Annotated in this window: 49 protein-coding genes and 2 tRNA genes; 20 read left to right on the top strand and 31 right to left on the bottom strand. The window is 35.8% G+C overall.

What is annotated here, in order from left to right; all coding sequences use genetic code 11:
* Positions 1-173: 173 nt before the first annotated feature.
* Together DD829_RS04110 and DD829_RS04105 are read right to left on the bottom strand one after the other, a co-directional pair.
* Entirely contained in the window at positions 174-1,157 is a 984-nt protein-coding gene (locus DD829_RS04110; RefSeq protein WP_108409667.1) for a PLP-dependent cysteine synthase family protein, read from the bottom strand.
* A 490-nt stretch (positions 1,158-1,647) separates the two neighbouring features.
* Positions 1,648-2,877, bottom strand: coding sequence for an ABC transporter permease (locus DD829_RS04105; protein WP_108409669.1), 1,230 nt, complete (start codon positions 2,875-2,877; stop codon positions 1,648-1,650).
* 4 nt (positions 2,878-2,881) lie between these two features.
* Here DD829_RS04105 and DD829_RS04100 point away from each other — a divergent pair, with 4 nt between their 5' ends.
* Complete coding sequence (locus DD829_RS04100) at positions 2,882-4,093, top strand: exo-beta-N-acetylmuramidase NamZ domain-containing protein (protein WP_108409668.1); 1,212 nt, start codon at positions 2,882-2,884, stop codon at positions 4,091-4,093.
* 79 nt (positions 4,094-4,172) lie between these two features.
* Here the strand turns inward: DD829_RS04100 and DD829_RS04095 are convergent, their stop codons facing one another.
* From DD829_RS04095 to DD829_RS04075, 7 genes are all read right to left on the bottom strand, one after another.
* Complete coding sequence (locus DD829_RS04095) at positions 4,173-4,379, bottom strand: hypothetical protein (protein ID WP_076392260.1); 207 nt, start codon at positions 4,377-4,379, stop codon at positions 4,173-4,175.
* Between the two features lie 4 nt (positions 4,380-4,383).
* The gene (locus tag DD829_RS04090; RefSeq protein ID WP_108409671.1) at positions 4,384-5,022 is read right to left on the bottom strand and encodes a DUF3575 domain-containing protein; all 639 of its coding nucleotides are present in this window, start codon (positions 5,020-5,022) and stop codon (positions 4,384-4,386) included.
* Position 5,023: 1 nt separating this feature from the next.
* A complete protein-coding gene (locus DD829_RS04085) occupies positions 5,024-6,199 on the bottom strand; it encodes a thioredoxin family protein (RefSeq protein WP_108409670.1) in 1,176 nt (391 codons plus the stop codon).
* Between the two features lie 144 nt (positions 6,200-6,343).
* Positions 6,344-6,508, bottom strand: a complete 165-nt coding sequence (locus DD829_RS23465) for a hypothetical protein (RefSeq protein ID WP_165796604.1) — start codon at positions 6,506-6,508, stop codon at positions 6,344-6,346.
* A 62-nt stretch (positions 6,509-6,570) separates the two neighbouring features.
* On the bottom strand, positions 6,571-6,729 hold the full coding sequence (locus DD829_RS23460) for a hypothetical protein (RefSeq protein ID WP_165796603.1): 159 nt from the start codon (positions 6,727-6,729) through the stop codon (positions 6,571-6,573).
* Between the two features lie 174 nt (positions 6,730-6,903).
* Entirely contained in the window at positions 6,904-7,587 is a 684-nt protein-coding gene (locus tag DD829_RS04080; RefSeq protein WP_228408120.1) for a LytR/AlgR family response regulator transcription factor, read from the bottom strand.
* A 13-nt stretch (positions 7,588-7,600) separates the two neighbouring features.
* A complete protein-coding gene (locus tag DD829_RS04075) occupies positions 7,601-8,644 on the bottom strand; it encodes a sensor histidine kinase (protein WP_123906799.1) in 1,044 nt (347 codons plus the stop codon).
* Positions 8,645-9,064: 420 nt separating this feature from the next.
* Here DD829_RS04075 and DD829_RS04070 point away from each other — a divergent pair, with 420 nt between their 5' ends.
* Together DD829_RS04070 and DD829_RS04065 are read left to right on the top strand one after the other, a co-directional pair.
* Positions 9,065-9,268: a bacteriocin-like protein gene (locus DD829_RS04070; RefSeq protein ID WP_116547550.1), complete on the top strand. Its 204-nt coding sequence runs from the start codon at positions 9,065-9,067 to the stop codon at positions 9,266-9,268.
* A gap of 53 nt (positions 9,269-9,321) precedes the next feature.
* Entirely contained in the window at positions 9,322-10,128 is an 807-nt protein-coding gene (locus DD829_RS04065; protein WP_116547549.1) for a GLPGLI family protein, read from the top strand.
* 40 nt (positions 10,129-10,168) lie between these two features.
* Here DD829_RS04065 and DD829_RS04060 read toward each other — a convergent pair.
* From DD829_RS04060 to DD829_RS04045, 4 genes are all read right to left on the bottom strand, one after another.
* Positions 10,169-10,241, bottom strand: a tRNA-Phe gene (locus tag DD829_RS04060).
* A 118-nt stretch (positions 10,242-10,359) separates the two neighbouring features.
* A tRNA-Phe gene (locus DD829_RS04055) sits at positions 10,360-10,432 on the bottom strand.
* Between the two features lie 98 nt (positions 10,433-10,530).
* On the bottom strand, positions 10,531-12,372 hold the full coding sequence (locus DD829_RS04050) for a lysophospholipid acyltransferase family protein (RefSeq protein ID WP_108409347.1): 1,842 nt from the start codon (positions 12,370-12,372) through the stop codon (positions 10,531-10,533).
* A gap of 24 nt (positions 12,373-12,396) precedes the next feature.
* Positions 12,397-13,635, bottom strand: a complete 1,239-nt coding sequence (locus DD829_RS04045) for an aspartate kinase (protein ID WP_108409348.1) — start codon at positions 13,633-13,635, stop codon at positions 12,397-12,399.
* A 313-nt stretch (positions 13,636-13,948) separates the two neighbouring features.
* Here DD829_RS04045 and fbp point away from each other — a divergent pair, with 313 nt between their 5' ends.
* Positions 13,949-14,965, top strand: a complete 1,017-nt coding sequence (gene fbp / locus DD829_RS04040; RefSeq protein WP_076392274.1) for a class 1 fructose-bisphosphatase — start codon at positions 13,949-13,951, stop codon at positions 14,963-14,965.
* A complete protein-coding gene (locus tag DD829_RS04035) occupies positions 14,965-15,969 on the top strand; it encodes an o-succinylbenzoate synthase (protein ID WP_108410804.1) in 1,005 nt (334 codons plus the stop codon). Before fbp ends, DD829_RS04035 begins: the two co-directional genes overlap by 1 nt.
* Here DD829_RS04035 and DD829_RS23455 read toward each other — a convergent pair.
* The gene (locus DD829_RS23455; protein ID WP_157967241.1) at positions 15,966-16,115 is read right to left on the bottom strand and encodes a bacteriocin-like protein; all 150 of its coding nucleotides are present in this window, start codon (positions 16,113-16,115) and stop codon (positions 15,966-15,968) included. The genes DD829_RS04035 and DD829_RS23455 overlap by 4 nt on opposite strands.
* Positions 16,116-16,784: 669 nt before the next feature.
* Between DD829_RS23455 and DD829_RS04030 the strand changes: the two genes are divergently transcribed.
* The 3 genes from DD829_RS04030 (at position 16,785) to DD829_RS04020 (ending at position 22,253) form a co-directional block, all read left to right on the top strand.
* Complete coding sequence (locus DD829_RS04030; protein ID WP_108411280.1) at positions 16,785-18,458, top strand: glutamine--tRNA ligase/YqeY domain fusion protein; 1,674 nt, start codon at positions 16,785-16,787, stop codon at positions 18,456-18,458.
* 155 nt (positions 18,459-18,613) lie between these two features.
* On the top strand, positions 18,614-19,846 hold the full coding sequence (locus DD829_RS04025; protein WP_410493804.1) for an MFS transporter: 1,233 nt from the start codon (positions 18,614-18,616) through the stop codon (positions 19,844-19,846).
* Between the two features lie 376 nt (positions 19,847-20,222).
* Positions 20,223-22,253 carry a TonB-dependent receptor gene (locus DD829_RS04020; protein WP_116547548.1) on the top strand — a complete coding sequence of 677 codons (2,031 nt, stop codon included), beginning with the start codon at positions 20,223-20,225 and terminating at the stop codon, positions 22,251-22,253.
* A 196-nt stretch (positions 22,254-22,449) separates the two neighbouring features.
* Here the strand turns inward: DD829_RS04020 and DD829_RS04015 are convergent, their stop codons facing one another.
* Positions 22,450-23,412, bottom strand: a complete 963-nt coding sequence (locus tag DD829_RS04015) for a YpdA family putative bacillithiol disulfide reductase (protein WP_108408779.1) — start codon at positions 23,410-23,412, stop codon at positions 22,450-22,452.
* A gap of 175 nt (positions 23,413-23,587) precedes the next feature.
* On the opposite strand from DD829_RS04015, the gene DD829_RS04010 reads away from it, so the two are divergent.
* The gene (locus DD829_RS04010; RefSeq protein ID WP_108408778.1) at positions 23,588-24,226 is read left to right on the top strand and encodes a hypothetical protein; all 639 of its coding nucleotides are present in this window, start codon (positions 23,588-23,590) and stop codon (positions 24,224-24,226) included.
* Positions 24,227-24,679: 453 nt separating this feature from the next.
* On the opposite strand, the gene DD829_RS04005 is transcribed toward DD829_RS04010, so the two are convergent.
* From DD829_RS04005 to DD829_RS03970, 8 genes are all read right to left on the bottom strand, one after another.
* Complete coding sequence (locus DD829_RS04005; RefSeq protein WP_108408777.1) at positions 24,680-25,972, bottom strand: glycosyl transferase family 1; 1,293 nt, start codon at positions 25,970-25,972, stop codon at positions 24,680-24,682.
* Between the two features lie 52 nt (positions 25,973-26,024).
* Positions 26,025-26,333, bottom strand: coding sequence for a GIY-YIG nuclease family protein (locus tag DD829_RS04000; RefSeq protein ID WP_108408776.1), 309 nt, complete (start codon positions 26,331-26,333; stop codon positions 26,025-26,027).
* A gap of 73 nt (positions 26,334-26,406) precedes the next feature.
* Complete coding sequence (locus DD829_RS03995) at positions 26,407-28,941, bottom strand: hypothetical protein (RefSeq protein WP_185140302.1); 2,535 nt, start codon at positions 28,939-28,941, stop codon at positions 26,407-26,409.
* Between the two features lie 35 nt (positions 28,942-28,976).
* The gene (locus DD829_RS03990) at positions 28,977-29,210 is read right to left on the bottom strand and encodes a hypothetical protein (RefSeq protein ID WP_108408774.1); all 234 of its coding nucleotides are present in this window, start codon (positions 29,208-29,210) and stop codon (positions 28,977-28,979) included.
* 71 nt (positions 29,211-29,281) lie between these two features.
* Complete coding sequence (locus DD829_RS03985; RefSeq protein ID WP_108408773.1) at positions 29,282-30,334, bottom strand: DUF6263 family protein; 1,053 nt, start codon at positions 30,332-30,334, stop codon at positions 29,282-29,284.
* A gap of 25 nt (positions 30,335-30,359) precedes the next feature.
* Positions 30,360-31,103 (bottom strand): 23S rRNA (guanosine(2251)-2'-O)-methyltransferase RlmB, encoded by a 744-nt coding sequence (rlmB, locus tag DD829_RS03980; RefSeq protein WP_076392298.1) that lies wholly within the window; start codon positions 31,101-31,103, stop codon positions 30,360-30,362.
* Positions 31,104-31,201: 98 nt separating this feature from the next.
* Entirely contained in the window at positions 31,202-31,594 is a 393-nt protein-coding gene (locus DD829_RS03975; RefSeq protein ID WP_116547547.1) for a four helix bundle protein, read from the bottom strand.
* A 34-nt stretch (positions 31,595-31,628) separates the two neighbouring features.
* Positions 31,629-32,099, bottom strand: coding sequence for a DinB family protein (locus DD829_RS03970; RefSeq protein ID WP_076392302.1), 471 nt, complete (start codon positions 32,097-32,099; stop codon positions 31,629-31,631).
* Between the two features lie 251 nt (positions 32,100-32,350).
* Between DD829_RS03970 and DD829_RS03965 the strand changes: the two genes are divergently transcribed.
* From DD829_RS03965 to DD829_RS03920, 10 genes are all read left to right on the top strand, one after another.
* Entirely contained in the window at positions 32,351-33,355 is a 1,005-nt protein-coding gene (locus DD829_RS03965; protein WP_076392594.1) for an AAA family ATPase, read from the top strand.
* On the top strand, positions 33,355-33,810 hold the full coding sequence (locus DD829_RS03960; RefSeq protein WP_108408771.1) for a GNAT family N-acetyltransferase: 456 nt from the start codon (positions 33,355-33,357) through the stop codon (positions 33,808-33,810). Before DD829_RS03965 ends, DD829_RS03960 begins: the two co-directional genes overlap by 1 nt.
* Positions 33,811-33,891: 81 nt before the next feature.
* Positions 33,892-34,755, top strand: coding sequence for a DUF58 domain-containing protein (locus DD829_RS03955; protein ID WP_076392306.1), 864 nt, complete (start codon positions 33,892-33,894; stop codon positions 34,753-34,755).
* 109 nt (positions 34,756-34,864) lie between these two features.
* Positions 34,865-35,761: a BatD family protein gene (locus tag DD829_RS03950; protein WP_408640177.1), complete on the top strand. Its 897-nt coding sequence runs from the start codon at positions 34,865-34,867 to the stop codon at positions 35,759-35,761.
* Entirely contained in the window at positions 35,754-36,746 is a 993-nt protein-coding gene (locus tag DD829_RS03945) for a vWA domain-containing protein (RefSeq protein WP_108408815.1), read from the top strand. The genes DD829_RS03950 and DD829_RS03945 overlap by 8 nt, the downstream gene beginning before the upstream one ends.
* A complete protein-coding gene (locus tag DD829_RS03940; RefSeq protein ID WP_108408816.1) occupies positions 36,746-37,753 on the top strand; it encodes a vWA domain-containing protein in 1,008 nt (335 codons plus the stop codon). The genes DD829_RS03945 and DD829_RS03940 overlap by 1 nt, the downstream gene beginning before the upstream one ends.
* A 100-nt stretch (positions 37,754-37,853) precedes the next feature.
* Positions 37,854-38,591, top strand: coding sequence for a tetratricopeptide repeat protein (locus DD829_RS03935; protein ID WP_076392314.1), 738 nt, complete (start codon positions 37,854-37,856; stop codon positions 38,589-38,591).
* Positions 38,591-40,330: a BatD family protein gene (locus DD829_RS03930; RefSeq protein WP_108408817.1), complete on the top strand. Its 1,740-nt coding sequence runs from the start codon at positions 38,591-38,593 to the stop codon at positions 40,328-40,330. The genes DD829_RS03935 and DD829_RS03930 overlap by 1 nt, the downstream gene beginning before the upstream one ends.
* Before the next feature lie 44 nt (positions 40,331-40,374).
* The gene (locus DD829_RS03925; RefSeq protein WP_076392318.1) at positions 40,375-40,977 is read left to right on the top strand and encodes a MarC family protein; all 603 of its coding nucleotides are present in this window, start codon (positions 40,375-40,377) and stop codon (positions 40,975-40,977) included.
* 5 nt (positions 40,978-40,982) lie between these two features.
* The gene (locus tag DD829_RS03920; RefSeq protein WP_076392320.1) at positions 40,983-41,177 is read left to right on the top strand and encodes a hypothetical protein; all 195 of its coding nucleotides are present in this window, start codon (positions 40,983-40,985) and stop codon (positions 41,175-41,177) included.
* A gap of 347 nt (positions 41,178-41,524) precedes the next feature.
* On the opposite strand, the gene DD829_RS03915 is transcribed toward DD829_RS03920, so the two are convergent.
* The 8 genes from DD829_RS03915 to DD829_RS03880 form a co-directional block, all read right to left on the bottom strand.
* Positions 41,525-42,496, bottom strand: coding sequence for a chorismate-binding protein (locus DD829_RS03915; RefSeq protein ID WP_108411139.1), 972 nt, complete (start codon positions 42,494-42,496; stop codon positions 41,525-41,527).
* 21 nt (positions 42,497-42,517) lie between these two features.
* Positions 42,518-43,411 carry a hypothetical protein gene (locus tag DD829_RS03910; RefSeq protein ID WP_108411188.1) on the bottom strand — a complete coding sequence of 298 codons (894 nt, stop codon included), beginning with the start codon at positions 43,409-43,411 and terminating at the stop codon, positions 42,518-42,520.
* Between the two features lie 15 nt (positions 43,412-43,426).
* Positions 43,427-44,545: an RNA polymerase sigma factor gene (locus tag DD829_RS03905; protein WP_116547546.1), complete on the bottom strand. Its 1,119-nt coding sequence runs from the start codon at positions 44,543-44,545 to the stop codon at positions 43,427-43,429.
* Between the two features lie 234 nt (positions 44,546-44,779).
* Positions 44,780-45,214, bottom strand: coding sequence for a PaaI family thioesterase (locus DD829_RS03900; protein WP_076392328.1), 435 nt, complete (start codon positions 45,212-45,214; stop codon positions 44,780-44,782).
* A gap of 52 nt (positions 45,215-45,266) precedes the next feature.
* On the bottom strand, positions 45,267-45,863 hold the full coding sequence (locus DD829_RS03895) for a 1-acyl-sn-glycerol-3-phosphate acyltransferase (RefSeq protein ID WP_108410636.1): 597 nt from the start codon (positions 45,861-45,863) through the stop codon (positions 45,267-45,269).
* Positions 45,864-46,181: 318 nt separating this feature from the next.
* Complete coding sequence (locus tag DD829_RS03890; protein WP_108411364.1) at positions 46,182-47,903, bottom strand: PspC domain-containing protein; 1,722 nt, start codon at positions 47,901-47,903, stop codon at positions 46,182-46,184.
* Between the two features lie 10 nt (positions 47,904-47,913).
* A complete protein-coding gene (locus DD829_RS03885) occupies positions 47,914-48,243 on the bottom strand; it encodes a PadR family transcriptional regulator (RefSeq protein WP_108411365.1) in 330 nt (109 codons plus the stop codon).
* A gap of 213 nt (positions 48,244-48,456) precedes the next feature.
* Positions 48,457-49,797 (bottom strand): cytochrome P450, encoded by a 1,341-nt coding sequence (locus tag DD829_RS03880; protein WP_116547545.1) that lies wholly within the window; start codon positions 49,795-49,797, stop codon positions 48,457-48,459.
* A 323-nt stretch (positions 49,798-50,120) separates the two neighbouring features.
* Between DD829_RS03880 and DD829_RS03875 the strand changes: the two genes are divergently transcribed.
* On the top strand, positions 50,121-50,711 hold the full coding sequence (locus tag DD829_RS03875; protein WP_116547544.1) for an HD domain-containing protein: 591 nt from the start codon (positions 50,121-50,123) through the stop codon (positions 50,709-50,711).
* Positions 50,712-50,830: the final 119 nt, after the last annotated feature.

Raw genomic sequence — 50,830 nt, 5'->3', positions numbered from 1 at the left:
AAGTTTTATGAAACACGTTTCATAAAACTTCCTCCAAACAGCCTAACAATGAGTTTTTGATAGGATTCTACCAACTATTTTTCAGTATTATGCCTTAAGAAAAATATTTCAGAATAAAACAACAAAAAACTCAGAGTGCTTTGCTCTGAGTTTTATTTATCATGAAAAGCTGATTAATCCAGCCAGCCCATTTCCTTCATCCAGTCGTCGTTGTAAATTTTTCCGACGTATCTTGAACCATGATCGTGAAGAAGAACCACAATCACATCGTCTTTCGTAAACTGATCTTTCATCTGTACCAAAGCAGAAATAGCGCTTCCCGCAGAATATCCGCAGAAAATCCCCTCTTCTTTAGCCAGTTTTCTCGCATACACTGCTCCGTCCTTATCCGTTACTTTTTCGAAATGATCGATTACCGACATATCATAGTTTTCAGGAAGAATATCTTCGCCAATTCCCTCTGTAATGTAGGTATAAGCATTTCCTAAGTTGATTTCTCCCGTTTCGTGGATCTCTTTTAAGATCGATCCGTACGTATCTATTCCGATTACTTTAATGTCAGAATTTTTCTCCTTGAAGAATGTTCCGCAACCTGTAATCGTACCTCCTGTTCCTGCTCCGACAACAAAATGCGTTAGTTTTCCTTCCGTCTGTTCCCAGATTTCAGGCGCCGTAGACTCGTAATGAGCGGCTCTGTTGGATAAATTGTCGTATTGGTTTACATACCATCCGTTTTCCGTTTCTTTAGCCAATCTTTTGGAAACAGAATAGTAAGAACGCGGATCGGTAGGTTTTACATCCGTCGGACAGACAATAACTTCTGCTCCTACAGCGCGAAGAATATCACATTTTTCTTTAGATTGTTTAGAGTTGGTTACAAAAATACATTTGTACCCTTTGATGATCGCGGCAAGAGCCAGTCCCATCCCTGTATTTCCGGACGTTCCTTCGATAATCGTTCCTCCGGGTTTTAATCTTCCATCTTTTTCAGCATCTTCAATCATTTTCAGAGCCATTCTGTCCTTCACAGAGTTCCCCGGATTGAAAGTTTCCACCTTTGCCAAAACCAGTGCCGGAAAATCTTCACCCAAAACTTTATTAAGTTTTACAAGAGGCGTATTTCCGATGGTTTCGAGGATGTTGTTTGCGTATTTCATAAATGTCTTTTAAAGCGTTGCAAAGATACGGCTTTCAGATAATTAATAATTAAAAATGAATAATTAATACTGTTTTCTCAATTTCAACCCCAAAACATACACTCTCTTACCCGCAAACTCTCTCACTTTCAAACTTTCCTATACTCTAACTCTTCAATCTCCAACTCAATAAGGAGCTTATTCCCGCTATCCACTGTATCTTTTTTGTTACGGCTTCCTGAACTACGTTCGTAAACCTTCAGTTTATGCTCCAGCCGCAACCCAAAAGGATGTCGTTCCTATCGGGGCTAGGATTTTGCCGTTATCAGAACATTTGTCATTGCGAGGAACGTAGTGACGAAGCAATCTCAACTCAAAACGAAGTTATACTTAATATTCTTAAACCCTTAATAAAACTTAATGTTCAAATTGTAGAAAAGTGAATATAATTTTACAAATCTGAGATTGCTTCGCTTCGCTAGCAATGACAAATTCCGTCGAATAATTAATATCAATTATACTTAATCGCCTTCACCGGAGAAATCTTACTGATCAGGTAACTCGGAATTATTAAAGCCAGGCCTGAAATAATCAGAATTCCGGCAGAAATAGAGATAATAGCAATCGGGTTAAGATCTACCGGAACCGTACTAACGTAATAATTTTCCGGATTTAAGGTAATCACTCCAAAAACTTTCTGAATCAAAAGCAGTCCGAGACCAATCGCATTTCCGTACAGCAATCCCGGAATCATAATAATTAAAGTATAATTGATAAAAGTGGCTCTGATCTGTGAATTGCTTGCTCCCAAAGTCTTTAAAAGACCGATAGAATTTGTTCTTTCAATAATCAGGATCAGAAGAACCATGATGATATTAATGACCACAACAATCAGCATGATGATGATAATCAGAGCGATATTGGTATCGAAAATACTAATCCAGTCCGTAATCTGAGGATATTTTTCAGTGGCTTTTTCAGCATAATTTTTATAACCGATGAGTTTCTCAATTTCAGTAAAATCGCTGTCGATATCATTTACATTTTTAAAGAAAATATCCAGTCCGCCCATTTCATCAGGCTTCATATCCTGAATTTTTCTTACATGATTAATTCCTCCCAACACAAACTGATCGTCGATCATCTTAATATCGGTTTTATAGATTCCTACCACTTCAAATTTTCTGTAAATAGGCTTTTGATCTGCCTTTGAAAATACCGTTACAATGCTGTCCTTCACTTTCAGATGAAGATCGTTGGCAATCTTCTGGGAAATAGTAACTCCGTTGTAATAGCCAACTTCCGTAACTTTCGGAGAAGTTCCGGCAACCAGAAATTTTTTGAACCTTACACTGTCAAAATCTTTTCCGATTCCTTTGAAAATAATCCCTGCAAAATTGTGCTCGTTCCGCATAATTCCCGTTACCGTAGCATATTTCTGCACACTTTCCACATCCGGAAGTTCTTTTATTTTCTGGATATTCAGTCCCTGATTATCAAGAACGGAAGTATTGTAGGAAGAGTTTGATCTCGTGGATCTTACGGTAACGTGTCCGCTGAAATCTGCAAGTCTTTCCTTAATTGCTTTCTTAGAACCGAATCCGGTGGAAACCGTAATGAGAGAAACAATAATTCCCAATGCCACAGAAAGTCTGCCGATGAAGATGATAACCCTCGAAAGGTTATTTTTGTTATCTTTGGAAAACGCTATTTTTTTCGAGAAATATAAAGGAAATTTCAAACTTATGAATTTAGATTTCAAAATTAAAAATTTACTTCTTATTTGCCTAATTTTTTTAGGAGTATTCAATCAATATTATTCTCAGGCTCAAGATAAAAAAGATTTTAAAACTGGAGCAGATCAGCCGGAGCTCTATTTGCCATTGCTGAAAGGAAAAATTGTAGGAGTGGTAACGAACCAGACCGGACTGATGAGCGATAGAACGCACGTTGTGGATTTTTTAGTAAAAAACGGAATCAGAATAAGATCCATCTTCGCGCCGGAACACGGTTTCAGAGGCGATGCAGATGCAGGAGAAAAAGTAAAAAACGGAGTAGATGTAAAAACCGGAATTCCCATCGTATCATTATATGGTAAAAATAAAAAACCGACTCCGGAACAACTGAAAGAAATGGATGTTCTGGTGTTTGATATTCAGGATGTCGGTGTGAGGTTTTACACCTATATTTCAACACTGACCTATCTTATGGAAGCAGCCGCTGAAAATAATATTGAAGTGATTGCTCTGGACAGACCCAATCCTCATGACGGCTATACAGATGGTCCTGTTTTAAAGGAAAAATGGACAAGTTTTGTGGGAATGCACGAAGTTCCGGTTGTATACGGATTGACAATAGGAGAGTACGGAAAAATGGTGAATGGAGAAAAATGGCTGAAAAACGGAGTTCAGGCAAAATACACGTTGATTCCGATGAAAAATTATCATAAAAAGCTGCGTTACCAGATTTCAGATAAGCCGTCTCCAAATTTACCCAATGATAGAGCCATCAATTTATACCCAAGTTTATGCTTTTTTGAAGGAACGCAGGTTTCCGTGGGAAGAGGAACAGATTTACCGTTCCAGATTTACGGATCTCCATGGACAAAAAATCTTCCTTATCAGTTTACTCCGAAGCCAAGTGCAGGAGCAAAAGATCCTTTTTTAAACGGAAAATTGTGCTACGGCGAAAACCTTTCAGATTATAGAAAAGATTTAAGGGAACTGAATCTGGACTGGGTAATAAAAGCGTATAAAAACTATAAAAATCCTGATCTGGACTTTTTCCTGAAACCAACCACAGGAAGTAATTTGTGGTTTGATACTTTAGCCGGAACCGATGAGCTGAGAAAACAGATTGTTGCCGGAAAATCAGCTTCGGAAATCAAAGCATCCTGGAAGTCTGATTTGGAAAAATTCGAGAAAATCAGAAAGAAATATGTTGTTTACGAAAACTGATGAAATATGAATTGTCAATTGTCAATAGTGAATTCATTTTATTTGTGAATCTAAATTGACAATTGACAATTGAAATTTTTTAATCAAAATTCTGCGGCGGAGTTTTGTCGTCTTTTCCTTTATTCATGATCACAAGACCGATTGACAGACCGATAACGCCCGCTGCCGCAATCATTAAAGCTCTTTCCAGCTTATCCGCCTGATCGTTTCCGAGGTAATTCATCAGAAAAAGAATCCCGAAAGTGATGATGCAGATAATAATATGATTTTTACCGAATAGTTTCATTGTTTTATTTTAGTTTATAAGAAATCATGACACCGCCTCTGTAAGGAAGAATTTCCCCGCTTTTGTTAAAGCCTTCCGCTACGTCATAACGAGCTCCCGTCGAGCGTACATAGCCTTTGTAAAAATCCTGAGAAGTTCCGATTCCTGCATAAATATCCATGTTCCAGTTTTCAGCAAGCTTAAACTGATACCCTCCTGTAATTCCCAATATTATCGAATAGCCTTTTTGGTAAACATCAGAATATTGATAGACATTTCCGTTTTTCTCGTCAATAAAAGTACCGTCACTCCAGTAATTCCACTTTTGGGCAATAAAGCGGGAACCTGCAATATTTCCACCAATATACCAGTGTTTGAAGGCTTCGTCAAAATAATATCTTCCTTCCAGTGAAACTGAATAATATTGCAGTTCATGCCCTGCAAAAGATTTCCACGGAGAAATTAAAACATCGCCCTGTACCGTGAATTTTTTATTTAACTGATGCTCTAATCCTACATTTATAACTCCTACAGGTATTAGCAAAGCATTTCCTTTAAGGTATACACTTTTTTCAGAAGTCTGTTGTGGTTCCTGTTCTTGTGCATTGAGTGTTCCTAAAAAAAACACGGTTAAAATCCCTGCGATCAATCTTATTTTAAGCATTTTATTTTATTTGTTTTAGTAGCTCATCGGCTAAAGTAGAATCTTTCTGAGCCTGTGTTGCCATATTTTTAGACATTTCTGCGTATGTTTTTGCCATTTCTTTATTTCCGGTTAGAAAATAAAGTTTCGCAAGAATATATGTGTTTTCGGAACTTTCGCCTCTCATCACAGATTTTTCAGCCCACTCCGCCGCTTTTTTTAAGGATGATGGGGTTTTTACATGTTCCGCAAATACCCACGCTGCTTTTAATAATTCATTAGGTTCAAACGCTTCTGAATTTCTGTAATAGGCTAAAGCTGCTTTCTCGTATTCAGGAAAATTTGAATTTTGCTCATAATAGCCAAGTTTCATCTGGTTGAGTTTCACTTCCGCATCATGCTTTCCTACAAGAGGTTCTGCATTTTTCATGAAGTAATCATCATTGATTTTTTTATTCTGCTGATCAATAGACTGCTCCACAATTTTGCCAAGCTTGATCTGATTGTCAAATTCTTTATACGTTTCTTCCGGTAAAAATTTGATGATTTCAGCTTTTCGGTCTGTAAAAACTTTGTAATTTTTGTCTTCAGTAGATTTTAAGAAAAACAGCAACAGACCAACGTCGTCTTTTGAGAATTCTTCAGTAGCTTTTTTATTTTCAAAATACCTTTCAGATGCCTGTTTGGCAAAATTAAAATCCGAAGAAGAATTGAGTTTCATAATATTGATCAGAAAATCGGGATCTTTTTCACCCTTCGCAAAACGTTCTTTCAGCGAACCTTTTTTGTTGTTAGGAGAATTTACATCCTGCGCCATCGTCAGAAACATACTTTCTTCCATGTAGCCGAAATTCTGGGAAACAAGCTCTCCGTCGCCATTCAGAAAAAGATAAGTAGGATAGGAGCGTACTCCGTATTTTACCGCAATATCTCTTCCTTCACCTTTTTCCATATCAAATCTTGCGTTCACAAAATTTGCATTGAAATAATCTCCGACCGATTTCTGTGTAAAAACATTTCTTTCCATCATTTTGCAGGGACCGCACCATGAAGCATAGGCATCCAGAAAGACAATCTTTTTTTCTTTTTTTGCCTTTGCAATAAGGTCTTTAAAAGGCAGTTCTTCAAATTTAATGGCTTCCTGAGCAAATGCCGTAATGGCGGAAAATAACAATAAACCGGAGATAATCTTCTTCATTTCCAAGTTAGAATTTGTTGGCGAATATAGTATATTTTGGCTGTATATCGATAAAATTGTATGCTAATTATATTATAAAAAAAGAGATTGCCGTGTTTCGACAATCTCTAATTTTATTCATCCTTTATCTAACTTATAGTTGGATTATGGACATTGTCTCTCCCATGTAGACCATACAACACATACTTTTACATTTTTTATTGTTTCATATTCGCAACACCAGCGTGGAAAACTAGAACCCGCACCAACAGTCGCTTTTAATTCATTTCTGTTAAGAATTTTTCCGTTTTTTAATTTTTGATTTTTCATAATAAATTAATTTTTAAGATTGTTATTGTTTAAAAATTTTGGTTAATAAAGATGTTTTACCTTTAATCACAAATGTAATAGGCTTCACATCCTGAAAAAGGATCATAAGGTGGGTTTTCTCCTTTATAACAGCATTTGTCATAGCCTTTTGTAGTTCCGCCATGGATTTTTTTCAGTTCTTTCGCCTTCAGAGGCCGCAGATTCTTAATTGTCTTTTTCATAGTAATTTTAAGATTTTAGTTAAGAGATTTAATTGTTTTGCCGTATCAATATTACAGTTATTCCGGCTGCTGCGTGTTTTATTTCTACAAAAAGCAGCTAACCGTATATCAATAACTATTTGGCATGATAAAAGAGTAAATAATGAATCTCTACACGTGATAAAAGGGAAAAAATTAATTGCTAATGAATGGTTTGTAAGTTCTTCCGATCGGCAGCTTTTTTCCATTAACTGTAATTTCGGTGGCAGACATTACTTCAATTTTGGATCTGGAAACGATATAAGATTTATGAATTCTAATGAAATTATTTCCGTCAAGATCTTTCTCAAATTTACTGATGGGCATTTTTACCGTGTAAACTTCCTGTTTTGTGTGTATTTTAATGTATTCTCTGATGCTTTCAATATAAAAAATATCCTGAAGAACAATTTTTATTTTTCGTTTTGCAATATTGACGAATATAAAATCCCGGTCTTCAATTTCTAGGATGGCTTTTTCTGCATTCATCAGATGTTTAAATTTTTCTAGTGCATCCAGAAATCTGCTGTAGGAAATGGGCTTTAAAAGATAATCTACAATATTCAGTTCATATCCTTCCAAAGCATATTCGTGAAAAGCGGTTGTGACAATAACATGAGGAGGATTCTTGATTTTTTTTAAAAATTCAAATCCTTTGAGTACCGGAAGATGTAAATCTAAGAATATAAGATCTATTTTATGGGTGTTAAGCAGACTGTTGGCATAGATGGCATCCGAACATTTTCCTACCACATGAAATTCTTTGTTTTGAGAAATGAAATGCTCCATGATTTCCATAGCAATGGGCTCATCTTCTATAATCAGACAATTATATTTCACTTCAGGAATCATTTTAATCAAATAATATTTTCAAACTAACCGAATACAGGTTGTTACTGTCATTAATTTCCAGACTATGTTTTGGATATAACAAATCCAGTTGTCTTTTAATATTTTTTAAACCAATTTTTGTGCTTTCTTTTTCAGGATGTTCTTCTTTAGAGTTTTCAATACTATAAATCAGAACTTTATTTTTAAGTTCAAGATTAATGGTGATAAAAGAGTTGAATCTGCTTTCCGAAGCACCGTGTTTAAAGGCATTTTCAACAAATTGCAGAAGAATTAAAGGGGAAATTTCCTGTAATTCATCATCAACGGAGAGGTTAAACTCTACTTGAACCTGTTTGTGCCTTATTTTCTGTATGTCTATAAAATCCTGAATGTTCTCTAGTTCCTGCTGAAGATATACTTTGTTTTTAGCAGAATCAAAAATGTTGTAACGCATTATTTTAGCCAGTTTCAAAATAATTGTTGGAGTTTCGTCTGATTTTTTCAGAGAGAGTCCGTAAATATTATTAAGCGTATTAAAAAGAAAATGCGGATTTATCTGTGTTTTAAGCAGCTTTAGTTCGGTATCCGTTTTTTCTTTTGAAATTTCCATTAGTCTTTTTTGCGTTTCATTTTGCTGAATAAATTTTTCGAAACCTAATGCAATAGCAATGGCAAAAACAATATTCATCATTGCCACAAAAATTCCCGCTAATGAAAACCTTGTTGTTTCTTCGGGGAAAGAATAGCAGAAAGGAAATATAAGATCGTGAGAAAGTACCCTGTAAAGACTTACAAAAAAAATTACTGTAACAATTGCAGCGAAAACTCTAAGTGCTTTATTTTTAAGAATCTTTATTTTTCCATCTATAATTGATAAAACGATGTAAGATGCTGGAATTTCTGTGATAAGAAAAGTACATTCTGAAATGGCGGAAAGATGTACGGCTTTTTGCCATGAAAATTGTTTAAAACTTTCATGAAGATACACAAATGACGCATTAATCTCAAAGAGATAATAGGCAAACCAAAAGAAGATGTGATATTTGTTTTTCTGAGTCAGTTTCAAGGTTCTAAATTATTTTAAAATAAAAACAGATAAAATTCAAGTTTTTCTTTTAAAAATAATAATAAAATCTACGAAGTGCTTATTTAAATCTACAAACGAAAAAGAATTTTTTAATTGAAAACAAAGAACGGATCAATTACAAAAGCTGGAGAGAAAGATAAAAGACATAATTTTGTTGTTGTATATCTGGCGAACAAGAATTACTAAAGTTTTTACTTCCACCATTCTTAGTGGACTATTTTGATTGTGAAACTTGAAGAAAAAGAAGGTTTGCTTCGCTTTTATTTTAAATAAGAAAAGTTACTCCATGATTAAAATTCCGTAAAAATTAACAATCAGTAAGAACTAGTTAAATAAATGTTAATTTCAGTTTTGTTTATTTGTTTTTTTTAATTTTAACTCACAATAAAAAAATCTATTATGAAAAATCTTAAAAAATTAAGAAGAAACGATCTAAAAAAAATTGATGGAGGGAAAAGATATCCTGGAAATGGAGGAGGTGCAGGTTGCACAGATATGTGTAGTTCTGACAGTGATTGTCCGGCAGGATATGATCTTGTTTGTAGACTATGGAGTGATACAGGATCAAACGATAGTCAATGTTTAAGATGTGTGACAATTTAATTTATTTACTAAAATGACATGAGACACATCTGAAAGATGTGTCTCTTTTTATTATGAGAAAAGTTAATTTTATTTTTCTAATATGCTTTATAGGATTCTGTTCCGCACAAAAAAAATCATTTGTTTATGAGTTGAAATATCACTTGGGACCTCATAATGATAGTCTTGCTTCTATTGAAATGATTTTGGATTTTAATGATAATATATCAGTATTTAGAACCGAAAAAGAGAAAAGGTCTGATTCATTATTAAGTGTATCAAGATTTGGAATAGGAGCTGATCAAAATATTGAAAGGCAGATATACGTAACAAAAGATTTAAAGAATAAAGATATTAAAAGAAATTATCGGACACGGTTTAATGATTATTACGATGTAAAAATAGAAAATAAAATAATCTGGAAAATAGAATCCGACAGGGATAAAATAGGAGGATTTGATGTTCAGAAAGCTGTAACAGACTATGGTGGAAGAAAATGGATTGTATGGTTCACAACAGAAATTCCGATTACAGATGGTCCATATATTTTTAACGGACTTCCGGGACTTATTGTAAGAGCAACTGATAGTGATATGGATTACGACTTTACACTTATAGCAATCAAAAATAATTCTGGGAATTTATTTCTGCGAAAAAAAGGTTTGGATATGGATTTTTCTCATTTCAAAAAATTAATGATGCAATATTACAATGATCCTTATGCTGATCTTAAATTAAGAAATATGTTACCTGTTTATACCAGTGACGGACATGGTGGAAAAAAGGCATTAGACTTGAATGAATTGACAAAACAAACACAAAAAATGATTCGTGAGCAAAATAATCCTATTGAGATAGATTATAAAAATGATTACAAATAAGTATAAACGAAAAAGTCATCCCAAATGAGATGACTTTAAGTGGTTTCTCCAGGAATCGAACCAGGGACACATGGATTTTCAATCCATTGCTCTACCAACTGAGCTAAGAAACCATTTAATTTTTGCTTCTTTTTTGAAGTGGTGCAAAAGTAATAATAATTATTAACCTTGGCAAATTTTATTTAAAACTTTGAAAATAAAACCACCTTTTTTACAGGTGGTTTTTTTAAGTGGTTTCTCCAGGAATCGAACCAGGGACACATGGATTTTCAATCCATTGCTCTACCAACTGAGCTAAGAAACCATTCTTGTTACTTCGTTGTTTTAAAGTGATGCAAAAGTAGTAAGTTTTAGTATATGAAGCAAGTATTAATAAGACTTTTTTTAACAAAACTTAAAAACCTACTGATTTTCAACCGAATTATTTTCCTGTTCGCGTCTTATCTGTTCGCTCATTTCCTCTAATACTGGCTTAATCGTGCTTTCCGGAAGATCACTTATTCGTATGTACATTAGTCCGTCGATGGCATCATTGAAGTTGGGATCTACGTTAAAAGCGATAACTTTCGCGTTCTGCTTAATGTATTTTTTAATTAAAACAGGAAGTCTCAGCTCAGGTTCCAGATCATCGATGATTTTATCAAGCTTGTTCAGATCAGATTCCATTTCTTCAAAAAACAGATGCTTGTCCCTGTCGCGAAGCTTTACTTTGTATTCGTTTCTTGGGGTAATATACTGTGCAACTGCGGAATCATAATAATTCGAACGCATAAACTCGATCATCAGAGATTTGGAAAATTCTGAAAATTTATTGGAAATACTTACGCCGCCCATTAAAAATTTATGATCCGGATTTCTTAAGCAGACATGCACAATTCCTCTCCATAAAAGGAAAAGCGGAAGCGGCTTCTGCTGGTATTCCTGACAGATGTATGCACGACCCATTTCAATCACTTTTTTGAAAAAAGGATGGATGTCCTGCTCGAATTCAAATAAAGAACTGGTGTAAAAACCTTTGATGCCGGATTTCTTCATCACTTCTTTACCCAAAGCCATTCTGTAAGCTCCTACAAGTTTTTCAGCGGCACTGTCCCAAAGAAAAAGATGATGATAATGTTTGTCGTATTCATCAAGGTCGAACGGCAGATTACTTCCTTCACCCACTGCACGGAAGGTAAGCTCACGCTGTCTTCCGATTTCCCTCATAATAGAAGGGATTTCTTCGTAAGTGGTAAAGTAAACTTCGTAATTTCCGTTGCTGAAAAACATCTTATCTGTGCCTTTCAGTTTATTAATGTCTTTTAAAATATCTTCTTTCGGAGTTTCGTCGATGATATTCTGAACGATATTTTCTTCTCTTAGTAAAGGGAATTTTACCGAAAGATTTTTAAGATTGATACTCTGCGCCAAAGATTTTCTCTTTTCGTAGTAAGATTTCATCATATACACCTTACGTTTCAGAAATTCTCCCAGTTCCTCGATGGTTTCCATATCATCCATCGCCTTAACGGTAATAGGTTTTCCGATTCTTATTCTGATCGGTTTTTCCCTGTCGTTCATCATTTCTGCCGGAAGCATCAAGGTCTGCAAATTAGGATGAATTTTTGCCACCTGATAAAATATCCTGCTGTTTTTTGCATGAAAATACATAGGAACGACCGGCACTTTTGCCATTCTGATGAGTTTTAATGCCGGTTTTTCCCATTCTTTATCCAGAATTTCACTGTAAGGATTGTTCTTATTGGAAACTTCTCCTGCAGGGAAAATTCCTACACAGCCTCCATTTTGCAGGTGCTTTAACGTTTCCCGCATTCCTGAAGAGCTGCTGTATGCTTCTTTTCTGCCTTCAAAAGGGTTTACCGCAATTACGTACGGTTCCATCGGCTTGATCTTTTCCAGAAGGAAATTTCCCATCACCTTAAAATCCGGACGTACTTCTGACAGAACTTTGCACATTAAAATTCCGTCAATCGCGCCAAGCGGATGATTGGATACCAGAATAAACGGTCCTGTTTTCGGAATTTTTGCCAGATCTTCTTCAAAAGCGATATAGCTTAAGTTGCGCTCTCTTACAAATGAGTCGAAAAAGTCTTTGCCTTCCTTGTCTTTTAGTTTGTCGTATAATTTATTTACTTCGTTTATTTTAGCAATGCTCATCACAGCAGATGCTACAGGATTCTTTAAAAATCCTATTTTACTTAAGCCGGAAGCCTTTATCAGATCGTTTTTCGAAATTAAACTCATATTGTGTTTAGTCGCAATTAGTTTTTATTGTGTTACCATTTGAAGCGTATTTTTCGCAATCTGCTCCAATAATACACTTTTTTCCTGGTAAAATTTATCTATGTTCTCTATTTTCGCATTTCTTACGGTAAATAAAGATACATTTTTTATAACTTCTGTTTTAAATACTTTTTGAAGTTCTTCATTTAATTCATCTACGGTATTGAATTTATCTTCAAGACATAAAGCCAATGAAATTGCAGAATTCTGCATCAGGGAAACTTTAATTTTGTATTTGGATAAATATCCAAAAATAAGACTCATATGGTCTTCTGCGATAAATGAAAAGTCTCTTGTGGAGATTTTAAGCAAAGTCTGGTTTTCCTTTAAAATATAAGATTCTTCGCTCTGGTTCTTTTCCGAAGCACCTACTTTTGTTCCTTCCTTTGTAGGATCTACAAAAGATTTTACGTAAAAAGGAATGTTTTTCTGCTGTAGTGGCTGTAAGGTTTTCGGGTGAATCACACTTGCTCCGTAATACGCCATTTCAATTGCCTCTTCATAAGAAATATGAGAAAGCAACGTTACATCTTTGAATTTTCTCGGATCTCCCGTCATTACGCCCGGAACGTCTTTCCAGATCGTCATAGCCTCTGCATTTAAGCAATACGCAAAAATCGCGGCAGAATAATCAGAGCCTTCTCTTCCTAATGTTACCGTAAAATTGTTATTATCCGAACCGATGAATCCTTGAGTAACGTAGCAGATTTCTTTATTTAAATTGGAAATAAATTCTTCCGTCTTTGCCCAGTCTACCACACCTTCTCTGTAAGAATTGTCTGTCTTTACATAATCTCTTGCATCTAGCCACTGATTGGTAAACTGAATTTCATTCAAATATTCGCTCACAATTTTCGTAGAAATCATTTCCCCGCAGCTTACTACCTGATCGTAAACAAAATCGTAGTTCGGAGATTTGTTTCTTCTTAAAAAAGAATCAATATCATCAAAAAATAAATTGATTTCCGCAAACACCGCATGATTTTCGGGAAATAATCCTTCCGCGATCTCAATGTGTTTTCGTTTTATCTTTTCAATTTCAGTTTGATAGTTATCCTTCTTGAAATAAAGTTCTACAACCTTTTCCAACTCATTTGTCGTTTTGCCCATCGCTGAAATTACCAGCAGACATTTGGCAAATCCCTGGCTTTTTAAAACCATGGCTACATTTTTTACACTTTCGGCATCCTTTACCGATGCTCCACCAAACTTGAAAATTTTCATTAAATTGTTAATAATAAAATTGTTAGATAAAATTTGTGGGAATATTTTACGGGTGACAAAATTATACATTTACAACGAGATATGAAAGAGCAGAATATCGCTGCAGGCTTAAGATTTTATTAAAATTATCAATTAGGAGAAATTATTCCGATTGCTTCAATAAAACGGGAGGCGTATTTTAGGATAAAGATTTTTTAAGATCAATGTGTTTGATTGTATTTAATTGATAGACAGTAATTAAGCTCTTTTATTAATTATTCTTTTAAATTGTAATAAATTTTACGAAATTTGGAGAAAACGTAAAAAGCAAAATATGTCAGAGCAACCATTACAGACTTTAGGAGAATTTCTTATTGATAGACAGGATGATTTTCAGTATTCCACGGGAGAGTTTTCCCGTCTCTTGAGTGCAATAAGACTTGCTTCAAAAGTAGTAAACAGAGAAGTAAATAAAGCAGGAATTGTAGACATCGCAGGCGCTGCAGGAAACCAGAATGTGCAGGGAGAAGAGCAGCAGAAGCTTGATGTAATTGCCAATGAAATTTTTATTACCGCTTTGTCTCAGAGAGAGGTTGTCTGTGGAATCGCTTCCGAAGAAAACGACGATTTCATCGATATTAAATGTGGCGAAAACGGACATTTAAGCAAATATGTGGTGCTGATTGATCCTCTTGACGGTTCTTCAAATATTGATGTAAATGTTTCGGTAGGAACCATTTTCTCAATCTACAGAAGAGTTACGGAGCCCGGAACTCCGGTTCAATTGGAAGACTTTTTACAGAAAGGAGTTAACCAGATCGCAGCAGGATATGTTATCTATGGATCTTCTACAATGATCGTGTATACAACAGGAAACGGAGTGAACGGATTTACATTAGATCCTTCTTTAGGAACCTATTATCTGTCACATCCGAATATGACTTTCCCAAAAACAGGGAAAATTTATTCCATTAACGAAGGAAACTATATTAAATTTCCTCAGGGCGTAAAAAATTATCTTAAATATTGCCAGATGGAAGAAGGAGACAGACCGTATACTTCAAGATATATCGGTTCGTTGGTGGCAGATTTTCACAGAAATATGCTGAAAGGCGGAATTTATATCTATCCTTCGTATTCGCAGGCTCCGAATGGAAAACTGAGATTGCTGTATGAGTGTAATCCGATGGCTTTCCTTGCAGAACAGGCAGGAGGAAAAGCAACAGACGGCTTCAGAAGAATCCTTGAAATTGAACCGACAGAATTGCATCAGAGAATTCCGTTTTTCTGCGGAAGTATCGATATGGTGGAGAAAGCGGAAGAATTTATGCGAATTGACAGTGTAAAATAATGAAAGCAGAATATTCAAGATATTTATTAGAATTCAAACGCCCGAGTGGAACATCTCGCGGCGTTTTGCTTGAAAAAGAGACCTTTATTCTCGAAATTTCAGAAAATGGAAAAAGAGGAATAGGGGAGTGTGCAATTTTCAGAGGATTAAGTTTTGACGACAGACCGGATTATGAAGATAAATTAAAATGGCTTTGTGAAAATATTCAGCAGGAAACTGAGTTTTTAAAAGAAGAACTGAAAGAATTTCCTTCCATTTGGTTCGGGTATGAACAGGCTGTTCTGAATTTGAAAAATGGTGAAAACCTGTATTTCCCAAGTGATTTTACAGAAGGAAAGACTCCGATCGTCATTAATGGTCTGATCTGGATGGGCGACATCAATTATATGGAAGAGCAGATTCAGGATAAGCTGGAAAAAGGTTTTCACTGCATCAAGCTGAAAATAGGAGTCGACTGGAAATCCGAGCATGAGATTCTTCAGAAACTGAGACAGAAGTTCTCAAAAGACAGGCTTGAACTTCGCGTGGATGCGAACGGAGGTTTTAATAAAGAAGAGGCAAAAGTTGTTTTGCAGCAATTATCCGATCTACACATTCATTCCATCGAGCAGCCTATAAAAGCAGGAAACTGGAACGATATGGCAGAATTATGCCTTGAAACGCCTACTCCGATTGCTTTGGATGAAGAGCTGATCGGGATTACAGATTTTAATGAAAAAAGAAAATTACTAGAAACCGTAAATCCTCAGTATATCATTTTAAAACCCGCTTTGGCAGGAGGTTTCTCAGGTTCTGATGAATGGATTTCTCTGGCTGAAGAACGCAATCTCGGATGGTGGATTACATCTGCTCTGGAAAGCAATATTGGTCTGAATGCGATTGCTCAATATACTTTTACAAAAAAAAGCCCGATGCCGCAAGGATTGGGAACCGGAGCTTTATTTGTTAATAATTTCGATTCAAATCTGGATCTGAAAGGAGAATTACTGTGGTTTAAAAATTAGATTTCACAAACAGGATTGTTGTAATGTTCTTCATCCCATGTTCTGCAGCATCTTAATTTAGGATTCCAGTTAAGACAGCCGATGGGAACAATACCTCCTTTGATTGTTTTTAAATCACTTTTCTTAAGTTTTTTTAGATTTTTCATAGAAACATTTTTTTGGTTTAGTAATGTAAATATGAATTTCTTTTTTGGGATATCCTACAACTTTAACTTATATTAACACACATTAAAGTGAATTAATATAAGTGAAAAAAGAATATAAAAGATTTGCAAAGTCCGGATGAACTCTGTTCGTTTCTGTGAAAATTGTTTTGAGATTTTTAATTTGTAGTTTTCAGTCGTATAATCTTGGTGTTTATAATATTAATAAATAGCGATTAAATGATATCTTTTACAAAAATCGCTTTCTTAATATATTCTAAAATGAAAGAAAACTTACTTTTAACCTTTTTCATAATATAAAATGTTAATATTTTTGTGGTAATAAATTTACAATCTTTATGCCAAAAGTCAATGCATATTTTTTATTTTTTTAACATTTTTCTTAAATTAACTATAAACTGTTGTGTAATAGGTGTTTGTAAATTTTTCATCTACTTTTTTAATTTCCTGCAGGTATAATTTTCTTTTAATAGATTAATTTATAGAGAGTTTTAATGTTATTTCAATCCTGATATTTACATCTTCTGAGAAAAAGCACCTGAAAGAATTATTAATTGATAATTACTCTTTTGCATTATTATTTCCATAAACCCTCAAAATTTCATAAATTTGCAAATTGTCGTGTTATACGGCATTTAAAAGCGAATTTTAATGGAAGAAGAAAAAAAATCACTCAATTTTATTGAGCAAATTATCGAAGATGATTTGGCAAACGGTCTGGGAAAAGATCAGCTCCGTTTCCGTTTTCCGCCTGAACCAAATGGTTATCTGCATGTAGGTCACACCAAAGCGATCTGCATCAACTTCGGTTTGGGTGAAAAATACAATGCTCCCGTAAACCTTCGTTTCGACGATACGAACCCTGAAAAAGAAGAGCAGGAATTCGTAGATTCTATTATGAAAGACGTTGAATGGCTAGGTTTCAAATGGGATAAAGTTTTGTACGCCTCCGATTACTTCCAGCAGCTTTATGATTGGGCAGTTCAGTTGATAAAAGAAGGAAAGGCTTACGTAGATGAGCAGCCTTCTGAAGTCATTACCGAACAGAGAAAAAATCCGGCAGAACTGGGTGTGGAATCTCCATATAGAAACCGTCCTGTTGAAGAATCTTTAGACTTATTCGAAAGGATGAAAAACGGCGAATTCGAAAGTGGTTCTATGTCTCTTCGTGCAAAAATCGACATGACTTCACCGAATATGAACATGCGTGATCCTGTGATGTACAGAATTCTGAACAAACCTCACCACAGAACAGGAACCGATTGGAAAATTTATCCGATGTACGACTGGGCGCATGGTGAATCCGATTATATTGAGCAAATTTCTCACTCGCTGTGTTCTTTAGAGTTTGAAAACCACAGACCTTTGTACAACTGGTACTTAGATCAGGTGTACGAAGAAGGAAAAGTGAAAAACAAGCAGAGAGAATTTGCGAGAATGAACGTTTCTTACATGATTACTTCCAAAAGAAAACTGCAGAGGCTGATTGCCGAAAATGTAGTAAACGGTTGGGATGATCCGAGAATGCCTACGATTTCAGGAATGAGAAGAAAAGGATTTACGCCTGCTTCCATCAGAAATTTTATTGAAAAAGTAGGTGTTGCTAAAAGAGAAAATCTTATTGAACTTCAGTTATTGGAATTCTGCGTTCGTGAAGACCTGAATAAAGTCGCAAAACGTGTAATGACGGTTGTGGATCCTGTCAAATTAGTCATTGAAAACTATCCGGAAGGAAAAGAAGAATGGCTGGAAACAGAAAACAATCCTGAGCAGGAAAATGCAGGAACAAGAGAAATTCCGTTCTCCAGAGAATTATATATTGAGCGTGAAGACTTTAAAGAAGAAGCAAACAACAAATTCTTCAGACTAAAGTTGGGCGGAGAAGTTCGTTTGAAATCTGCTTACATCATTAAAGGTGAAAGAGTAGAAAAAGACGAAAACGGAAACATTACGACCATTTACGCAACCTACGACGAAAAATCCAAGTCAGGAAGCGGAACAGAAGAAAGCTTAAGAAAAGTAAAAGGAACCATTCATTGGGTGTCTGCGAAACATGCAATTCCTGTGGAAGTAAGAAATTACGACAAATTATTCACTGTGGAACAGCCAGATGCAGAGAAAGATGTCGATTTCCTAAACTTTATCAATCCGGATTCTGTAACTACCATTCAGGGATTTGGTGAACCAAGCTTAAAAGATGTGGCTGTTGGAGAACCTCTTCAATTCCAAAGAATTGGCTATTTCACGAAAGATCAGGATTCTACGGATACAAACTTTGTATTCAACAGAACTGTGACGTTAAAAGACTCTTATAAGCCGGAGTAAAAATTTATTATACATATAAATAAAACAGGGCTTAATTTTTAAGCCCTGTTTTTTGTTTTTAACCCTAACGAAACAAAAACGATAACCAAAAAATAAGGTTATCCGTGAAAAGCATTTGTGTCATTCGGGGTTAAAAACAGTAATTAAAATTAAAAATTGTGAAACTTATACACTTATATACCAACTCATTCAAAGGGCTTTCCAAAGAAAGCTGGATGCTTGCTTTGGTCATGCTCATCAATCGTGCAGGCTCTATGGTACTTCCTTTTCTGGGAGTTTACATGACCGATCATTTAAAATTCAGTATCGAAAATACTGGAGTTGTACTCAGCTTTTTCGGAATCGGTTCGGTAATTGGTTCCTGGCTGGGCGGATTTATTACAGACAGAATCGGAGAATACAGAGTTCAGTATCTCAGTTTATTGCTCAGTGTGCCTTTATTTTGTATGATTCCTCTATTTAAGACAGAAATAGGAGTGGCGACCATTATTTTGCTGCAAAGCATTGTAAGCGATTCATTTCGTCCTGCAAACTCGGTTGCAATTACAAAATATGCAAAACCCGAAAATATCACCAGAGCATTTTCCTTAAACCGGATGGCAGTCAATTTAGGATTTTCCATTGGTCCTGCTTTGGGCGGTATTTTATCGGCAATTTCCTACGAATTTTTATTTTTCAGCAATGCTTTTACAGCTTTGGCAGCAGGGATTTTATACATCGTCTTTTTCAGAAAAAGAAACATTCTGGCAAAACTAAAAGCCCGAAAAGTACAGGAAGCCATAGAAATTAAAAAAGAAAATTCGCCTTACCGCGATGGTAAATTTCTGGTTTACTGCTTTTTCTGTATGTTGTTTTCAATCTGTTTCTTCCAGTTATTCAGTACGCTGACTATTTTTTATAAAGACACAGCACATCTAAGTCAGCAAAGTATAGGATATATTTTGGGATACAGCGGCTTTTTAGTCGTTTTACTCGAAATGGGATTGGTACAGGTTGCCGAAAAATATTTCAGCCTTGCCGTAACCATGCTTTTGGGAACCTTCATCTGCGGATTTGCTTATGCCATGCTTGGTTTTGATTACAGTATCGTGACTTTGGTTGTATCCATGAGCCTTCTCTGCGTAGGAGAAATCTGGGCTTTGCCGTTTATGTCAACCATCACGGCATTACGCTCCGGAAAAAACAACAAAGGAGCTTACATGGGCTTGAACGGAATTTCATTCTCCATCGCCTTTATTGTAACACCTACTTTGGGAACGTTCATCGCCGAAAGATTCGGATTCACCATGTTATGGATCGGGACAGGAGTTTTAGCCACAATCATTGCCATTGCGTTTTATTACATTGTTCCCTGGATGATTGGCGACAGAAAACACGCAGAATCTTAAATATTTTGGGCGTGTCCCTCATTCCGGAGCTAAACCTCATAGGTTTTAAAAACCTATGAGGTTTCCCCCTACAATTCGGGTCGGGCTGCTTTGGGGTCCGCTTCGCTTCCGTACTCGTTCGTTCCTCACTCGCACCGGCGCCTTCGTCGCCGCCCGCCGCATCCCTCACGCGAAGGAAAAGACACTCTAAGAAATTCAGTCCGTCACAAAAAATGTTGACGGACTTTTTATTGTAACGGAGTAAGAAACAAATTTGGCTTTAGCCAAAACGCATCATCAATTTCGTCTGAAGCCCAACTCACATTATTTTAAACAAATCTTCTGCGAATTTATATTTTCCACACAGAAAAGTACAGTTTTTGCTTCCCTTCATTCGATGACAAAACTCTGCTTTCTATTTTCATTATGTTCCGTTTTCCTGCTGTTTTCTCAAGAAAGAGATTCTGCAGCATTGATTTCAGAAGTCAGAATCGATGCCTACAAGAAACCCACAACTTTTATTTCGTCCACAAAATCGGTTGCTGTAGTTTCAGAAAATCTGCTTAACCAGAATACACCCGAAAGAATGCTTGAATCCATCAATCAGATTGCAGGAGCCAGAATGGAAGAGCGTTCTCCCGGAAGCTACAGGATTTCCCTTCGCGGAAGCACTTTGCGATCCCCTTTTGGCGTTCGGAATGTGAAAGTTTATCTTGATGATTTCATCCTGTCCGATGCTTCGGGAAACACCTATTTTAATGTTGTTTCTCCTGAACTCATCAACCGGATGGAAATATATAAAGGTCCTGAAAGCGGAGATTACGGCGCCGTAACGGGCGGAACTGTTTTGCTACAGACCAGAAAATCAGACCAGATTTCCGCAAATCTGGCAATTGGAAGTTATGGAACCTTTAACCAGAGTTTTGATCTTTCCAAACATATTGGGAAACACTTTTTTCAGGTTTTTCAGAACTATTATCAGACTGATTCTTACCGTGACCAGTCTAAGGTTCAGCGAAAGCAGATTTTTGTAAAAGACCATTTCCAATATTCAGAAAATGGATTGCTCAAAGCCATGATTTTGTACGCTGATCTCGATTATCAGACTCCGGGAGGACTTACTTTAGAACAGATGCAGATCAACCGAAAACAGGCAAGACCTGCAACCAAAACAGTTTCGGGTGCAAAAGAACAGGATGCCGGAATCCGCAATAAAATGATTTTGGCAGGAGTTTCAAATGATTATAACTTCAGTCCTGATTTCTCCCATTTCATTTTAATTCAGGGTTCATATGTCGATTTTGAAAATCCGTTTATCACCCATTATGAAAACCGTTTTGAAAAGAATTTTGCATTAAGAACGCATCTCAATTACGAAAAAAACTGGAATACCATTTCATTAGCCTACCGATTGGGATTTGAAGGCGGAATTAATGATATTTTGGTCAGAAATTACGATAATAACAGAGGAACAGAAGGAAACCCACAGAATTTCGATCAGATTAAAAATACTTCAGGATTTTTCTTTCTTTCTCAAAAACTGAATGTCAGCGAAAAATTATTCACCGAACTTTCCATCAGTTTAAATTCAAATTCTTACGACTGGAACCGGATATATCCCCGAAATGAAGAAGGAAAAGTTCATTTTAAAAACCAATGGCTGCCTAATTTTGGTTTCACCTATCTTTTGGGAAAAGGTTTTTCTGTGCGCGGAAAAATAGGGAAGGGGAATTCTGCACCAACGAATGAAGAAATCCGCTCTTCGAATCAGCAGTTTAATACAGATTTAAAACCCGAATTCGGCTGGAACAAGGAAATCGGGATTCGAAAACAATTCGGCAACTATATTTTTGTGGAAGGAAGTTATTTTGATTTCCGGATGAAAGATGCAATTGTGAGAAGGCAGAACGAAGCAGGACAGGAATACTTCGTCAATTCCGGAGAAACCGTTCAAAAAGGAGTTGAAATTTTAATGGAATCGAAGAATTTCAATCTGAAAAACAACTTTTTAAACCATTTTAAATTCAGGTTTTCAGGAAGCTTTTACGATTTTACATTTAAAAATTATCAGCAGAACGGAAATGATTTTTCAGGAAATGAAATCACCGGAGTTCCCAAAACAACAATCAACAGTTTGCTGAATTTTACGTTTTTCAGAAAACTTTCGGTAGATTATTCCCATTTTTACACCTCAAAAATTCCTTTAAATGATGCCAATTCTGTTTGGTCTGAATCAAATTTAATTGGAAATATTCAATTCAGATTTCCTGTAGATTTTGAAAAAACGAGAGTCAATGTATATCTTCAGATTCAAAACTTATATAATGAAGAGTATGTTTTAGGCTTCGATATTAATGCTTTCGGAAACCGTTATTACAATCCGGCTGCCAAAAGAAATTTTGTGTTGGGTATGAAGGTTGATTTTTAACGTCATTGCGAGAAGCGAAGCGACGAAGCAATCTCGTGTTGTTGTCCGTAATTTGTAATCATTAAAAAAACTTTGGATTCTTTGCTGAGTGAAAAGTTTATACTGAGCTTGTCTAAAACTAAATATATGATTAATTAAAGATAAACGATAAAAATAGATAAAGATTGCTTCGTCACGTTTGTTCCTCGCAATGACATTATTTCGAAAGAATGTTTTTCACAATCATTTCCGCATGAATTCTCGAATTTTCAATAAACCAGAGATGCGTATCTTTTCCTCCGCAAACCACACCCGCCAAATACAGATTCGGAACATTGGTTTCCATGGTTTCAGGATGATAAAGCGGGTTAAGACAATCGCCCTGCAATTCAATTCCGGAATTTCTCAAGAAGTCAAAATCAGGAAGATAGCCGGTCATTGCAAGAACAAAATCATTTTCAATTTCCTGCAATTCACCTTTTCCATCTTTAAAAACAACGGAATGTTGTTTAATTTCCATCAATTCGGCATTGAAATGAGCAGCAATACTTCCTTCCGCAATTCTGTTTTCAATATCCGGTTTCACCCAGTATTTTACACTTTTTGAAATCTCGGAATGGCGTATAATCATGGTGACTTCCGCGCCTTTTCTGTAAGTTTCCAAAGCAGCATCGACCGCCGAATTGCTCGAACCTACCACAACGATTTTCTGTTTTGCGTAAGGATAAGGTTCTGTATAATAATGTTTTACTTTGGGTAAATCTTCTCCGGGAATATTCATCAGATTCGGAATATCATAGAATCCAGTTGAAATAATGACGTTTTTCGCGGAATATTTTCCTTTCGAAGTTTCAATGGTGAAAATTTCATTCTCTTTGGAAACTTTTTCTACCTTTTCATATAAATTGATGTTGATATTCCGCTGTCTTGTAATTCCCTGATAATATTCCAGCGCTTCCTGTCTTCCGGGTTTTGGTGCTGTTGAAATAAAAGGAATTCCGGCGATTTCCAGTTTTTCGGCAGTCGAGAAAAACCGCATATATAAAGGATAATTGTACAGAGAATTAACGATGGTTCCTTTTTCGATAACCCGATAAGAAAGATTATTTTTCTGCGCTTCCAGTGCACAGTTCAGCCCGATCGGTCCGCCTCCGATGATAAGAATATCTAAAATTTCCATACAACAAATGTAAGGAAAACCCATCAACAAAGGCTTTTTCGGTAAAAGCAAAAAACTATTCTTTTCATAATGACCATCTATTCGAAAAATATGAAATTCCTTCAACAGTAAACTTTCAAAACGATTCTAAAAGCATGGCATTTATTTTGGTAAATGATAATCAGACATTAAAAACATGAAAAAAATAATCATTTCCTTGCTGGCTTTATCTGCGGTTGCGTGTAAGAAGAACCCTGAAAAATTCGTTAATGATGAGGTTAATGCTAAAGGCAAAACCATTACGGATAGTTCAGTCATTAGTAAAGCAAAAATTACCAAAGATCAGTCTTTAAAAAAGATCAATGAGGACATTATACAGGCTTTAAAGGATAAAAACTTTAAGAAGTTTGCGGAATTTATTCATCCTGAAAAAGGAGTCCGTTTTTCGATGTACGCTTTTGTGAATCCAAAAGAAGACAAGAAATTTTCAAAAGCAGATTTTATCAGATATCAACCTACCAAAACACTTTTTACTTGGGGAACAATGGACGGTTCCGGAGATCTGTACAGAGCGACTATCCATGATTATTTAGCAGACTGGGTGTACTCCAAAGATTTTGCGACCGCACAGGTTTCTTTAAATGAGTTTCAGGGAAAAGGCAATTCTCTGAATAATGTAAAGGAAATTTATCCAAATGCAGATTTTACGGAAAATTTCATGAAAGGCTCAGAAGCCAACTCCGGAATGGACTGGAAATGTCTTCGTCTGATTTTTGAAGAATTTCAGGGAACGTATTATCTTATTGGTGTTGTTAACGATCAGTGGACGATTTAGAATAAATTTAAAAAAATTGCAATGTTGTGAATGCTCAGTGTAATATTTAAACAATGTATAATTGTTAAATGTAATTTTCATTCATAAAGAAGTTCAACGATCCTATGTCACTCTGACGAAGGAAGAATCTTATAAATGGTTGTTTTATAAGTAATAGAATTGTTAATAACTTATTCCGGCAGAGACCCTTCGACAAGCTCAGGGTGACATCTCTAATACTAACTGCAATATTTAAACAATGTATAATTGTTGAATGTAATTTTCATTCAAAAGAAGTTCAACGATCCTATGTCATTCTGACGAAGGAAGAATCTTATAAATATTTGTTTTATAAGTAACTGAATTGTTAATAACTTATTCCGGCAGAGACCCTTCGACAAGCTCAGGGTGACATCTCTAATACTAACATAATGTGATGTCAATACAGTACGTTAATATGTAAAATCTTCGTGATTATAAAATTTCCGCTAATTTTTTAGTTAAATTTTTTCTTGAAAACTGTTCAATATTCTGAGTGTTTTCCGAAAGATTTCCGTCTTTCCAAAGTTCAAATTTTTCTAAAATAAATTCTTTAATTTTCCCGGAATCATCATAACTGAAATGTTTTCCGGCCTGTGTTTCATTTAAAATTTTCGAAACATCTGCATCTTTGGGCCCAAAAGAAATGATTTGTTTTCCTGTTGCCAGATATTCAAATATTTTTCCGGGGATGATCCCTTTGGAAGAGTCGTTCGGAAAGTTGGTGATGAGCAGTATTTCCGAAGTCTGCATTTCTTCAATCGCCATGTCGTGGGAAAGATATCCTAAATTCAGAATATGATTTTTCAGGTTTGAATGTTCTATTGAATTCAGAATTTTATCATCAACTCTTCCTGCAAACTTCAAGGTAAATTTTTCAGCAAATTCTGCATTTTCTGTAACCATATCATTCAGAATTTTCCAGAGATTTTCAGGGTTTCTCAACTGTTCCAGAACTCCGATGTAACTTAATGTGAATTTTGTTTGAGTGTCGGAGAATTTAAGCGTTTGATTGTTTGAGTCTGACTCGTCAAAACCATTCGTAATACAAAGTGCATTGGCTCCGTTTTTACGGAAATTTTCAGCATCGGTGTAACTTGTTGCTAACGTAATATCTGCATTTCTGAACACTTCGCTTTCCAGTTGACGGTGCTTTTGGTCGGAACTTTTGGTCAGTTTTAAGTGTTTGTAATAAGAGATTTCTGTCCACGGATCACGGAAATCGGCAATCCATTTCAGGTTGGGAAGTTTCTTTTTTAAATTCAAACCAATTAAATGTAAAGAATGGGGCGGTCCCGAAGTTACCACAACCTCAATCTGATTCTCTTTTAAATATTGTTCCAGAAATTTTACGGAAGGTTTCACCCAGAAAACTCTCGCATCGGGAATGAAAAAATTGCCTCTTATCCAAATCGAAAGCTTAGATTTCCAGCTTTGATTTTTCCCGACATCAAACTGTCCCGCTTTAAATTTTTTGTTGCTTTTGTTCAGTTTTTCAGCCAGTTGATAAGGTTCCCAGATTTTTGTTTTTACAATTTCCAGATCTTTCGGAACATCTTTCATCAAACTTTCATCCAGCAAAGGATAACTCGGATTTTCCGGTGTATAAATCACAGGTTTCCATCCGAATTCTGGTAAATATTTTGCAAATTTCAGCCATCTCTGCACACCGGGACCTCCTGCAGGAGGCCAGTAATAGGTGATGATGAGTATTTTTTTTGGTTCCATTAATAATGAATTCTGTTGTCATTCTGAATGAAGTGAAGCGGAATGAAGAATCTCATTTAATTTCATCATTTAGAAATTTCCAAGTTGGATTAAATTCGTTAATTAAACTTTCTTTCTTGCTTCTAATCCAGCCTTTAATTTGTTTTTCTCTATTTATTGCAACATCAATATCCTTGAAATGCTCAAAATAAACCAAATAAAAACATTTATATCTAAAGGTGAAGCTTTTATCTATAGCTTCTGGATTTCTATGCCAATATAATCTTTTTTCTAAATCATTAGTTACTCCAGTATATAAGACTGTTTTGATTTTATTAGTCAATATATAAACATAATAATTGTGAGTTTTCAGGGTTTTCATTGTTGTGTTTATTGTGTTCAGTAAAAGAGATTCTTCACTGCGCTTTGCTTCGTTCAGAATGACATCGTGAAATCTAAGCTTCTTTAGGTTGGGTTTGCTTCTTATTTTTATTTAACCAAAAAAAACCAGCGCCGCTCAAAACAATAAACAAACCAAAACAGATAAGCGAGATCCATTTTCCTTTTTCGATAACTTCGGGTTCAAAGACCATTCTCACACTATGATTTCCCGCAGGAACGTGAACGGCACGAAGCAGATAATCTGCCTTAATGTAAGGAACTTCTTTTTCATCGATGAAGAATTTCCAGCCGTGAGGATAGTAAATCTCAGAGAACACTGCCAATTGCGGCGTTTTGGACTGCGATTTAAATTCCAGTTCGTTGGGTTGATATTTTGTTAAATTGATGAAGGCTGTTGAGTCTGCCTGAACAGGTTTTCCGTCGAAATATTTCTTATCATCTGCGGAAATAACAGCGGTTCTTTTGCTGTTGATGGTTCCGATTGCTTTGATTTCCTGATTCGGAGATTCTACGAATTTAAGATCGCTTACAAACCATGCGTTTCCGTTGGCTTTAGGATTCGGCATTGCCTGAGGCTGTTCCGGACCTCCTAAAACCAAATATTTTGCATTCAGAAGATTCAGGATATTCGGAACTTTTACGGAATCCATGATCTGGAAATATTCGTTGATTACATCATCGTATCTTCTCAGTTTTACCGCGTGATAACCTCCAATAGAAGATTTGAAATAAGAAGTGTTTGTTTCGCTGAATGTTCCTAAAATATTGTTGAAAATTCTGTAATGAGTCTTATCTTTTTCGGCGATGGTTTCTAATGTTTTGTTCACATTTACATTCGCTAAAATAGGTTCCAGATTCGGATTTCCCTGAACTTTTTCAGCCATCAGATCTGAGCTTTCCGTCTGGAAAGGATTTTCAGCAAAGATTTTATCAACATAATTATCATCGTTCAGGTAACGCTTGTTAACCGTCCAAAGATCGAATAAACTTACTACTCCAATAATTACCAAAGCGATATTCTGATTTAGTTTTTGCTTTAAAACAAGAAATAAAGCAGCAACTGCAATAGCAACATACATAAATGCTTTGATGGCATCGATTCTGAATAATTTAAATCTTTCATCTGTAAGATAATCTAATAGGAAAGGAGGAAGGTAGGTTTTTTCATTATCGGTATGAAATCCTAATAAAGATTTTCCGAAAACCAGTAAAATCAATACAAAACCTAAAGTTCCGCCGCCTACGTAAAGAAGTGTTTTTTGTTTGTATTCCTGTGTGAGTGTTTTATCTGTGAAGAATCTGTATAATCCGATGATCGCAATTAAAGGGAATAATAATTCTACAACCACCAAAATAGAAGAAGGTGCTCTGAATTTATTATAAAAAGGCACAAAATCGATGAAAAAGTCGGAAAGTGCCATGAAATTACTTCCCCAAGCTAAAAATACGGTGAGAATAGAAGCTCCTAAAATCCAGTAGCGGTATTTTTTCCATGCGATGAAGAATCCTAAAAGCGCAAGAAAACAAACAATAGCTCCCTGATAAGCAGGTCCTGAAGTTCCCGGCTGATCTCCCCAATAGGTTAGATTTCCGAAACCTTTGGAAATTCTGTCATATTCAGCTTGTGAGCTTACGTTTTCCTGAACCAATTCCTGAATTTTAGCCATCATTTCTTTTCCTTCCGGTTCCTGACTTCCGCCTCCCATCAATCTCGGGATGAAGAGGTTTAAAGTTTCCAGTTTTCCGTAGCTCCACATCAGCATACTTTCTTTATCCATTCCGGAATCTCCGCCTGTATTGCTGCTGTTCGTAAGGATCTGCTTTCCACGAACGGTTTCTTTGATGTACTCTGAATTCGCCATGATTCTCTGAGAATTCATTCCGACTCCAATTAAACATGAAGCAGCAACAATTCCGGACGAAATCAGGAAGTGTTTCATTGGTGTTTTTTTCAGAATACCTCTTACCAGTTCAGAAAGGAATAAAAATCCTAGAGCCAGAAAGAGATAATACGTCATCTGTGGGTGGTTTGCAGCAATCTGAAGCCCCATAAATAGGGTAGTGACAATGAAGCCCCAAATATATTGTTTCCGGATGTAGACGAGTAAAATTCCTGCTAAGAGCGGTGCGAAATATTCAATGGTATTGATTTTTCCGTTGTGTCCCGCTGCGATGGCAATATAAAAATAGGTGGAAAGTCCGAAAAAAGTAGCTCCTAAAAGGGCATATTTCCAGTTTCTTACCACAACCATTCCCAAAAGGAAAAATCCTGCGGAAAGAAGAAAAAGATAATTAACCGGTCTTGGCAGAAAATTCAGTTTGGAATCAATTTTTTTGATGATGTCTCCGTTAAACTGACTTCCCATCTGATACGTCGGCATTCCTCCGAACATGGAATCGCTCCAGTAGGTTTCTTTTCCGGTATCGGCTCTGTAATCGAGAAGCTCTTTTGCCCCGCCCCGATATTGAACGATATCATGCTGGAAAAGCTGCTTTCCCGTAAAAACAGGAGTGGAGTATAAAAATGCTAAAACGATAAATACAACTAATGAAATTGCAATATAAATCAGGTTTTTATTTTTCGCCATATTGATGGTTATTATCTAAATATTTTTCGGAATTGTTACCTTTTGCTGTTGTTTTCTTTTACCTCTTCATAATCAACGGTTTCTGCGTCCCAGTTGATTTTTTTCTTCGTATTGTCTGAGTTTCTGATGTCCTGCTCCCTTCTGTTTTCGTTTCTGTTCTGGTTAGACAGATAGCTGTGAAATTTTCTGAAAAAGATTCTCTTCAGAATATTCCATACAAAATAGATGATAATCGTTGCGAGTACAAACTCAAAAATATGTTTCATCATAATAAAAATATTTAAGGTTTAATGCTCAAAGTCTTTGTAAGCTTTGACATTTCAACTTTAAACGATCTGCTTTATTTCGCAGAAGGATTTACCATTACAGAAGAATTGGAAACACTCGTCATAGACTGAGATTCTTTTCCTCTGGAAATACTTTCAATCTGTGTCGTTTTTACAGAAATATTCTGGTTTTTGATCCATCCTGTATTCTGGTCAAACGTAATCGTTCCGTTTTGTGTAAGTTCCGTGCTTAAGCTGTGCGTAACATCACCCTGATTTTCCTTATTAACTTTCTTTGGAATTCCTCCGGTTACAGAAATTTCAGCCACCCCGTTTCCTACACTTTTCAGAATATAGTTAGACGTCACTTTAATTCTTCCCTGTGCATCAGCATTTTCGCTGTTCGTCCATTTTTCTCCTATTTTCGCACCTTTTTTAGGAATAATCGTTAAATTTTTATTGAACTGATCTCTAAGAACTTTTTCGTTGAAAGATTCCTTAAGACTTGCAACTACGCTTTCTTTCTGGTTTTTATCTTTAATCAGCGATCCTACAGAATTGGCAACTTTAGTGTAAACAGCATCAAAACCTGTAATTGAAATTACATTTCCTTTGGTGTCCATCTTCATGTTCAGCTTATTTCCGGTCAATGCTCTGTTGATATTCCAGATCATCTTCAGGTCATCCTCTTTCGGGATCGGCAGTTTCGTATCTACTACGATTGTTTTTCCCTGTGCCGTCTGAGAGCTTCTTTTTGCGATTAGATTTAATGTAATATCGTAGACATTTCCTTTAATATCATTCACCGTAAAAGACATTTCGTCGGTAGATTCACTCGTTCCGTTCAGAGTTTTCCCTTGAGGATCAGTCATTGTTTTCGTATCTCTCTGATACGTTGTTAAAGGATAAGTTTTTCCTTTTTCCAGTTTAAAAGTCTGCGTATACACACCCGCTGAATCTTTAATCGCAGGATTTTCCTCTACTTTTGCTACGGAATCTGCCGGAACTTCCACCGTAATCGTTTTTCCGGTTTTAGGATCTACTTTTGTAATTTTTGCCGTTTCTTTTTTGTTGCATGAAACAATGGCTATGGTTGAGATGAGCGCTAACGCTGCTATGTTTTTCATTGTAAATTTTTAAATATTAATGGAATTAATTGGCTTTCATAAATTTCTGTCTCACCGCTTCATATAAAATTGCTCCACACGCAACAGAAACATTTAAAGACTGTGTTTTTCCCTCGATCGGAAGTTTTATTTTTTCGTCAGAATGGTGAAGAACCTCTTTGGATATTCCTGTTTCTTCATTTCCCATAACGATTGCACAAGGTTCTGTAAAATCAATATCATAAATTAATTTTTCAGCCTTTTCACTTGCTGCAAAAACAGAAATTCCGCTTTGCTGAAGAAAATCTACCACATGAGCCAGATTCGGTGCTTTACAGATTTTCACATTATAAAGAGCTCCTGCTGAAGTTTTTATGGCATCGGAATTAATCGGGGCTGCTCCTTTTTCAGGAATAATCACCGCATCAACTCCCACACATTCTGCGGTTCTGCAGATGGCGCCAAAGTTTCTTACATCCGTTAATCTGTCCAGAATCAATAAAAAAGGAGTTTTTCCGTCCTCAAACAATTGAGGAACCACATCTTCCACTTTATGAAAAGGAACATCTGAAATAAAAGCAACCACTCCCTGATGATTTTTTCTCGTAAAACGATTCAGCTTTTCTACCGGAACGTAATTGGGACGTATTTTATTTTTCGCCAGAATGGCTTTAAGTTCAGCATAAATAGGTCCCTGCAATGCATTCTGCACAAAAACCTTGTCAATTGTTTTTCCCGCTTCTATAGCTTCAATTACGGGACGCAGCCCGAAAATAAAATCGTCTTTCATTGAATAAATTTTATGTTAAAGGTTCAAAGTTCTATGTTTAAAGTTTTGAGTTCGGTGAAAGGCTAAAAACAATAAACCTTAAACTCAAAACCAGAATTTCATGTTTTGTACTTTGTTCCTTTTAAATCTGTTATATTTAAATATTTAATAAATGAGCCAATTTTTCGGCTTAATACTTCAGTTTGTTCTTTTAGTGTTTCAAATTTTTCCTCAGAGATAAAATTTCTGTCAAAAACCCGGTATAACTGTGATCTTGTTTCGCCACAAGAAGCTTTTGCTATTGAAAGAAACTGAATAAATTCCCTGTTTCCGTTTCTTTCAAATCCTTCTGCAATATTATCCATAATTGAACCCGAGGAGCTGTCAATCTGATTGCAAAGTTTAAAATTATTTTTAAGATTTGTTGATTCAATAATTCCATAAATTTCTTTACACAATTCGCGCGATAATTTCCAAATTTCTAAATCTTCGAATCTATTTACTGTTGCCATGAACCTTAAACTTTAAACTAAAAACTTTGAACCTCTAATATTTTTCCCCTAAAATAGCTCTCTTCTGCGCCAAAGCATAACCATAATGCAGACCTTCGTGCATATTGTTAAAAATGATGGCATCCTGAATGCTTTTCAGATCCAGCCCAAAACTTGTGGTGTAAGGCGTATAATCTGAAAAGAAATCGCTGTCGTAATCTTTCATCAGGATTTTCGAAGTTTCGGTTAATAAAAACTCCAGATCTTCCACTTCAGATTTCTGCACATCCAGATTCGGAAGCGTTCCTTTTTTATAAGTTTCGATCCAATATTTATCAATTCTGAAAGGATTTCCGCTTAAGTAATAGTGCAGCAACTGCTGTGTAGCAACCGTATGAGCAATGTTCCAGTAAAGATTATTATTGAAACCGTCCGGAATCAGTAAAAGATCTTCATGAGAAGTGTTTTGCAGAATATCCAGAAGGTTTTTTCTTACTTGTCTGTGCGCTTGAAAATGATAATTCATTTTGCAAAAATTTTAATCTCCAAAAATAGTTTAATAAACTGGAAATGACAATTTTTGAACGGTGGATTAAAGCAAAATTTATATATTTTTAAGAAAAATAAGATTGATTGTATTGAGTTTTAAGCCTTCATCTATTCAGGATCCTGCATTAATGCCGGAATATTTAACAAACTTTAACTCAAAAATGGCGTTTTTTATGTTGATTAATGCAAGTATTTATTGGAAATTTACCCATTATTTTAAATCAAGATATGTCAGAGATCAATCAAGCTGAAGATATCCGTCAATTGACGGAGCAGGTAAAAGAAGCAAACTACTTTTTTTCTCTTTTGAGACAGGAAATCAACAAGGTTATTATTGGACAGGAATATATGATAGACCGTCTTCTGATCGGTCTTTTGGGCAATGGTCACGTTCTTTTGGAAGGTGTTCCGGGACTGGCAAAAACTCTCGCGATAAAAACTCTGGCTGAAGCGGTTCACGGAGAGTTTTCCAGAATTCAGTTTACGCCGGATCTTCTTCCAGCAGATGTTGTGGGAACAATGATTTACAATGTAAAAGACAATGATTTCTCCATAAAAAAAGGTCCTGTTTTTGCGAATTTCGTTTTGGCGGATGAGATCAACCGTGCACCAGCGAAAGTGCAGTCGGCTCTTTTGGAGGTGATGCAGGAAAAGCAGGTAACCATCGGAGACGAAACCATGAAACTTCCAAAACCATTTTTGGTATTGGCAACGCAAAACCCGATCGATCAGGAAGGTACTTATCTTTTACCAGAAGCGCAAAGTGATCGTTTTATGCTGAAATGTACGATCGATTATCCAAAACTTGAAGATGAAAGAACCGTGATGAGAATGGTTTCAACTTCACATCAGCCGACCGTAAAGCCGGTAATTTCTCTTGAACATATCGTAGCAGCAAAAGAATTAATCAATCAGATCTATCTTGATGAAAAGATTGAAAAATATATTCTGGATATGGTTTTTGCAACCCGTTTTCCTGAAGATTACGGACTTTCTGAACTTAAAAATTATATCAGTTTCGGGGCTTCTCCGAGAGCGTCCATTAATCTTGCCATTGCTTCCAGAGCCTATGCATTCTTAAAAGGAAGAGCGTTTGTAATTCCGGAAGATGTAAAATCGCTGGCAAAAGATGTTCTGAGACACAGGATCGGATTAACTTTCGAAGCTGAAGCGGAGGAAATTTCTTCAGAAGAGATCATCAATAGAATCTTAGCAAAAATTCAGGCTCCGTAATGAGTGAAGTAGTTATTAGAAAGGCAGTTCAGGAAGATTGTGAACCAATGCTGGAACTGATTAAAGAACTGGCAGATTATGAAAAGGCTTTGCATGAAGTTACCTTAACTTTAGATCAGTTTATTGAAGACGGATTCGGAAAATCTCCTGTTTGGGGAGCTTTTGTAGCAGAATTCAATGGTGAAATTGTCGGGATCTCTTTGTATTACGACAGATATTCGACCTGGAAGGGAAGAAGATTGTATCTGGAAGATCTTGTGGTGACGGAAAATCTGCGAGGAAAACAAATCGGGAAGAAATTATTTGAAGCCACCATGGAATACGGAAAATCTAACCAATACAGCGGAATGGTTTTTCAGGTTTTAAACTGGAACGAACCTGCCATTAATTTCTACAAAAAATACAGCCCGAAATTTGATGAAGAATGGCTGAATGTATCAATTGAATTTAAATAGTTGGGGAGTTGGAAGCATGATGATGGAAGTTTACAAAATTTCAAAAAAACGCTCATACACTAAAACGCTCAAACAAAGGAAATGCAGATAAAAGATATTGTAAAAAAAGTAAAGCAGATAGAAATCCGGACCCGAAAGAAGACGGAAGCTACTTTAATGGGGCAATATCACAGTGCTTTTAAAGGACAGGGAATGACGTTTTCGGAAGTTCGTCCCTATCAGTTTGGAGATGAGATCCGCAGGATCGACTGGAACAAAACAGCACGTTTCCGGGAACCTTTCGTAAAAGTAATGGAGGAGGAACGTGAACTGACGATGATGTTGGTTGTGGATATTTCCGCTTCGATGGATTACGGAACCAAAAATCAATTGAAAAGAGAATACGTTGCCGAAATTGCAGCAAGTCTGGGTTTTTCAGCGGCAGGAAATAATGATAAAGTTGGCTTGATTCTGTTTGCGGATAAAGTGTACAAAGTTATTCCGCCACAGAAAGGAAGAAAACATATTTTATCCATTATCAGTACCATTTTAACCGCAGATTATGTTCCTGCCATTTCAAAAATGGATAAAGCGATGGAATACATGATGGGAATTTTCAAACGGAAATCTCTGGTCTTCCTGTTTTCGGATTTTGAAGATGAATATGACTCTAAAATGCTGAGAGTGGCTTCCAAAAAACATCAGTTGTTGGGAATGAGAATTTATGATGAAAAAGACAATGAAATTCCGGATGTGGGATATACCTTATTATATGATGCAGAAACCGGAAAGCAAATTTGGGTAAATACCTCAAGTGCAAGATGGAGATACAATTTTGCCGAAGCCAAAAAGCAGAAGCTGAAATCTTTAGAAGAAGATTTTGCCAATAGTTCGGCGAGTTTTATGAATATTAGTACAGGTTCGGATTATTCGAGATTACTGTATAATTATTTTCAGAAGAAATAAAAATAGACACTTTTTGTCATTGCGAGGAGGAACGACGAAGCAATCTTTTTTAATACAGATTCTTCCTTCGTCAGAATGACAAAAACGACGTTAAAATTTAATAATAAAATTGAAAAAACTATTATTTATATTTTGTTTTTTAATCTGTGCAAATGCGTTTTCGCAGATCCTTTCTTCCAGTGTTGAGAAGAAAACCATTGCTTTGGGAGAAGTGAACCACATTGTGATCACCATTAATAACCTGAACAATGAAAAAGTTTCTGCAGCTCGCGAAAATGAGTTGCTGCCTTTTCATTTCGAAGAAATTAAGGACAGTATCGCGCAGACTCAGGATGTTTATTACAGAAGAATTGAATTTGCTGTTTTTGATGAAGGAAAATTTACGATTCCCGAACTGGAATTCAAAGTCAACGGAAAAGTTCTGAAAACAATTCCTTACGAAATTGATGTTATTAATACGGCTCAGAAAACAGACCAGATTAATGACATTATGAATAACAAAGAAGTAAAACTTGAAGCCACCGATTACTGGGAACTCTATAAGTTTTATATTTTAGCCGCCATTGCGGTCATCTGTCTCATCATTGCGGTCATCATGTTCATTAAATTCGGACGAAAACCAAAAGATTCGCCGGTTGTCGCCACGAATCAGACCCTGAAGGAACTGGATTCTCTCAAAAAGAAAAAATATGTGGAAAGTGGAAATTACCGTTCATTTTATGTTGAACTGATCGATATTTCCCGAAAATTCATCGCAAAACAATACCGCGTTCCGGCAGATGTTTTACTAACGGATGACCTTATTGATGTGATGAAGAAGAACAATACCATTTCTCAGGAAAATGAAAAAATAGTAGAAGACGTATTTTTAAGAGGCGATCTGGTGAAATTTGCGAAAACATTCCCGGATCAGGCAACCATGGAAAAAGATTTTGCCGACATCAGAGATTTTGTAAAAAGATCCTCAAAAGATCTTGAATTTGAAAACTTGAGAAAGGATGCCTGATTTTGAATTTTACAGTCCGTGGTTTCTGTTGCTTTTCGCGCTGTTTATCCCTTTGTTATTCAGGGATGCAAGCCGACAGAAAAGAAAAGGAATAAAAGTTCCTACGGTAAAAAATATGGGGGAAAGCGGTGGAATTCATTTCATTATGTTTATCCTGAGAATATCGAAGTACATTATTCTTTCTGCACTCATAATTGCGATGGCAAGACCGAGAACTTTTACGGTTTCTCAGGACAGAGACGATACAAAAGGGATCGATATCATGCTTTCTGTGGATGTTTCCCTGAGTATGCTGGCAAAAGATTTAACGCCCGACCGTTTAACGGCTTTAAAAGATATTGCGATTAAATTCGTTAATAAAAGACCGAATGACAGAATTGGTCTCGTAGCCTATTCCGGAGAAGCATTTACCAAAGTTCCGGTAACGTCTGATCATCAGGTTGTTGTGGATGAACTGAACAATCTTAATCCTCTGGAATTACAGCCGGGAACAGCCATCGGAGAAGGACTTTCCGTTGCGGTTAACCATTTGAAAAACAGCAAGGCAAAAAGTAAAATCATCATTCTCATGACGGATGGTGTAAATACCATTGAAAATGCAATGCCTCCTGCAATTGCTGCGGAACTGGCTAAAAATAACGGAATTAAAGTATATTCCATCGGAATCGGAACGAACGGATACGCTTTGATGCCTACACAGACCGATATTTTCGGAGATCTTGTTTTTACGGAAACTGAGGTGAAGATTGATGAGCCTGTTTTAAAAGAAGTCGCGCAAATGACGGGCGGAAAATATTTCAGAGCTACATCAAACAGCAGTCTTGAAGAAGTGTATGATGAAATTAACCAACTGGAAAAATCTGATGTAAAGGTGGCAAAGCTTTTCAATTATCAGGAATATTTTAAAATTTTCCTGTGGATTGCTTTGGGTATGCTGTTTTTAGACGCATTACTGAGATGGGTGTTTTATAAAATTTTAAGTTAATGGATTGGTATTTAGGTAATTATTGGTTTTTGTTGTTGCTGTTGCTTTTGCCGCTTTTAGCTTCCTTTTTGGTCCGTTTTCTGAAATGGAAAAAAAAGAAAAGAGAAATTTTCGCAGACAGTCAGTTTCATGAGCAGTTATTTGAAAAAAAATCCGGTTTTACCAAGTTTTTTCCGGCGCTCTATCTTTTTGGAACATTGTTTTTAATATTTTCGATTATCGATTTGTTAAGCGGTTCAGAAGAAATTAAAACCAGTCAGAAATTAAATAATGTCATTTTCATGCTGGATGTTTCCAACTCGATGAATGCGGAAGATATTAATCCGAGCCGTTTAACGGAAGCAAAGAATCTCATGCTTCAGACGATGCAGAAGATGAAAAGCGATAAGGTAGGAATGGTGATTTTTGCAGGACAGGCGACCTCCATCATGCCTTTAACCACAGATTACAGCTCGGCAGAAACCTACATCAGCGGAATCGAAACAAACTCCATGCAGATTCAGGGGACAGATTTTCTGAACGGGATGAAAATTGCTGCCGAAAAATTCAAAAATGTAAGCAAAGACGGAAGAAAAGTTGTTTTGCTGAGTGATGGTGAAGACAACGAAGGAAATGACGAAGCAGCAATACGACTGGCTAAAAAAGAGGGAATTATGATTACGTCCGTCGGAATAGGAACAGAAGAGGGAGCTCCGGTTCCGGAATATGTTTTCGGACAGTTAATGGGATATAAAAGTGATATCAACGGACAGACCGTTATCTCCAAAAGACAGACCGAAGCGCTGAAAAAAATGGCTGATGCAACCGGAGGAAGCTATATTGACGGAAATAACATCAATGAAGCTCCTGACAGAATTTTAGACGCTTTGAAAAAGAAAACAGGATCATCTGAAACCATGGTGAAATCACAGAATGCGAATCATTATTACCAGTATTTTCTGGCAGTTTCTCTATTTTTCTTCTTTCTGATTTATTTATTTAATCCTAAAAGAGATTTTAATGTTTAATAATCCGGATACATTGTCTCAGAACCAGACTATTACTTTAACCCAATTTTAACAAATAAGACACTGTTTATTAACATTTAAAGGAATAATTTTGCACATAATGAATACTAAAATCATTTTTTTATCGTTTATAATTGCTTTCATCTTTCCGGGAAATCTTTTCGGGCAGAAAAACTACAGGACTTTAGTCTATGAAGGCAATGAAAAATTCAACGGTAAAGATTATGATGGCGCGTCTGTAAAATATCTGGAAGCGATAAGAACCAACAGCAAAGATTTTACAGCGCACTACAATTTAGGAAACGCATTATATAAAAGCAAAAAATACGAAGAGGCAAAAGCAGAATTCGAGACGGCTCAGAAACTTTCTCAGACGCTTCCGGATAAAGCAGCAGCTCTTCATAATTTGGGGAACACCTATATGCAGATGAATAAGCCTGAAAAGGCAGCAGAATTCTACAGACAGTCCCTGAAGCAAAATCCTTACAGCGAAGTAACAAGAAAAAATTACGAGATTGCCAAGCTGAAGGATAAAGAAAACCAACAGAAAAAACAACAGCAAAATAACTCCGGTAAAGGAGGCGGTGGTAAAGACCAACAGCAAAATGATGATCAAAAAGGAAAAGATCAAAAGCAGGATCAGGGACAAGGTCAGCAGAATAAAGGAGACGGACAGGGAAATGATCCCAACCGAAACCAGAATAATGAAGGCAAAATCCCTAAAGGTCTCGAAAATCAAATACTCAACAAAGTAAGCGACAAGGAAAAAGAAACCGCCAGAAGAATTTTGAATAAAAATTCTTATTCGATGCCCGAGAGCAACGAGAAAGATTGGTGATGCAGAACAGAATTATTTACATATTACTTTTAATGTCTTCCGTAATTTCTTACGGACAGGTAAATCTTTCTGTAATTCCGGATAAAACAACTTATAGCTCCAAAGAAATTGTAAATCTCAGCATCGTTCTTGAGGTAGAAGGAGCCGAATATAATCAGCAGACAAAACTTCGTCTTCCTGATTTTTCTAAATTCAATCTTATTGGTACCGGTTCACTGAGCAATGGATTTATAGATCCCGAAAGTAACGTTGCCGTTTCACAGACCATCACAAGACTTGCTCTTGAACCCAAACAGAAAGGAAAAGTAAAGATCGGATCTTTCCTGATTACCATCAACAATAAAATTTATAAGACGGAACCTTTTGACATTTTTATAAAAGATGTAGAAAAGAAACCAGTGGCTGCAAACAATGCTTCAAAAGACGTTTATCTCAATATGGAGATTGATGACCGTGAAGTGTATCAGGATCAGCCTACCATTGCTGTTCTGAAGGTGTATTCAAAAAACATGGATAACTTCAGAAGAGTAAGAAATATTCATCTTCCCGAACAAGACAATCTGGATGTTTTTCCGGTAAGCTTTACAAAATCTGAGATTGATCCTTCCGACGCAGGAAATATGGCATCCCAGATTCTTGCCGTATTTATGGTTTTCCCGAATGAAGCGGGGTATGTGGATATTCCGGGAGTTTCTGCCTCTTTAAATTCCTATGCGAATAAAAATAAAATTGTTTCCAATAAAGTAAAGATCAACGTCAAAAAGCTTCCTGAAGGTTCTCCGGAATGCTTTAAAAATGCAGTAGGAAACTTCAATGTAACGGTTGCCAATACTTCAAAAGAAAAAGTTGAGGTTAAAAAACCGATGAATGTTCTTATAAAAGTAAGCGGAGAAGGGAATCTTAAAAGCATGGAGCTTCCCAAAATTGCGGAATCTCCGGATTATGAAGTTTTTGCACCCAAAATTACTTCACGTGTAACGGTGGGAACAGAAGGGATGAAAGGTGAGGTTTTGGCCAATTATCTTGTGATTCCTAAAAAAGCGGGAGAAATAACCATTAAAACAGAGCAGTTTGCCTTTTTTGATCCTTCAAGTAAAGAGTATGTGGACCTCGGACAGCAGTCTTTAGCCGTAAATGCTTTTTCTCATGATCAGATTCTTGAATCCCGCACTGCGGTTGAGAAAGTGAATGAGTATACCAATACTTTTCTAGAAACGGTAAATACGCCAGTTTTAAAAACAACATCATTTAAAGTAAAAGAAAAAAAGAAATTCCACTGGAATATTCTTTTCATCAATATTGCGATTTTACTTTCGTTATTCGGAATGTATCTTCTGTTTAAAACGTGGCAGAAAAAAAACAGATTATCTAAAGAAATTCAGACTCCGATGGCTTTAGGTTCTGTTGCTGAAACAGAAAATGAAATCCGTGAAAAGTTTAAAACAGACATCAATGATTACTTCGGGTATTTGGAAAATCTTAAAGATAATGAAGATTATCAAAAGTTTTTTCAAACCTTCGATGAGCTTGATGAGGAAGTGAAAAGCCAATATTCTGTAAATCCGGCTGATCATTTCGCTGAGTTGCTGGAAAAAGAAAAAGGTTCAGCAATTGCCGAAGAATACAGGAATCTTATTCAGAGAGTGCAGGTTGAAAAGTATGCCCCGATAAAATCTTCCGAAGGAATGGACGAACTTTTATCAGCAATCGTTAATTTGTATTCTAAGATTAGCAAATAATTAATTTATTTTCATATTTTTGCGAAATTATTAATTGCAAGGAAATGGAAATATTTAATGATTTTTCGATAAAAGAGATTATTACCTGTTTTATGGTTCTTTTTGCAGTGATTGATATCATTGGCTCTATCCCGATCGTGGTAAGTCTGCAGCAAAAGTTCGGACAGATAGAAGCAGAAAAAGCGTCTATTACCGCAGGAGCTATTATGCTTGTTTTCCTTTTCGTAGGGAATAAAATTCTGAAATTTATCGGTGTTGATGTTAATTCGTTCGCCATTGCGGGAGCTTTTGTGATTTTTATCATAGCCCTGGAAATGATTCTCGGAATTGAGATCAACAAAACGTCTGAAGCAAAGGCTGCATCCATCGTTCCCATCGCATTTCCGCTGGTTGCAGGAGCCGGAACTCTAACAACTACACTGTCTCTGAAAGCCGAGTTTCATGATATTAACATTATTTTTGGAATTATTCTCAACACAATTTTCGTATATTTGGTGCTGAAATCTGCAACGTGGCTGGAGAAGAAAATGGGTGATGCGACACTCGCTATTTTACAGAAAGTTTTCGGAATTATCCTGTTGGCGATTTCAATTAAATTATTCACCGCGAATTTTGCGCAATTGGTGCAGAATTACATTAATTTTTAAGAGTTATGCAGAAGTTTTATAAAGTATTTTTGGTACTGTTCATCGTGTTTATCGCAATTAATCTTTATGCTTTAGACTGGCAATCGGATATTTTGTCTGAGGATAACCTGAAGTTTGTTTTCTCAATAGCTTCAGCGGCAATAGGTCTTATTTTGCTTTTTGTAATGAATACATGGAGCAAAATTGGAGTAAGAAAATAATTGAATTACAATCTTATATAAAGCCTCTTTCAGTTTGAAGGAGGCTTTTTTATTTCTGCTTCTTATTGCATTTTAGCTCTCAAATAATAAAAATCTAAAGTAAAGAGTTTTGCTCCTTTAGGAGCAGAATCTGTGTAGAAATAAGAATAAATCTATTAATCAATCCGTAGGATTGATATCTATGATACGATACATTTTATAAAGATAGCGTTCCTACGGAACGCCGAACGTCTTCCGAATATGATTTCTACACAGATAAAACTCCATAGAGTTTTCTAGCGTTTTACTTTAACAAAATCTTGAATCTTTTGCCTCTTTTTCGGTCAAATAAAATTTAAAGAAGTTTATTATTTTAAAATCGCCAGATTTTTTAGAACAGCTTCAGATTTAAGTTCAGTTTCTGTCCATTCTTTTTCGGGATTGCTTTGTGCGGTAATTCCGCCACCTACAAACAAATGAACCGCATTTTTATACAGTTTTGAACAGCGAAGATTAACAAAATACTGTACCGTTTCATCAGTCTCAATTTTAATATATCCTGCGTACAGTTCGCGCGGAAATTTTTCAATATTCTGAATTTCTTCTTTACAAAAATCTTTCGGAATTCCGCAAACAGCAGGAGTAGGATGCAGTTCCTGAATGATCTGATCTAAGTTTTCATGCTTAATTCGGGCTTTAAAATCGGTTCTAAGATGCTTGATATTTCCTGAAATATGATCGTAGGTTTCAGATTCCGTTACGTTTTCAGAATACTGATTTAAAATATTTCTGATGTAGGACGTTACAGGTTTTTGTTCCTCAATTTCCTTTTCCGACCAGTTTTCAGAAACGGGAAGCGTTCCTGCGAGACTCATCGTTTCAAATTCGTGCGTTCTTTTACTGAATTTTCCTAAAACTTCTGAAAAAGCACCCATCCATGAATTTTCGTCATTGATAAAAATATATCGGAATGCATTCGGATAGGATTGACAAAGATGATTAAAGCTTTCTTTTAAATCAATTTTTTTAAAATCTGTGAAAAATTTTCTTCTTGAATAGACCAGTTTCGGAAGCTGATGTTCTTTGATAACCGCAATTACTTTTTCAAGATTTTTTAAATATTCTTCCTTTGTTTCGGCAACAAATCCGCTTTTATCCTCAGGTAAAATCTTACTTGAAATTGCTGTCTGATTAAAATTTTCAGGGTTTAATTCAATAATTTTTCCTCCAAAATCCAATCGTTCCAATCCATCAAAAGAATAAAAACTGATAGGGTTTTCGCCGGAATTTTCATCTGTGGAATACAGTTTTTCGTCGAATGGAAATTTGAAATAAATCATTGTTTGAAGCTTTTTCGAAAATCAGAGTCGGGAAATAATATAAGAAATTCCAACATTGATTTTTCTTTCTGCAAAGGTATTATTAGTCTTAAAAATCTCAAAATCAAAGTCAGGGTTTTTTAAGGAAATATTTTTGATGCTGTAATGCTGATATTCCGCAGAAATGATGAAACGTCGCAGCAATCTGTACTGAAGACCCAAAGAAAATCCGAGATTTGTCTGTGTGCTTTTAAAATCCTCCAGTTTGGTTAAAGCGTCATTTTCAGGAGTCAGAAACTGCATTTTATAAGTCTGATTATTTAGCAAAATTCCTGCAAACGGACGGAAGTTTTTCCAGTTATACATCAGTTTAAGCTGAAGTGCAAACTCAAAATGCTTATTGTTAAATTGTTGAAATAAAAGTGCCTGATTATCTTTTGTAAAATAATATCCGTTGAGAAAAGTGCTTTCTTTATTGGCATCAAGATCGAAGGATGAATTCCAGTGATACGCATTGGCAGAAACCCAGACTAAAAACTGAGAATCAAAGAAACTTTTGGAAGCCCAGATTTCAAGATTTTCCCCGAACTGCGGTTTATTTTCTAAAGACCAGTTTGCACTTTTTATACCAAATCCGCCTTCAATTCCATACTGAAAGGTCACTGGTTTTCGCAATCTTGCTCTTCTTGAAGCTCTCTGTTTGTCGATTTCCTGTTTGTATACATCCGTCACAAATTTAGTTTCCTGAACGGTCGGTGTTTTCATCACAACATCATTCAACCTGAATTTTAAAGGTTTCATGAGATATACGGTATCATAAACGACTACTTTTTCGTAGACGTAAACCGTATCGATTTTCCTTTTCCTGATTTTCTGTGCAAACGAAAAGTTAACACAGGCGATGAGAAAAAGAAGTATTATTTTTTGGAAGGACATATTCTGCGTTTCAATTTATTTTTCAATAAATACGGTGTCTCTTTTAATGATTTTTTTAACGACAATTACTTTCTGCGGAGCTTCTTCAATGGTGTCGTTTGCAGCCGTTTTTTTTAAAACCGGTCTGCTTTTCAATCCTGTTTCATCGTCGTTTATTTTTGTTTTTGAAGTGTTTTTCTCTTCAATTATATTTGTTGCTGACTGATTTACAGCATCATTGTCTGATTTTTCTTTTTTATCGAAATTGATAGTTTCTAAATATTCTTTAGTCTCTTTATTTTTTATTTCACCTTTGTTTTTAAAAGTTGATGAAACTGAATCATGATCGGTTGTGAAAAACGAATTCTTCGGATTTATAAAAAAAACGGACAGAACGATGATGATTAAAAATGTTCCTCCAATTATTATTTTCTTTTTCAGGCTTTTACCGGATGATGAAAATGCAACATTATCAATTTTAAGATCGGAAGGAATCTGCAGTTTTTTTGATGGCTGAATGGTAAAATCAGCAAATTTGCTTTTGAATGTCTGCGCCCAAAGCAATCCGCCAAGTCCGAAAATAACAAGCAGTTGAGCCATTTTTTTCTTCGGAGTATTTTGATTGACGAAATTCTTCATCAGATAATTCTGAACCGCTTTTTTCGCTCTCAAAAGGTGAGATTTTGAGGTGTTTACTGTAATTCCCAATAAACCGGAAATTTCTGCATGAGAATGATTTTCAATAAAATACAGATTGAAAACGGATTTATGATGGGATGGAAGACTGTCGATGGAAGACAGCAGTTCTTCACTGGTAAAGTCGTAAACGAATACATTTTTCTCTTCTAATAAATGATGGTCCATTTCTGAATAGGTATCTGGGATTTCCGAAGGTTCTGTAGTTACAAAAGTATCTTTGCTGTGTTTGCGGATGTGTTGCAGTGCATTATTTACCACAATTTTTTTCAGCCAGGCAAAGAGAGCCTTTTCGTCATTCAACTGATCGTTTTTCTGGATTGCGGTAATAAAGCTGTCCTGCACGATGTCTTCTGCCGTGTAAATATCATCAATATATCTTCTGCATATTCCCAGAAGTTTCGGGGAATAATCGAGATAGATTTTCTGCCAGTTGAAGTTGCTGCTGTTTTGCTTCATAATTTAATTCGCGACAAATAGTAGGTTTTTATTTACCGGAAGTTTTATTAAAATTTTGACCTTTTCAAGATAAAGTTAAATCTTTATATAAATGAACAGGGGTAAAAAATAAAATTAAAGTTTTCATGGTTATTATTTTCTTATAAGATGCAGAAAAAATAAAAGGTTGCAGCAGGAAAATAAAAAAAGCTCAAATTTTTTTTGAGCTTGGTATCTTTTAGTGAAAATTAAATCTTATCGGTTGATGATATTGTTCGTCATCGTGGTATGATTAATGAGCTGACCTTTTTCATCGCGGATCTCAATTTCTGAAACATGCATCGTTTTTCCTTTTCGGATGAATCTTGCAACGGCTGTTACGATTCCGTCTTTTTTACTTCTTAAATGGTTGGAATTGATGTTGGTTCCCACTCCGAAATATTTTGTACCGTCGATAAAAATATTAGACAGGCTTGAACCCATGGTTTCTGCCAAAACACAGCTTGCGCCACCGTGCATAATTCCGAAAGGCTGATGAATTTTTGGTGAAACAGGCATGGTTGCCGTTAATGTTTCATTGTCAACATCAATATCCGTAAATTTGATATCCAGAGTTTTTGCAAATGTTTCTCCGCCCCAGTTGTTGATGAATTCTAATATTTCTTCCTTGCTTTTATCTTTTATGAACATATTTTTTAATAATGAATAATAAGTAATTGGTAATGAGTAATTTTGATAGCTTCTAACTTCCAGCCTCAGTATCATTTCCCATGATATTCGGGTTCCAGTTTTCCGGGATTTTAGGAACTATATCATTTTTTATGTAGTAATCCTGAATTTCCTGCATAATTTCTGTAAACGGTGCAGATGCAATTCTTTCGTAGGGAATGGTATACCCAAGATAAATGATTTTTCTTTTAAAATCTCCCGCCGCGAGAACGATAGGAACTTTAGCCGCTAAAGCCATGTGATAAAAGCCTTTTCTCCATTTCGGAACCCAGCTTCTTGTTCCTTCGGGAGTGATGACCAGACTGAAATCGTCTTTTTCAAACTGTTTGGCTACGAAATTCACCAGATCATTCTTCTGGCTTCTGTCGATCCCGATTCCGCCCAGACCTTTTACAACGCTTCCGTACCAAGCTTTGGTGTGTGCATCTTTGATGATGATTTTTAATGGTTTTTTCAGAGACCAGTAGGATAGATTTCCTAAAATATATTCCATGTTGTGCGTGTGTGGCGCGACTACAAGAATACATCTGTTCAGAACGTTTTCGTCGCCCTGAAGAACGACTTTCCAGCCCATTAATTTTAGCAGCAGTTTGCCGATCAGCTTTCTCATATAGTTTTAGATTAAAAACAAAAAAAGTATAACCAAAGTGGTTATACTTTACAAATATATTGAAATATTATCGCTCTTAAAACAGACTGCTGATTAAATCAACAATTTTCATTACAATTTCTAGTGCCAGTTGTACCATGATTATTGAATTTTTATTGAGTGTTTTGGTTATAATGTTTTACTACACAAATGTAAAGATTTTTATTAACATAGCGAACAAAATCTTTATATTTTTTCGTTTTCAGTGAGAGAAGAAGAGTGTGAATTTCAAACGGTTGTGTTATTCATTCACACCTTCTGCCACTCTCTGCAGTTTAGTTATTTGGTTTGTATGGAAATTTCGTTTTTACCTTCGTCTACCTTGAAATCGATGTTGGCTCCTTTCATCTTTTTGATGCTGCTTTTCATGGAATCGATTACCTGATCTGCTTTATTGCTCGGAACTCTTTTTCCGTTAACGATAATGCTGTCTTCATCATCAGAGTTGTATTCAATTGTAGAACCGTTTACCGTGATTTTATTTTTTTCGATTTTGATGTTTCCGTCTTCATCTCTTTCCTGATCGTCATCATTAATTCCGTCTGCGTTAAGATCTCCGTCGAAGCTGATTCCGTCTTTTTTTACAGGGATCACTACGGTTTTTAAAGGAAGAACCAATTCATAATCAATGCTGTAATCTCTGAAACGGTGTTCGTAAGGATATTTGATGTAGTTGGGAAGAACAATTCTGTTGTTTACCACTTCTACAGGAACACTTACATTTAACGGAAGATTATATCCTTTAGCTTCTTTTTTAATGATTAGATAAGGCGTTTTGATGTCTGCTTTTCTCGTTACATTTATGTGCATCCAGTCTCTTTCGTACACAGAAACTTTGTCTGAATAAAGATCATCATCGTATCCTTTAAAGTTCTGAGGAATGGAAACCTGCTTGAAATCTACATAAATACTGTCTGATTGTGTGTTGATCGCAATTTCTTCTGTATCTTCTTTATGACCTTTCAGGAACATTTCTCTTTTCGCCATGCTGAATCCGAAGTAAGTTCCTAAAGTGATCAGTGCAAGGAATAACGCTCCGATTACCCAACCTGTATTTCTCAGTTTTGTTTTAGGAGAAATTAATTTGATGCTTAATAATCCGAAAAGCATTGCAGGCAATAAACTTCCTAAAGTGATCAGCGCCATGATAATGTACTTCATATTATCATTATCAAAATAGAAATTCATCTGGCTGATTGGAGGAAAATCGCTGTCTGCTCCCATGAAACCGAATACTACGAATACTCCGATTAAACAAGACAAAGACATAAATCCGAAAATTCCTCCTAAAATATATCGTAATACATTCCAAAGTCCGCTTCCTGCGTTATTGATGTAAGGTTTGTTTTCGATATAGATTTCTCCGACCCTCTGAGTAGATTCGTTGGCAAACTGTACCAATTTATTAGACTCATTCTTAAGATTGTCGAAGTTCATAGGCTTTCCCTTCATTTTCAGGAAATCTGCTGCGGTTTCTGCTTTTGGCAAAACTGCCCAAAGAATAACGTAAAGTAAGAAAACCAAGGTTGAAGAAACGGCCGCCGTAAAGATTCCAAGGATGAAAACACCAAGCCAGATCGCTCTCATTGCAGTGATGTCCATTCCTACGTAATGTGCTAAACCTGCACAAACACCGGCGATTTTTTGTCTTTCAGGATCACGGAACAACTGTTTTTTATCAGAATATTCGGTTCCGGAAGTTCCTGTTTTCTTTGTATTTTTTTCAGAATAATATGCTTCTTCCTGTTCTTCAATTTTTTCTGGGCTTCCGATCTGTGCAATTACTCTTTCAACATCTGAATCGTTGATTACTTCACGTTTTGCCATAGAATCTTTGAAGATTTCTACCATTCTGATTTCTATGTCATGCATTACTTCATCTGCTTCCGAAGCGTCCAAAGAGCTTCTCAGAGCATTCAGGTAATCGCTAAGTTTTATATATGCGTGTTCTTCTATGGTAAAAGAAAAACCTGCGAGTCCTATTGAGAGTGTCTTGTTCATAGCTTTGTTTTTAATGTTTTTGAGTGATTTGGTTGACTGAATTGGTTAATTCGTTCCAGGTATTTTGAAGTTCATCTAAAAATAATTTACCTTTTTCTGTAATCTGGTAATATTTTCTGGGCGGTCCTCCCGTAGATTCTTCCCATCTGTATGAAAGGAACTCGCCGTTTTTTAATCTTGTTAAAAGAGGGTAGAGTGTTCCTTCTACGACATCCAGTTTTCCTTTTTTCAGTTCATCTATTAAGTCGGAAACGTACATTTCACGATGATTGATGAGACTTAAAATACAGAATTCCAGAATTCCTTTTCGCATTTGCGCTTTGGTATTTTCAGTATTCATCTTTAATAAGTTTTGTTAATTAGTTACATAATTTTCGAAATCCGGAACCTAGCTAGTTGTACCTGTTTCGATTTTACATTACAAAGATATGTAAATAAAATGGTATTATGCAATACAAAGTAGTGAAAAAATATAAATAAATAGTTTAACTAATTGATAATCAGTTTAATTATTTTTAATAGAAAATTTTACGAAATCCGGATTTTATGAAAATCAGATCATATTTTTAACAATTTTACCTTTTAGGCTCAATGTTCTTAAAGTAACCAAAGCTTTTTTCTTTAATTCTTTCTGATATGATATGAAGCTGTATTTTTTGTAGAATCTACGGACGATAAGAGCCATTTCCATCATGGCAAAGTGTTCTCCTATGCAGAGTCTCGGTCCTGCTCCGAAAGGGTAGTAGGCGAAGTTTTTGGCATTTTCATCATCAAAACGTTCAGGAATAAAAGAATCGGGATCACTCCAGTACTTCGGGTTTCTGTGCAGACCCGTAATATAGAGGATTATTAAAGTTTCTTTTTTCCAAGAGTAATTTTTAAAGCTGTCGTCTTCCAGAGCCTGCCGGTCGATTGCCCAAGCCGGAGAATGCAGTCTCATTGCTTCTTTGATAATATTTGAGGTATAGGATTTTTTCATTAAGCTTTCTGTACCAAAAGCATTTTCATCTTCTGCAGCAATTTCAGCTTTTAGCTTTTGTTCAGCTTCAGGATTCCGGCTGATCTCGAAAAAGATAAAACTTAAAGCATTGGCGGTGGTTTCGTGTCCTGCAACGAAAAGAATGAGCATTTCATCAATTAGCTGTTCATCAGACATCGGAAGTTGTGTATCTTCATAACGTGCCTGAATAAGCATATCCAGCAAATCATTTTTTTCTTCGCCTGAGCTCCTTCTTTTATCCAGAACATTTTTAATGATATTTTTTCCCTCATTGCTTTTTCTCATCACTTTATCAATTATCCCAAGACTTTTTATCATCTGGCTATACAAAGGAATTCTTACTTCTTTCGCAAAGACTTCCTGAACTTCGGTAATGATTTTTCCTAATTCTTTTACGCTTTCTTCATCAATATCCGAGCTGAAAAGTGTTTTCGCAACAATGTTGAAAGCCAGTGTATGAAAGAAGTCGTACAAATCAGTCTCCGGTTCCTGTGGAAAAGCCTGAAATGCTTTATCAATTTCAGCCTCCATAATGCCAACCAAATTGGAGATTTTGACCTTACTGAATCCCGGCTGGATGAGTCGCCTCTGTTTCAGCCAGTCTTTCCCGTTATTGGTAAGCAGTCCTTTCCCGATATATTTTCCTAAGATAACCGATTGTATATCAGATTTAAAATAGTTTTTATGGTTTTGCTTTAGAATATATTCAATAAATTCCTTATCCTGAGAAAAGATAAAATCGATGTTCGTTATGCTGGCTTTAAGATGAAAAGTGTCTCCTGCAATGTTATGATTTCCGCTGATCACTTCTAAAGGATTGTTTATTCCGTATAAAAGTGAATACAGTTTTCTTTTTCCTTTAATTTCTGTAGGATAATTGTAATTTGGGGTCATGTTGAATATTTATAATAAATGTAATACTAATCTGTGAATTAAAATATGTTTAAAGCTAAAAGTCATATTTTTGTATTATCTGTTTTATCATTTTAATTTTATGCTTTTTTAAATTTTAACCATAAAAGAAACGAAAGATTTATCATAAATTCATTATCAAAATAATCAGCGTTCTCATAAGCATGAAAGTCTGATGTTTTTTAAACCAATATTTTTTTCTTTTGTGTAGGAACTTTAACAAAGTCAGGTGGATTTTTTAAGTAAAAAGGATAAAAAAATATTCTAAATGATTGAGGAATAATGACGTCTAAATAATATATACAATGAAAATACAAAAGGAAATCGATTTTATTCTGGCTGTTGATGCCCTGAAAAATGTACAAAGAAGAAATTACAATGCAGACGATTCACGAAGAGAAAATACGGCAGAACATTCATGGCAGATTATTATTCTGGCGCAGATCCTTTTTCCGTATGCGAAAAACAGAGCAGATATCGATTTGTTGAGGGTAATCAGAATGTTGTCTATTCATGATTTGGTGGAGATTGAAGCAGGAGATACTTTCATATTTGATGAAGCGGCAATGGTTGGGAAATTTGAAAGAGAGAAAGTTTCAGCTCAGAAAATCTTCGGAATTTTAGACGAACCGCTGCGCTCCGAATTTTTTAATCTTTGGCTGGAATTTGAAGAAGAGCAGACTCCTGATGCAATTTTTGCCTGCGCGATCGACCGCATTATGCCTTTTATTTTAAATTCCCATACTTCAGGAAAAAGCTGGACGGAAGCCGGAGTTACGGAAAAGCAAATAAGAAATATGCTGGAAAATGCCATTGTAAGAGCTTCAGATGAATTGGGAGAGGCTTTTCAATTGTTGCTGCTGAAAAATTTGGAAACTGAAAAGGTATTGAAATAGAAAGGTTTCGGCGGGCAAAGCCTAGTCATGGTCGGAAGATTTTTTTTATTATTTTGAATAATGTTTTTTTAATTTAACTATTTGATTTCCAATTAATTGTATTTCTGTTTTGGTTTTTA

Origin of the sequence: Chryseobacterium sp. HMWF035, assembly GCF_003094695.1 — a bacterium.
Taxonomy (GTDB): Bacteria; Bacteroidota; Bacteroidia; order Flavobacteriales; family Weeksellaceae; genus Chryseobacterium; species Chryseobacterium gambrini.
Note: the sequence above shows the minus strand (reverse complement) of the source record. Positions and strands in the feature narration are given on the sequence as shown.

Coding starts and splice junctions, on each gene's coding strand:
- DD829_RS04095 (WP_076392260.1), bottom strand. CDS start 4,379: ATGAAACTATTCGGTAAAAATCATATTATTATCTGCATCATCACTTTC.
- DD829_RS03955 (WP_076392306.1), top strand. CDS start 33,892: ATGCAGATAAAAGATATTGTAAAAAAAGTAAAGCAGATAGAAATCCGG.
- DD829_RS23465 (WP_165796604.1), bottom strand. CDS start 6,508: ATGAAAAATCAAAAATTAAAAAACGGAAAAATTCTTAACAGAAATGAA.
- DD829_RS04035 (WP_108410804.1), top strand. CDS start 14,965: ATGAAAGCAGAATATTCAAGATATTTATTAGAATTCAAACGCCCGAGT.
- DD829_RS04005 (WP_108408777.1), bottom strand. CDS start 25,972: ATGGAACCAAAAAAAATACTCATCATCACCTATTACTGGCCTCCTGCA.
- DD829_RS04090 (WP_108409671.1), bottom strand. CDS start 5,022: ATGCTTAAAATAAGATTGATCGCAGGGATTTTAACCGTGTTTTTTTTA.
- DD829_RS04100 (WP_108409668.1), top strand. CDS start 2,882: ATGAATTTAGATTTCAAAATTAAAAATTTACTTCTTATTTGCCTAATT.
- DD829_RS04030 (WP_108411280.1), top strand. CDS start 16,785: ATGGAAGAAGAAAAAAAATCACTCAATTTTATTGAGCAAATTATCGAA.
- DD829_RS04050 (WP_108409347.1), bottom strand. CDS start 12,372: ATGAGTTTAATTTCGAAAAACGATCTGATAAAGGCTTCCGGCTTAAGT.
- DD829_RS04110 (WP_108409667.1), bottom strand. CDS start 1,157: ATGAAATACGCAAACAACATCCTCGAAACCATCGGAAATACGCCTCTT.
- DD829_RS04065 (WP_116547549.1), top strand. CDS start 9,322: ATGAGAAAAGTTAATTTTATTTTTCTAATATGCTTTATAGGATTCTGT.
- DD829_RS03885 (WP_108411365.1), bottom strand. CDS start 48,243: ATGAATACTGAAAATACCAAAGCGCAAATGCGAAAAGGAATTCTGGAA.
- DD829_RS03875 (WP_116547544.1), top strand. CDS start 50,121: ATGAAAATACAAAAGGAAATCGATTTTATTCTGGCTGTTGATGCCCTG.
- DD829_RS03925 (WP_076392318.1), top strand. CDS start 40,375: ATGGAAATATTTAATGATTTTTCGATAAAAGAGATTATTACCTGTTTT.
- DD829_RS03915 (WP_108411139.1), bottom strand. CDS start 42,496: ATGATTTATTTCAAATTTCCATTCGACGAAAAACTGTATTCCACAGAT.
- DD829_RS03975 (WP_116547547.1), bottom strand. CDS start 31,594: ATGGCAACAGTAAATAGATTCGAAGATTTAGAAATTTGGAAATTATCG.
- DD829_RS03900 (WP_076392328.1), bottom strand. CDS start 45,214: ATGTTCATAAAAGATAAAAGCAAGGAAGAAATATTAGAATTCATCAAC.
- DD829_RS23460 (WP_165796603.1), bottom strand. CDS start 6,729: ATGAAAAAGACAATTAAGAATCTGCGGCCTCTGAAGGCGAAAGAACTG.
- DD829_RS04000 (WP_108408776.1), bottom strand. CDS start 26,333: ATGAAAACCCTGAAAACTCACAATTATTATGTTTATATATTGACTAAT.
- DD829_RS03965 (WP_076392594.1), top strand. CDS start 32,351: ATGTCAGAGATCAATCAAGCTGAAGATATCCGTCAATTGACGGAGCAG.
- rlmB (WP_076392298.1), bottom strand. CDS start 31,103: ATGAAAGACGATTTTATTTTCGGGCTGCGTCCCGTAATTGAAGCTATA.
- DD829_RS03910 (WP_108411188.1), bottom strand. CDS start 43,411: ATGTCCTTCCAAAAAATAATACTTCTTTTTCTCATCGCCTGTGTTAAC.
- DD829_RS04070 (WP_116547550.1), top strand. CDS start 9,065: ATGAAAAATCTTAAAAAATTAAGAAGAAACGATCTAAAAAAAATTGAT.
- DD829_RS04045 (WP_108409348.1), bottom strand. CDS start 13,635: ATGAAAATTTTCAAGTTTGGTGGAGCATCGGTAAAGGATGCCGAAAGT.
- DD829_RS03960 (WP_108408771.1), top strand. CDS start 33,355: ATGAGTGAAGTAGTTATTAGAAAGGCAGTTCAGGAAGATTGTGAACCA.
- DD829_RS03920 (WP_076392320.1), top strand. CDS start 40,983: ATGCAGAAGTTTTATAAAGTATTTTTGGTACTGTTCATCGTGTTTATC.
- DD829_RS03995 (WP_185140302.1), bottom strand. CDS start 28,941: ATGGCGAAAAATAAAAACCTGATTTATATTGCAATTTCATTAGTTGTA.
- fbp (WP_076392274.1), top strand. CDS start 13,949: ATGTCAGAGCAACCATTACAGACTTTAGGAGAATTTCTTATTGATAGA.
- DD829_RS03880 (WP_116547545.1), bottom strand. CDS start 49,797: ATGACCCCAAATTACAATTATCCTACAGAAATTAAAGGAAAAAGAAAA.
- DD829_RS04085 (WP_108409670.1), bottom strand. CDS start 6,199: ATGAAGAAGATTATCTCCGGTTTATTGTTATTTTCCGCCATTACGGCA.
- DD829_RS03890 (WP_108411364.1), bottom strand. CDS start 47,903: ATGAACAAGACACTCTCAATAGGACTCGCAGGTTTTTCTTTTACCATA.
- DD829_RS03940 (WP_108408816.1), top strand. CDS start 36,746: ATGGATTGGTATTTAGGTAATTATTGGTTTTTGTTGTTGCTGTTGCTT.
- DD829_RS03970 (WP_076392302.1), bottom strand. CDS start 32,099: ATGAATTATCATTTTCAAGCGCACAGACAAGTAAGAAAAAACCTTCTG.
- DD829_RS03935 (WP_076392314.1), top strand. CDS start 37,854: ATGAATACTAAAATCATTTTTTTATCGTTTATAATTGCTTTCATCTTT.
- DD829_RS04020 (WP_116547548.1), top strand. CDS start 20,223: ATGACAAAACTCTGCTTTCTATTTTCATTATGTTCCGTTTTCCTGCTG.
- DD829_RS04010 (WP_108408778.1), top strand. CDS start 23,588: ATGAAAAAAATAATCATTTCCTTGCTGGCTTTATCTGCGGTTGCGTGT.
- DD829_RS03990 (WP_108408774.1), bottom strand. CDS start 29,210: ATGATGAAACATATTTTTGAGTTTGTACTCGCAACGATTATCATCTAT.
- DD829_RS03945 (WP_108408815.1), top strand. CDS start 35,754: ATGCCTGATTTTGAATTTTACAGTCCGTGGTTTCTGTTGCTTTTCGCG.
- DD829_RS23455 (WP_157967241.1), bottom strand. CDS start 16,115: ATGAAAAATCTAAAAAAACTTAAGAAAAGTGATTTAAAAACAATCAAA.
- DD829_RS03930 (WP_108408817.1), top strand. CDS start 38,591: ATGCAGAACAGAATTATTTACATATTACTTTTAATGTCTTCCGTAATT.
- DD829_RS03895 (WP_108410636.1), bottom strand. CDS start 45,863: ATGAGAAAGCTGATCGGCAAACTGCTGCTAAAATTAATGGGCTGGAAA.
- DD829_RS04015 (WP_108408779.1), bottom strand. CDS start 23,412: ATGGAAATTTTAGATATTCTTATCATCGGAGGCGGACCGATCGGGCTG.
- DD829_RS03985 (WP_108408773.1), bottom strand. CDS start 30,334: ATGAAAAACATAGCAGCGTTAGCGCTCATCTCAACCATAGCCATTGTT.
- DD829_RS03905 (WP_116547546.1), bottom strand. CDS start 44,545: ATGAAGCAAAACAGCAGCAACTTCAACTGGCAGAAAATCTATCTCGAT.